At 25.9% G+C, this 57,671-nt stretch carries 36 protein-coding genes, 2 tRNA genes, 1 rRNA gene and 1 riboswitch (2 of these 40 running past the window's edge); of the genes, 14 read left to right on the forward strand and 25 right to left on the reverse strand.

From position 1 onward, the window contains the following. The 5 genes in view from uvrA to MHO_RS01935 are tightly spaced (at most 16 nt apart) and all read right to left on the reverse strand, a layout consistent with a single transcriptional unit that may run on beyond the window. Window positions 1–1,998, reverse strand: the 5' portion of a protein-coding gene (gene uvrA / locus MHO_RS01915) for an excinuclease ABC subunit UvrA (protein ID WP_012855616.1). Its footprint begins 831 nt before the window's first position; only the first 1,998 of its 2,829 coding nucleotides appear in the window; it begins with the start codon at window positions 1,996–1,998; the stop codon falls past the left edge of the window. Further along, complete coding sequence (locus MHO_RS05580) at window positions 1,988–3,163, reverse strand: HipA domain-containing protein (protein WP_012855617.1); 1,176 nt, start codon at window positions 3,161–3,163, stop codon at window positions 1,988–1,990. Before MHO_RS05580 ends, uvrA begins: the two co-directional genes overlap by 11 nt. Window positions 3,164–3,170: 7 nt before the next feature. Beyond that, a complete protein-coding gene (locus MHO_RS05585; protein WP_143763821.1) occupies window positions 3,171–4,592 on the reverse strand; it encodes a hypothetical protein in 1,422 nt (473 codons plus the stop codon). Then, on the reverse strand, window positions 4,585–5,505 hold the full coding sequence (locus MHO_RS01930; RefSeq protein WP_012855619.1) for an HAD-IIB family hydrolase: 921 nt from the start codon (window positions 5,503–5,505) through the stop codon (window positions 4,585–4,587). Before MHO_RS01930 ends, MHO_RS05585 begins: the two co-directional genes overlap by 8 nt. Before the next feature lie 16 nt (window positions 5,506–5,521). Continuing rightward, entirely contained in the window at window positions 5,522–6,325 is an 804-nt protein-coding gene (locus MHO_RS01935) for a hypothetical protein (RefSeq protein WP_012855620.1), read from the reverse strand. A gap of 326 nt (window positions 6,326–6,651) precedes the next feature. Between MHO_RS01935 and vaa the strand changes: the two genes are divergently transcribed. After that, complete coding sequence (gene vaa, locus MHO_RS01940) at window positions 6,652–8,067, forward strand: variable adherence-associated lipoprotein adhesin Vaa (protein WP_012855621.1); 1,416 nt, start codon at window positions 6,652–6,654, stop codon at window positions 8,065–8,067. Between the two features lie 95 nt (window positions 8,068–8,162). On the opposite strand, the gene MHO_RS02955 is transcribed toward vaa, so the two are convergent. The 5 genes from MHO_RS02955 to MHO_RS05595 all read right to left on the reverse strand — a co-directional run bounded on the left by MHO_RS02955 (window position 8,163) and on the right by MHO_RS05595 (window position 13,341). Then, entirely contained in the window at window positions 8,163–8,348 is a 186-nt protein-coding gene (locus MHO_RS02955; RefSeq protein ID WP_049780786.1) for a hypothetical protein, read from the reverse strand. Between the two features lie 304 nt (window positions 8,349–8,652). Beyond that, a tRNA-His gene (locus MHO_RS01950) sits at window positions 8,653–8,729 on the reverse strand. 388 nt (window positions 8,730–9,117) lie between these two features. After that, a complete protein-coding gene (gene hinT, locus MHO_RS01955) occupies window positions 9,118–9,438 on the reverse strand; it encodes a histidine triad protein HinT (RefSeq protein ID WP_012855622.1) in 321 nt (106 codons plus the stop codon). Window position 9,439: 1 nt separating this feature from the next. Continuing rightward, the gene (locus MHO_RS05590; RefSeq protein WP_012855623.1) at window positions 9,440–11,188 is read right to left on the reverse strand and encodes a HinT-interacting membrane complex lipoprotein P60; all 1,749 of its coding nucleotides are present in this window, start codon (window positions 11,186–11,188) and stop codon (window positions 9,440–9,442) included. An 11-nt stretch (window positions 11,189–11,199) separates the two neighbouring features. Next, window positions 11,200–13,341 (reverse strand): HinT-interacting membrane complex protein P80, encoded by a 2,142-nt coding sequence (locus tag MHO_RS05595; RefSeq protein ID WP_012855624.1) that lies wholly within the window; start codon window positions 13,339–13,341, stop codon window positions 11,200–11,202. 100 nt (window positions 13,342–13,441) lie between these two features. On the opposite strand from MHO_RS05595, the gene MHO_RS05600 reads away from it, so the two are divergent. After that, entirely contained in the window at window positions 13,442–14,188 is a 747-nt protein-coding gene (locus tag MHO_RS05600; RefSeq protein WP_012855625.1) for a hypothetical protein, read from the forward strand. A 130-nt stretch (window positions 14,189–14,318) separates the two neighbouring features. Here MHO_RS05600 and MHO_RS01975 read toward each other — a convergent pair whose 3' ends face one another. The 9 genes from MHO_RS01975 to MHO_RS02015 form a co-directional block, all read right to left on the reverse strand. After that, window positions 14,319–15,290, reverse strand: a complete 972-nt coding sequence (locus tag MHO_RS01975) for an ABC transporter ATP-binding protein (RefSeq protein WP_012855626.1) — start codon at window positions 15,288–15,290, stop codon at window positions 14,319–14,321. Window position 15,291: 1 nt separating this feature from the next. Beyond that, on the reverse strand, window positions 15,292–23,667 hold the full coding sequence (locus tag MHO_RS05605; protein WP_012855627.1) for an ABC transporter permease: 8,376 nt from the start codon (window positions 23,665–23,667) through the stop codon (window positions 15,292–15,294). Window positions 23,668–23,815: 148 nt separating this feature from the next. Beyond that, complete coding sequence (gene rsmG / locus MHO_RS01985; RefSeq protein ID WP_012855628.1) at window positions 23,816–24,532, reverse strand: 16S rRNA (guanine(527)-N(7))-methyltransferase RsmG; 717 nt, start codon at window positions 24,530–24,532, stop codon at window positions 23,816–23,818. Continuing rightward, entirely contained in the window at window positions 24,507–25,481 is a 975-nt protein-coding gene (locus tag MHO_RS01990) for a ribose-phosphate pyrophosphokinase (RefSeq protein ID WP_012855629.1), read from the reverse strand. The genes rsmG and MHO_RS01990 overlap by 26 nt, the downstream gene beginning before the upstream one ends. A gap of 109 nt (window positions 25,482–25,590) precedes the next feature. After that, a complete protein-coding gene (gene mgtA / locus MHO_RS01995) occupies window positions 25,591–28,401 on the reverse strand; it encodes a magnesium-translocating P-type ATPase (protein WP_012855630.1) in 2,811 nt (936 codons plus the stop codon). A 190-nt stretch (window positions 28,402–28,591) separates the two neighbouring features. Beyond that, window positions 28,592–29,335: an ATP-binding cassette domain-containing protein gene (locus MHO_RS05610; protein ID WP_012855631.1), complete on the reverse strand. Its 744-nt coding sequence runs from the start codon at window positions 29,333–29,335 to the stop codon at window positions 28,592–28,594. A 116-nt stretch (window positions 29,336–29,451) separates the two neighbouring features. Further along, a complete protein-coding gene (locus MHO_RS02005; protein WP_012855632.1) occupies window positions 29,452–30,420 on the reverse strand; it encodes a lactate/malate family dehydrogenase in 969 nt (322 codons plus the stop codon). Continuing rightward, window positions 30,413–31,732 (reverse strand): glucose-6-phosphate isomerase, encoded by a 1,320-nt coding sequence (locus tag MHO_RS02010; RefSeq protein WP_012855633.1) that lies wholly within the window; start codon window positions 31,730–31,732, stop codon window positions 30,413–30,415. Before MHO_RS02010 ends, MHO_RS02005 begins: the two co-directional genes overlap by 8 nt. Next, window positions 31,722–32,057, reverse strand: a complete 336-nt coding sequence (locus MHO_RS02015) for a S1 domain-containing protein (protein ID WP_012855634.1) — start codon at window positions 32,055–32,057, stop codon at window positions 31,722–31,724. The genes MHO_RS02010 and MHO_RS02015 overlap by 11 nt, the downstream gene beginning before the upstream one ends. 198 nt (window positions 32,058–32,255) lie before the next feature. On the opposite strand from MHO_RS02015, the gene cypl (MHO_RS02020) reads away from it, so the two are divergent. From cypl (MHO_RS02020) to MHO_RS02035, 4 genes are all read left to right on the forward strand, one after another. Then, on the forward strand, window positions 32,256–33,395 hold the full coding sequence (gene cypl, locus MHO_RS02020) for an ABC transporter thiamine pyrophosphate-binding lipoprotein p37/Cypl (protein WP_012855635.1): 1,140 nt from the start codon (window positions 32,256–32,258) through the stop codon (window positions 33,393–33,395). 33 nt (window positions 33,396–33,428) lie between these two features. After that, window positions 33,429–33,516, forward strand: a riboswitch (TPP riboswitch). A gap of 24 nt (window positions 33,517–33,540) precedes the next feature. Then, on the forward strand, window positions 33,541–34,707 hold the full coding sequence (gene cypl, locus MHO_RS02025; protein WP_012855636.1) for an ABC transporter thiamine pyrophosphate-binding lipoprotein p37/Cypl: 1,167 nt from the start codon (window positions 33,541–33,543) through the stop codon (window positions 34,705–34,707). Window positions 34,708–34,709: 2 nt separating this feature from the next. Continuing rightward, on the forward strand, window positions 34,710–36,383 hold the full coding sequence (locus tag MHO_RS05615) for an ABC transporter permease subunit (protein WP_012855637.1): 1,674 nt from the start codon (window positions 34,710–34,712) through the stop codon (window positions 36,381–36,383). A gap of 137 nt (window positions 36,384–36,520) precedes the next feature. Beyond that, window positions 36,521–36,594: transfer RNA gene (locus MHO_RS02035), tRNA-Trp, on the forward strand. An 83-nt stretch (window positions 36,595–36,677) separates the two neighbouring features. Here the strand turns inward: MHO_RS02035 and metK are convergent. From metK to MHO_RS02050, 3 genes are all read right to left on the reverse strand, one after another. Then, on the reverse strand, window positions 36,678–37,826 hold the full coding sequence (gene metK / locus MHO_RS02040; RefSeq protein ID WP_012855638.1) for a methionine adenosyltransferase: 1,149 nt from the start codon (window positions 37,824–37,826) through the stop codon (window positions 36,678–36,680). Window positions 37,827–38,019: 193 nt separating this feature from the next. Continuing rightward, complete coding sequence (asnA, locus tag MHO_RS02045) at window positions 38,020–39,000, reverse strand: aspartate--ammonia ligase (protein ID WP_012855639.1); 981 nt, start codon at window positions 38,998–39,000, stop codon at window positions 38,020–38,022. Window positions 39,001–39,133: 133 nt separating this feature from the next. Beyond that, window positions 39,134–42,370 (reverse strand): DUF885 family protein, encoded by a 3,237-nt coding sequence (locus tag MHO_RS02050; protein WP_012855640.1) that lies wholly within the window; start codon window positions 42,368–42,370, stop codon window positions 39,134–39,136. A gap of 365 nt (window positions 42,371–42,735) precedes the next feature. Between MHO_RS02050 and rrf the strand changes: the two genes are divergently transcribed. Next, window positions 42,736–42,840 (forward strand): 5S ribosomal RNA (gene rrf, locus MHO_RS02055). Window positions 42,841–42,909: 69 nt separating this feature from the next. Here rrf and pepF read toward each other — a convergent pair. Both pepF and MHO_RS02065 read right to left on the reverse strand, forming a co-directional pair. Continuing rightward, the gene (gene pepF, locus MHO_RS02060) at window positions 42,910–44,745 is read right to left on the reverse strand and encodes an oligoendopeptidase F (RefSeq protein ID WP_012855641.1); all 1,836 of its coding nucleotides are present in this window, start codon (window positions 44,743–44,745) and stop codon (window positions 42,910–42,912) included. Continuing rightward, window positions 44,745–45,260 carry an adenine phosphoribosyltransferase gene (locus MHO_RS02065; RefSeq protein ID WP_012855642.1) on the reverse strand — a complete coding sequence of 172 codons (516 nt, stop codon included), beginning with the start codon at window positions 45,258–45,260 and terminating at the stop codon, window positions 44,745–44,747. Before MHO_RS02065 ends, pepF begins: the two co-directional genes overlap by 1 nt. 213 nt (window positions 45,261–45,473) lie before the next feature. Between MHO_RS02065 and MHO_RS05620 the strand changes: the two genes are divergently transcribed. The 4 genes from MHO_RS05620 (at window position 45,474) to MHO_RS05635 (ending at window position 52,431) form a co-directional block, all read left to right on the forward strand. Then, complete coding sequence (locus MHO_RS05620) at window positions 45,474–47,129, forward strand: ribonuclease J (RefSeq protein ID WP_012855643.1); 1,656 nt, start codon at window positions 45,474–45,476, stop codon at window positions 47,127–47,129. A 40-nt stretch (window positions 47,130–47,169) separates the two neighbouring features. Then, window positions 47,170–48,174 (forward strand): hypothetical protein, encoded by a 1,005-nt coding sequence (locus tag MHO_RS05625; protein WP_012855644.1) that lies wholly within the window; start codon window positions 47,170–47,172, stop codon window positions 48,172–48,174. Between the two features lie 364 nt (window positions 48,175–48,538). Next, complete coding sequence (locus MHO_RS05630) at window positions 48,539–50,275, forward strand: hypothetical protein (RefSeq protein WP_012855645.1); 1,737 nt, start codon at window positions 48,539–48,541, stop codon at window positions 50,273–50,275. A gap of 206 nt (window positions 50,276–50,481) precedes the next feature. After that, window positions 50,482–52,431 (forward strand): hypothetical protein, encoded by a 1,950-nt coding sequence (locus tag MHO_RS05635; RefSeq protein WP_012855646.1) that lies wholly within the window; start codon window positions 50,482–50,484, stop codon window positions 52,429–52,431. A 178-nt stretch (window positions 52,432–52,609) separates the two neighbouring features. Here the strand turns inward: MHO_RS05635 and MHO_RS05640 are convergent, their stop codons facing one another. Then, the gene (locus MHO_RS05640; RefSeq protein ID WP_012855647.1) at window positions 52,610–54,694 is read right to left on the reverse strand and encodes a coiled-coil domain-containing protein; all 2,085 of its coding nucleotides are present in this window, start codon (window positions 54,692–54,694) and stop codon (window positions 52,610–52,612) included. 232 nt (window positions 54,695–54,926) lie between these two features. On the opposite strand from MHO_RS05640, the gene MHO_RS05645 reads away from it, so the two are divergent. The 3 genes from MHO_RS05645 to MHO_RS02105 form a co-directional block, all read left to right on the forward strand. After that, window positions 54,927–56,807 carry a hypothetical protein gene (locus MHO_RS05645; protein WP_012855648.1) on the forward strand — a complete coding sequence of 627 codons (1,881 nt, stop codon included), beginning with the start codon at window positions 54,927–54,929 and terminating at the stop codon, window positions 56,805–56,807. An 86-nt stretch (window positions 56,808–56,893) separates the two neighbouring features. Beyond that, window positions 56,894–57,553, forward strand: coding sequence for a LemA family protein (locus MHO_RS05650; RefSeq protein WP_012855649.1), 660 nt, complete (start codon window positions 56,894–56,896; stop codon window positions 57,551–57,553). Window positions 57,554–57,638: 85 nt separating this feature from the next. Continuing rightward, a protein-coding gene (locus MHO_RS02105) for a DNA topoisomerase subunit B (RefSeq protein WP_012855650.1) crosses the window boundary here: on the forward strand, window positions 57,639–57,671 show its start. 1,914 nt of this gene lie beyond the right edge of the window; the window shows 33 of its 1,947 coding nt (coding positions 1–33); it begins with the start codon at window positions 57,639–57,641; its stop codon lies off the right edge, out of view.

Here is a 57,671-nt window from a genome sequence, read left to right on the forward strand (position 1 = left end):
TAATAGATATTTATTAAGACTCCCGACTAGTTCATCGTTTATTAATGTAGATTTTCCAGAACCACTCACTCCAGTAATTGCAATAAATTTTCCTAATGGAAAAGTAACTTTAATATTTTTTAAATTATTTAATTTTGCATTTTTTAATGTCAATGTTTTGCCATTTCCACTCCGCCTAAATTTTGGCACCTCTATTTGTCTTTCTTTTGACAAATATTGGCCAGTTAGGCTTTGCTTACATGCAATTATATTTTCAACATTTCCGCATGCAACAATATTTCCACCATGTTCGCCTGCTTGAACACCAATATCAACTATATAATCTGCTTGTCTAATTGTTTCTTCATCATGTTCAACAACAATTAAACTATTACCTAATTCAACCATTTTTCTTAAAGAGCTTAACAATTTTTCATTATCTTTTTGATGTAAGCCAATTGAAGGTTCATCTAAAACATATAAAATACCTGTTAGATTAGAGCCAATTTGTGTTGCTAATCTAATTCTTTGAGCTTCACCACCGCTTAATGTCTCAGCTTTTCTATTCAATGTTAAATACTTTAAGCCAACATCAATTAAAAATTTAATTCTATGTTTCAATTCAGACAAAATTAAAGAAGTAATTTCTTTTTCTAAATCACTTAACTGCAATCTTTCTAAAATAATTGCTAAATCTCCAAGCGACTTATTGCAAATTTCATATATATCTAGATCTAGAATTTTGCAAGACAGCGCATACTTATTTAAACGCTTTCCATGGCATGAAGGACAAGTAATATCTCCAATGTATTTACTATAATAAGCCCTAGCTTCTAGTGATTTTGTATCAAAATACTTCCTTTGTAATTTATCAACAATACCTTCAATAACTTGAAACTTCTCGCGTTTTGTACCACTTTCAGATAATAACACATATGATATTTCTTCTTGCGACCCATGTTGAATAATATCTAGTTCAAAAGAAGATAAAGAATCAATAGGTTGATCTTTATCAATATGATAATAATTTAATAGCTTGTCAAATTCTTGCCATTCTAAATTGTAAGTATTCATGAAATTTCTATAATACTTTATTGCCCCCTCATTTATAGAAAGCTGTCTATCGGGACAAATTAAATCAAAGCTTGCCTTTTGAATAACACCAAGTCCTTTGCATTCAGGACACATTCCAGCTGGAGAATTAAACGAGAATAATTTGGGTTCAATTTTTGGCATATCAAAGTCGCCAAAACTGCAACTATGATGTATTGAATAGGTATTCTTTTTAGTTTCATTAACAATAGTTGAAATTAAACCATTAGATTGCTCCAATGCAACCTCAATTGCACTTGATATTCTTGATTTTATATCATCATCATTTGATAATCTAACTCTATCAATAAACAGATCAATATTTCAACGTTTATTTTTATCTAGATTAATTGAATCAACATTTTCTAAGAAATAAATCTCATCATTTATTAAAACTTTTATAAAGCCATCTCTTTTTAGTTTATTAAGTAATACTTGGTGGCTTCCCTTTTGGTTATTTACTAATGGGGCTAATATGTATATTGTTGATCCTAATGGGTTTTTATAAATGTTAGAAATAATGTCTTTTGTTTTTTGAGCAGTAATTTCAATTTTGTGATTTGGACAAAAAGGTTTTGCCACTCTTGCATATAGTAATCTTAAATAATCATAAATTTCAGTAACAGTACCAACTATACTTCTGGGATTAACATGTACTGTTTTTTGCTCAATAGAAATTGCTGGGCTCAATCCTTCAATGCTATCAACATTAGGTTTTTTAGTACCACCTAAAAATTGTTTTGCATAATTAGAAAGGCTATCAACATACCTACGTCTGCCTTCTTCATAGATTGTATTAAATGCTAAAGAACTTTTACCAGAGCCACTGACACCAGTAAAAACCACAAATTTGTTACGAGGAATATCTAAATTAATATTCTTTAAATTATTCTCTCTAGCACCTTTTATTATTATTTTATCGTTCATTTTCTTTGATATAACCCTTTTCTATTAAATATTGTTCTGCTTTCTTTATTCTTTTTTTAAAAAATTTATTAATGAATTTTAAGTATTTCATATCCATTTTAATCTTATTAGGTTGCCTAAATTTGAATTTTTTAAGTTGTTTGATTCAATCTAAATGTCTTTTTCTAATAAAAATTTTTAGTTGTTGATTAAAACTTTCAAAAAACCTAGTTTTGCGATTCTCATAGTCATTTAAAAATGCAGTTTTTGCAATTGATTTTAAATAAATAGGATAATCAAATATTAAACTATTATTAAAATCAAATATTGGAGCTGGCTTTGTTAAAATTCCGCTATTATTGTCCAACATCATGCCAAAATTATTTAAATGCCTATCCCCATTGCAAATTAAAGCATCAAAAACCATTAAATCTTCAAATAGCTCTTTACCATAATAAAAAGCAATCTGACTACATAGTTTTAAATTATTATCAATACTATTGGGATCTATGATTTTAGAAAATGGGATGAATGAAAAATCTTTGTTTGTAAACAATTTGCAATCACTAACAAAATGCTTTCCATACTTAGTAATTTTATATTCAACCGCCGGCAAATTCAAAAATTTGGCAACTTGACTTGCAAAATATTCACTATAAACATCGTATAAGTTTTTATTTGCAAATTTTGAATTTCGTTTATATAAATGAATTTCGCCATCCACCTCAACTAATGTTTTTAACATGTCGCCATCAATAAATCAACTAGGGCTTTTAATTTGTAGTCTGTTAGTTTCTGTTAATTTTGCTTTATAATCTAAAAAATAATTGCAAGAATCATTATTGAAATGATCAAAATAATTTACATCTTCTCAATTTAATTTATTGCTTTCTTCTTGGCTACATATCCAAAATGAATTGCACAAATTCAAATAATTATTATTTAAAATTAATTTCTTATAATTTAAAAAGTTTTCAATTAATCCCTTGTAATTAGGTCTTTGCATTGGAATTAATGAAATATTTAAAATGAATTCAAGTCATTGTCTTGGTGAATATTCATTATATTTTTGCTTTATAAAAATAAAATCATCAAGCAATTTAATATTGCTCAATGTTGTTAATTTTTCATCTGCTTCAAAACTTAAACAAATCTTGTTTTTACATTTTAAATAATACGTCTTCATTACTAAACTAATTTATTTCGCCATCAAAATCGTTTTTATTATCTTTTGATTTTGTTTTTGGATCTTCCTTGTGGTCTTCCTTTGCTAGATTTTTATACTTTTCTTCAACTTCTGCAATTTCTTTTGAAAGATCACGGTGCAATATTTTTTGTAAATTTTCTAGCATGCTTTTTTCTCATGAACCGTCATTAGGAATATTATTTATTCCCATTCCTCTCAATTCATCGAATGCGCCCTTGAAATAATCAACCATTTCGTCATCACGAACATTTCCAATTGCTTTGGCAGCTTTATACATACTATCAACTAATTTTTCCATACTTAGATCTTCATAATTCATTTCAAATGGAGAGCCAGACATAAATTTGTTATCAGCAATTTGTTCTTTTAATTTTTTTGCTTGTTGTTTTAAATCATCAAAACCTTCTAAGAAATTTACAAATGAATTTTTAAAATCATCCATACTACTCATATCTATTTCTTCTTCATTTGAATCGCCATCATCTGTTTTTTCATTAGGATCTTCGTCTTCTGATAATTCAGATTCAAGAGAAAATTCTTTAGTTCCAAACCCACCATCATAATCTTCTATTGACATTCTACGTTCAATAGGGAATGCTTCTTCTATTGCTCAAATTTTGTTTCCTAATAAATTTTCTACTGAGTTTCATGCATCAATACCATTTTCTATTTTTGTTAATTTAAAATTAAAACTAGATGGTTCAGTTTGCAATAAATTAAGTTTTTCTGATAATTCAAATAATTCGTCTCATTTACTAAAATCGCTTCTAATTACGTTGTTAATATCATTTGAAGGATTTGTATGAAAATTTTTAAATTCATTTTGTTTTAATTCTTTTAAATATTTTAAAGTTTCTTTTCTTTCAGAAATTACACTTTGGCTAATTAATTCAGGATCAATTTGAAAATCTTCATCAAATTCTCTTTTATCATCATAAACAAAATCAATTTTTAATGCCAATGAAATAATTTCTTTTGTAGGTAAAATTGCAGAGAAAATAATTTCATTTTGTTCAAGTCCATATTTTTTGAAGTCAAAAGAATTTTTATTTTCTTCATCGTTGTTTATTAAAAAATCATTAAAAATATTTAGAGAATTAAAAGTGTTTAAATCTGACAAAAATTCTTGTGATGCTTGTAAATCGCCAAATACAAATTCAAATGGGACAATTGTTTTTAAATAATTTGGAATTGTATATCAATGAAATACCACGCTCTTTTCAAAGCCAAAAAATGCACCTAAAACATCCACTAATTCAGAAAAAGAAATCCCTGAAGTTATTGGAAATGATATTGGTTCAAAATTAATTTTTTTAACTGCTTCTATTGGTTTAAATTCGTAGTCAAAAGCTACATTTAATTCTCTAACTGTTAATTTTAGATTTATTCCTAATTGTTTCTTAATCATTTTCTGCTCCTCTATTGTTTTCAAATTCATGCAACATATATTTTTTAGTTATATTTTTTAATCTATATATGTAATCAAGTATTGCTTCTCCCAACCCATTTTGTTCAACAGCACTTGTATGAAAGTGGCTATGTTCATGCACGGTTTGTGTTGCATTTGCCATTGCATATGAATATTTTGAGATAGACAACATTGGTATATCATTATTTCCATCCCCGATTGTCATTATTTCATCCCTAGATGTTTCTACATTCTTATAAACATTTTCTAACATTCAAAGAACAGCAGACCCTTTTGAAATATTTAAAGGCGATATTTCAATATTACAATTTGTTGGGATCATTGCCAAATTTGTTATTGACTTAAATTTTTCAAACATTTGCAATGCTGACTCTTCCGTTTCAGTTCCATCTGCTGAATAAATTTCAATCTTGGTTGGTTCAATAAATTCACCTCTGTATAATTTAGGAATCGAGTGTAATAATTCCTTGCTTATGAAGTGATATGAGCAAATATATTCAACTGATTTTTGATTATCTTTTGTGTAATAGTAATTATTATTGTCTCATAAGAGAACTTGGAAATCATTTTTTTTAGCAATGTCAAGAATCAATTTTGTTGTATCAAAATCTATTTTTCAACAAGCAATATATTCTCTTGACTGCATATCAAAAATTTGAGCACCAGAAGATCCTATTAAATATCTTGCTTTTAATGTTTCGGCTAGTTTTAACATTCTTTCTTGAATTGGATTTCCAGTACATATATTAAAATCTAATCCATTGTCTACTGCAAAATGGATATCATCAATAGTTTCTTGCTTTAAATTAAAATTTTTATATATAGTACCGTCAACATCTGAAAAAGCAATTGGCTTCTTGTTGTTAGTAACTTTTAAAATTGTTTGACTCATAATTCTCCTTGTTTTTTTATGCTCTAATCTTTGATTTATGTTTCTTTTTTAATACCATTATAATAATATAAATTATAATGCCAGAAATGGCAACTGGTGGCACAATATAACTTAATAATCTAAATGTATAATGCATTGTGGTTTCAGGTTCTTCTGATTTTAGAAATTCCGTATAATCTAATAAAAAATGATTTATGGCATATGTTTTTAAATTAAAATAATTCTTTACATTTAAATCCGATGCGTCCTTCTTTATTTCATTGCTTAATTGTTGTTGCATTTTTTTTGATACTAATTCAAACACAAAAAGTATTTTTAAAAGTTCATCATTTGTTCTTAATCTTATTTGGAAATATTTATTAAAAACTCTATAAAGATTAGGATCGGGATCATTTTTTAATAAATTAATAAAACTATTTTGATTCTTTATATCAAAGAAGGGATATTTAAGATCATTATCCAACTCCAAAGCTCTATTGTATTCAGACTTTTCTTTAAAATTCCAATCTTTTACTCTATTGTTATAAAAATCTTCAAATCTTATTTTTTTAAATGGATTTTTAGGGTCTTCTATATTTAGATTTTGTAAGAATAATTTTTGATTCATTTCATCAAATGAAAATCTGTGTTCTTTAAATATTTCAACTATTCTTTTGGCAACACTTAAATCTTGTTTTTCAATTCCGTCATCATTGCCTAATTCTAAATTATCTTGATTATCTTTTGATTTTTTGCATGATAATGAAACTAATGGGATAGTTAGTAAAGTCGGAATAGCCAATGAAAAACTTAAAAATTTTTTTATTTGTTTTTTATTCATAATATTTATTTATTATATTTTACTAAAATTCCAAACTTAAAAGATTTAAAAAGGAAATAAATGCTAAAAACTACACACTAGAAGTTTTTAAAAAATAACAAATTAAATTAAATTTCAAACTTTATAACTCCTATTCTATTATTGCAGATACTTAAACCCAAAAAGTTTTCAACAAAAATTAACCTTTTAGTTCAAAAATATAGTTTTTTTTATTTTTTTCAATATATCGAATATGAACCATTTAAAAAAACAATAAAATATATCTCGGAGATTATTAAGTCTCTTTTTTATATTTACTAAATTTAAAAAAGGATAAAAAATTAGAAATGAAAAAATCAAAGAAAATATTTATAACATTATGTGGAATAGCAACTACCGCTATTTTGCCAGTTGCTACTATTTCATGTAATGATGATAAACTAGCAGAGAAAAATGGAAAAGAAAAAGCAGATGCTGCTTTAAAACAAGCAAATGCATTAGCAGAAGAATTGAAAAAAAATCCTGATTATTCAAAAATTTTAGAAACATTAAACAAAGAAATTGCCGAAGCAACCAAATCATTTAAAGAAGCAGGTTCATACGGCGATTATCCAGCAATAATTTCTAAACTTTCAGCAGCAGTAGAAAACGCAAAAAGTGAACAACAAAAAGTTGATCAAGCAAATAAAAAAATTGCTGATGAAAATTTAAAAATTAAAGAAGGCGCTAAAGAATTATTAAAATTAAGCGAAAAAATTCAAAGTTTTGCTGATACAATTGCATTAACAATTACTAAATTAGAAGGAAAAAAATTCGAAATTGATGAAACATTTAAAAAACAATTAATTTCAACAATTGAATTATTAAATAAAAAATCAGTCGAAGTTAAAACTTTTGCAACAGTAAATACCATTAAAAAAGATTTCCTTTTATCAGAACTAGAATCATTTAAAGAATTTAACACCTCATGACTTGAAAAAATCGTATCAGAATGAGAAGAAGTTAAAAAAGCTTGATCAAAAGAATTAGCTGAAATTAAAGCTGACGATGATAAAAAATTAGCAGAAGAAAATCAAAAAATTCAAAATGGTATCGCAGAATTAACAAAATTAAGCAAGGAAAATTCAGATTTAGCACAAACTATTGAAGAAACTATTGCTAAATTAGAAAAGAAATTCCAAATTCCAAAAGATTTTAAAGAAAAATTAACCTCAACAATCAAATTATTAAATAAAAAAGCTAACGAAATCAATACATTTGTTTCTACTGTTTCTAAAAAGACAGAATTTGTTCTTGAAGAATTAGAATCATTTAAAGAATTAAACACCCTTCAATTTAATGAAATTAAAACTGAATGAGCAAAAGTACAAGAAGCATGAAAAAATGAATTAACAGAAATTAATAGTATTATTAAGGGTGTTGAAGAATTAAAGAAATTAAGTCATGAAATTTCTGAATTTTCTAATTCAGTAAAGAAAACTATTTCTGAATTAGAAAAGAAATTTAAGATAGATGATACAACAAATAAGGAAGAAGCTAAAAAATTCAAAAATGAATTAGAAAATTTTGCAGATCAATTATTGAACAAGAGTCATGAAATTGATAAATTTGTTACAGTTACATCAGCACGAGGAGATTTTTCTTTATCTGAACTAGAATCATTTAAATCATTTAATACCACATGATTCAATGAAATGAAGTCTGAATGAGCAAGAGTTCAAGAAGCTTGAAAAGATCAATTAAAAGAAATCTCAACAAAATAATATAAATTAAAAATACAAAAAATAGTGCTACTAATGGGCACTATTTTTAATTGCTAAAATCGAAAATGAATTTTTCATTAAAAACAAAAATTTATCTAGAAGTTGTAATGTTTTTTAACAATATCAAAATCTAATTTTTCAAAGAAAATCTTAGCGACAATGGTAGGGTTTAATTGTTGTGCATTTTTTAGATTAAATGAAATCAAATTATTATTTTTATAAATTATGCAGTCGTTTGAATAAACAAAAAAAGGATTTATTTTGTTAACCATATATTTCATTATTCTCTCCACTTTACTTTCTAACTTCCAAATTATTCAAAGATAATATAGCTACATCGCTTGTTACTGATGCATTTTTGGTTTTCAATATTTTTTTTAAAAAAATAAATAAAAAAACGCCCCATATAATACAGGGCCAGCTTAAGCAAAAACATATTTATTTAATGATAGTTAGCTAAATAATTTAAATATTATTTAGCTTTTTTAATTATGCATTAATAAATTAATTTTAAATATTAAAAATATTAAATATAGAATTTTAAAAAATAAGATAAATAAATGATTAAAAAAATTAATAAAAAAATGGGGCGTTTGATGGGGATCGAACCCACGTATGCCGGAGCCACAACCCGGAGCGTTAAACCACTTCGCCACAAACGCCATTTTGTTAAATTGCTTATATATTTTAACATAAAATACAAATATTATTGTAATTTAGTGCCAAAAAAACTTAAACTCTTACTTTATATTTATTTTGGTAGCCCTTATTAATTAAACAAAAAACGGTTTTCTCCATCCAAAGAGATTTTTTTGAACTTATTGGTTAATTAAATGTGATTTTTTTTATTTTTTTGAAATTTTTTTTAGAACAAAATAAATAATAAATATATAGATGTTTTTTAGCATAAAAGCCCATGAACATCTATAATAAATTAATCACAAAAATTTATAATTTAAAAACTAAATAAATCATTTTTTTCAATAATTTTAAATAATAAAAAGGCTTGCTATTATTGCACGCAAGCCTTGTTATTTTTTTTAATTATTATTAATATCTTGGGATTATATGAACATGAATTCTAAATACTGTTTGATCTGCTGAAAGATTATTATTTATTATTAAATTAAATCCAGTTGCACCTAATTCCTTAACTCTTTTTAAAGCAAGTTCTCTCGCCTTTAATATTAGTGATGACAATGCTTGGTCATCAATATCATATAAATTTGTGGCGTGGTTCTTTACTGTTACTAAAAAATGGCCTTTATCTACTGGTTTAATATCTTCAAAGGCAATAAATTTTTCATCTTCATATATTATTTTTGCCGGGATTTCTCTTGTTATTATTTTTTCAAAAATATCATCATGCATATTATACTAGACCTTCAACTTTCAATATATCATAAACAGATTTGTTTGTTTCTGAAACATTTAATTTAAACCCTAGTTCATTAATATATTTAACTGCAGTTTTATATAATGACTCAAAATTAGCAGTCACTATATTATTTGCAATAATTTCTTGTTTTTCTTTTGTTGCTCATGGAGTTTCATCAAATGTTAAAACTTGTTTTGTAACTTCTTTGCCGTTATAATCTTTAACTTTCTTAGTTAAATATAATGGTGAAATTTTAACTACATATTGGGCAGTAATTGAATTGTCTTTTGTAACATTTATTCTTTGAGGATTTTGTTTTAAATTGTATGCAACATTTTGACTTATTGATTCAAATTTCTTTGTATTTTTATTGTATTCTAATTTAGCATTGAATTCATAGAAATTTCTTTTTCCTAAACCATCAACTGTTAAATTCATTGGAATTGTTAAAAAGTTTCCATCAAATGATATTGAACCTTTTTGGCTAAATCTCAATGTATATTGCTTACTACCAAGAGTTATTGTCTTTGTATATTGATAATTATCCTTGCTATCTTTTGTTAAACCATCAAATTCGTAATCTTTGTAATCAAACGATTTTAATTCACCCTTCGAAGCTTTAGTTTGCAATGTTTCAGTTGCTTTTGCCTTTGGATGGTTTATTTCTTGGGCAAGAATTTTTGCAAGTAAAAAGCTTTCTTGACTGTAAACTTTTTTACTAAATGGATCTACAAATCCATATACTGAACTTAAATCTTTCTTTATACTATCTAAATTGCCGCCTAAATCACCTGACGTATTTGAATTTTTAACAATGCCTTTATATGCCAATAATGATTTTAATACTTCGCCTTCCATTGAACCGCTATTAATCAATTGTTCTGGGTTTTTAGCTGCTTCATTGTGACCATATTCTGGTTTAGTTGAAGGATTGTAAGAAGCTAACTTATTAAATCCTTCAATTGAATTTATATATGATTTTGGTCATCTTAAATTCATATCGCGCTTATCATTAAATTCTCAATTTTCAATAATCGGATTTTCAACTAGATATTTCATTAAATACAATGAATCATCTGCAAAATTCAATGCTTCGTATAATTCTTTTTCATTAATAGGAGCATCTTTCTTAGACATTTTGTTGTGTAATGCAACTTGTGCTTTGTCTAGACCGTTGCTATCATTTGCTATTTTTTTAAGTTCTGGTCTATTTTTTAATAAATAAAGTTTAGCAAGCAACATTTTTTGAAGTTCTAATCTAATGTTTGCTGCGATTTGATTTGAGTGTTTAAAAATAAATTTAAATTCTTGTTCACTTGGTATTGAAAATGCAGCAGGATTATATTTAGTTGTATCAATCTTTGCATTAATAAACAATGATTTTAAATTTCAAAAGAATTGAGGATCGGAAGCAACTCTATTAGTTGCATAATATTTGAATAATTCATAAAGATCTTTTGTTAATGCTGAATTGTTGAAATTTGAGACAATATATTCAATCTTGTCTTTATCGTTAGAATTTTTAGCATAGCTTTCAATTTCACTTTTGTAAAATTCTGAAATATATATATCAGTAAGTCAAGTTAAAACCCTATTTTTTGTTAATGAATCTTTTAAAACACGTTTTTGGTACCCTGAATTTTGTTGAGAATCTTCCTTTTCTTTTTTACATGAACTAGCAATCAAAGGAAGAACCGCAAGTGGCATTGCAATAGCTGTTAATAATCTAATTTTTTTAGTCATTGTATCTCCTTTTAATTTTTAGTATTTATGTAATTTACAATTGTTGTGAATAAATAAGATAAGATCTCTTTGTCTTCATGGGGCGATAGAATAAACTTATTGTCTTTGAACACATAATCTTTATATAAATTACTATTAAATTTTTTAATTATAAATTGTTTTATTTCGTTTGCTTTACCATTAATTAAAACGTATTTGCTTGTTTCACGAATTAATTTTTCATAGTTGATTGCATTTAAAATATCTTGATCATTGAATTTACGTTTTGTTCCTTCAAGACTTAAATATTCTTTTGATTTAATATAATTTTTAAAATTATCTTGTTGTAATAAATCATTAACCATATAGTCACGAGTTAAAATTTCAGAAAATATTGAATCTAAATTAAATAATTTAGTATTCAATGTATCCGAATGATTAGCCTTAGATAATATTGACAAATCGTTTGTTATCAATCTAGTTACAACTTCTTCTTTATCTAATGAAAATACATTTTGAATCAAAATGCCACTTTCATTGACTTGAATGTAATTTCCATTACTTTTAATTAATGTTGAAACCTTATATCCACTTGCTTCATCACTAAATGCATCTCGAAATGCCAAGCCAAAAGATTTATTAAATTCTTTTTCACTTAAATCATTGATAAATTTTTCAATAGCTGCATTGTATCTAGTGTATTTTTCAGAGAAGTTTTCTTTGTCAACACTTTCAGTTCCTTCATTAAAAATATCAGCAAATTTCTTTGTGTTCTTTTTATGATCAATAAATGTGGCATCACCAAAGATCTTTTTGAAGTTTTCTTTTAATTTTGTAAACAAATCATTTTTATCTTCAACTTTAAAAATGCTTTTATCTTTGTCAGCATCTCCCATTAAGATTGAAAGAAGATTCATATACTTATTAGGATCTTTTTCTTTTAAACTATTCAACACACTTTTAAAGCCGTCGAAACCGTATTTATCAGCTGACTTGCTATCACTTGAAACATATCTCAAAAGGTTGCTATCATTTTTTGCTGCAATTTCTTGCTTTTTAGTAATTTCATTTGTTTCAAGAAGTGAAGATATACCTTTAAATGTTGAAATGGCATCAATACCTTGTTTAATCGAAACCTTGTCATCGCTTTCATTTAAATAAGCAGAAAAGCTTAATAATTTAATAATTTCTGCCTTTATTACGACTCATGGATTTGAAGCATCTTTTGGATCTGGGTGTGCCAATAAATTTAAATTAGATGTTATTGCTTGCTTTCTTTCGATTCAATTTTTAATGAATTTTAAAGGATTGCGATATTCTTTAACAAAAGATTTTGTAACAAACATCGGAATTTTAACTTCATCTTTTGTTCCAATTTTTAACGATTTATCATCAGATTTTGGCAAAACATAATTTTTATTTTCTATAGCAAAAGGAAGAGTAATTTTTTCACCCTTCTTAGCAATGTCAACTCTTTTGCCTTGATATGTGTAATAAACGTCTTTGTTTGCAATAATTCCATTTTTTAATTCACTATAAGTAAAATCACTATTTACTTCGGTTGTATATCTATTAAATGCATATCTATTTAATTTTTGTGCTAGAAGGTATTCAATTGCTTCTTCTTTTGACTTTGCTTTTCCATATCTATCAGTTGCAAGTTCTTGTAAGAATTTTTCTTCTCAATTTTTTTGTAGACCAAATTGTTCTTGATATTTCTTTTCAAGATCTTGAATTTCTTTTGTTATTTCTTTTTTAACTTCTTCGATTGGTTTTAGTGCTAATTTTTTAATATCTTTTTCTGCCTTATCAGCATTATAAACAGCTTCATATCACAATGAACCTTCATATTCTTTTTCATAAAGGTATTTAATTAATTGCTTTTCAACACCTTCGGCAGCATGTTTTGATGAATTTGCTATTTCATGGATTTTATTAATGTCACCATAGTTCAAATTTAACCTTTGACCATCTGGCCCGGTTATTGATAAAATTGAAGAAGAATCTTTTAATAAAGGTGAAGGCTTAGGTAAGGAATGATTAGCTTGTGCTAACGGAACGCCAATTCCTGCAGCAACTGCGGTTGCTATTGCTGTGCCTCAAAAAGCACCTCAAATAATTTTTTTACGCTTAGCCTTTTGTTCGGTTGTTTTGGGTTGATTTTGATTTGACATAGTAAACCTTTCTATTATTTAATATTAAATAATTATACTATTTTTGGTTATTTTTCTTTATTTATGGATATTTAACCAGTATTATTTTATAATTTAAAACATGAATAAATTACTTTTAAATAAGGATAGAATATTGCTTGAATTTATTGAAATTTGTAAAAATCTTAATCTTTTTTATAGTTTAGATAAATTGAGCTTGTATGGCGCTATGTCAAAAGAACATTCTTGGAATAATTTAGATCACCATGAAATAATGATGAAATATCAAGATTATGAAATCTTAAAAAATGCTTATCCTAATAGAGTTTTAGATAATACATTACATTCTTTGTATCACGACTTACAAATAAAATTTGTTGATGATAACAAAAACATATTTGAAAACCAACCGTTTTTGAACATTAACCTAATTTATCCAACAAACATTGCAAACATAAAGAAATATTTAAAACATTGCAATCAAGCTAGATCGTTTATTGGCCACTATTTAACAATGACAAATAGCAACGATTGAAAAACAAAAAATAATATTATTAAATCTCATTTTCTATCAATCTTTTATAAGCCAATTACATACAAAGAAGTTGCTAATTTATTAATAAAAAATGATCACCAAGGTTTTTTAATCTCAAGTCCGATAATTAAAAAAGATTCATTGAAATATTGATTGCCAAATATTAAATTTGAAACAAAAAAAGTAATTATAAACAATATTGAAGTTGATGTTTTAGTTGAATTTGACCAATATCTAAAAAACGTTTATGAAGTTGAATATTTTGAACATTCCGTTCCACAAAGAAAGATAGAATATATTAACCCCATTGAATATAAAAAAATATTTAGCTAATTTTTATAAAAGAGAGTTCACAATTGCTTTTTATTGAAGAAATTTTAGAATTTCTAATGTGATTAAAATGTCTTTGTTTTTTAAAAAAATAAGCAAATAAAAAAGTAGGAAGTTTCTACTTCTTACTTTTTTAAAATTGGCTTTCTCTATCGATTAATCATTTTCTTTCTTGAAGTTTCACTTCTTTAATTAATCCCAACTCCAAGTATATAACTTTATCAGCAATTTGGGCAACGTCAGGGTCGTGGGAAACAATGATAATGGTTGTGCCATATTTTAAATTGATTTGTTGCAAATTTTTCAATACAATAATTCCTGTTTTTTCGTCCAATGCTCCTGTTGGTTCATCAGCTACAAGAATTTCGGAATTTTTTGCAATGGCTCTTAAAATTGACACTCTTTGTTGTTGACCACCAGACATTTGAGAAGGATATTTATACATACATTCAGAAAGATCAAAATCTTCAAATAATTTTTTAATATTTAAACGCTTGTTCTTATCTCTTTGCAAATATGAACCAGTTTCAACATTGTCATAACTATTCAAATTTTGAAGTAAATTATAATTTTGAAAAATGAACGAAATGTTTTCTCTTCTAAATAAGGTTTGCTTTGCATCAGATAAATAAGGCAAATTTATGTTATTTACAATTACATTACCAGAGGTAGGCCGGTCAAGAGCACTAATTATGTTTAATAATGTTGATTTACCTGACCCGGACTTTCCATATAGAACAACAATTTCTCCTTTTTTAATTGAAAAAGTTATTCCTTTTAAAACTTCAGTTGCGACATTACCAGATAAATATGTTTTTTTAATATTGTCAACTTCAACAATGTTATCGTTAGAATTTTGCAATTTAGCATACTCGTCTTTTTTTCTTGGTTTGTCATTAGCAAGTCTATATTTCTTTAAAGTTGCATTATCTAAAACCTTAATTGCAATGCCTTCATCTTTAATTTCAAATGGCTTTTTTTGCTTAGAAATATTTATCAAGTTCAAATCTTGCAATGTTTGTTCATCAACAAAATTTTTATTCTTAGAAATTTTATTTGTTTTAGCTTTAATTTCTTTTTTGTTTTCTTTTATTTCTTTTGCCATTTTATTTTCCCTTCAAAGCATCTACTGCTTTTATTTTATTTAAACTATTTCATGTTGCAATTGATGTTGCTATAAATACTGCCAAACAAATTAATGCACTTAATATTACTGTTGAAATATGTAAAACCAAAGGTAATACAATCTGGCTAGTTACCATCATAAACGAGTTGAATATTGCTATTATTGCAAGAGTTGCAGGAATCATTAGTAAGCAAGCAAATACAATTGCAGGTACAAAATTAAAGAAGAATAATAGAATTTTTTCTTTATTTGTATATCCTAATATAGAAAATGTAGCAATTGATCTTCCGTTTGAAGCAATCATTATATTAGTAATAACAATTAATATAACTATTGAAATTATCAATAAAATTATTATAAATGCCAGCAATATGGTATTAACTGTTGAAGAAATTCCTTCAATAAATCCAGCTTCAATGTCTTTACTATTGACATCAAATGATGCACCATACATTATATTCTTGCCATATATTGAAGATGCTTGTGTGCCATAGAATTTAGTTAATGTTTCTCTTACTAAGATTTTATAACTTTCTAATGGACTATCTGAGTCTATTATTTCTTGTATACTTTCATCATTTAGATTTCCAAGTAATTTCTTTAATTGAGTTTTATAATCTAATTTTGCCTGAGGATGTGCTTCATTATATGATTGAATGTTATGTTCATATACAGAAATATATTTTAATTTTGGATTACTTATAAACATGCGTTTAAAGAAATCTCATGCGCTATTGTCGTTTGCTTCGGCAACATCATATGAACTTGCTGCACCTCAGAATCCTGTCGCTGAATAAGTTGTTAATGTATCAATAGTTTGAACAGGAACTTTGTCAATTGACAAAATACCGTTAAATGCATCATATTTCTTATTGAATTTTTTAATATATTCATCTTTTAAATCAGGATGTAAACTAATTGCTTTTTGTAATTCATATTTTCTTGCATCTTTTAATCTTTTTGAAAGTGTATCATAACCTAAAATGTGGTCTAAAATATCCTTCCTTGTACTAATTTCAGAGTTAATATAAGTATCTGATATGCCGATTACTTTAAACTTATAATCAACTCTTGGGCTTTTTTGCATGAAGGCTTGATATGCAAATCTATCAACGTGATTTAATATTTTGGCATCAAATACGGAATTAACTTTTAGTCTATAGCTTCTTGCTGTTACTTCGTTTACAACAACAGGAATTGGATCATTACTATCAAAATTGTAATTATAGTCTTGTAATAATTTTGTTAAATTATTGCCTCTATTATCTTGCAATTTTACGAATTTACTATCATTATAGTATCCATAAATTTTAGTTTCTTTTCCATTTAGAGTTACTGAGGCATATGTGTATTTTTCGTTAGTTGTATCGTTTCAATAAACTCCACCAAATGAAACATAGAAATCTATACCATTTATTTTTCTATAAGCATTTACTAAGAAATTACGATATTCTTGTCTGAATTTTGCCGTACTTACTTTGGCAGGTTTTAAATAAATTTCATCTTCTGCAACTCATTCAACAAATCTAAATTGTTTTCTATTTCCTGATGCTGCTTCTGAATAATTTCCAGCGCTAAACAAGAAGTAACTTGTTCTATTTGATAAATCTTCTGGACGTTTAGCATTATAGTCATCAAAGAATTTTTTAATATCTTTTACAGCAATTATTTTTGTTGGATCTTTTACATCTTCTTCATCTATTATTCTATAATCTCCACCATTTTTCAATCTACGTAAATTTATTAAGTTTTGAGTTGATTGCATCATTGAACTTACGCGGTTAAATATTTGGTTTACTCTTGCCCTTTGTGTTTCGGGCATGTTGGCATAAGTTATATCTCATGGACTTAATTCAACTGATAAATCCATTAATAAATCAAGTGATGATTTTGTAATGACAGTAGGCGCAAATTTTCTTTGAATTACATCAGTATTAAATGAAGCTCCAGGTCTTAAGAAATTAGGATTATCATAATCTAGTTGACTACCATTGGTTGATGAATCACCTGCAAGATCATTAGGAACATACAATAAATCATTTATATCGTTTTGATTGTATGTAACATAAGGACCACCTTCGGTTGTTGGACTTTCAAGATTTAATTTATATTTATATAGCCTATTTTTATATGTTTTTGAAATAGTTTTATTAAATACATTATTTGAGGATAGGAAGAACATAGAAATTAATGAAGTCGTTGAAAATGCTAAGAATAATGAGAACATTTTTCAGAAATTATTCAATGCCATTGAGGCAATAAATCTTGCTTTAACTGGCATTTTTCTAAACATAGCAGAAACTCTTTGGGCAAAATTACCAACACTAACTTCAGTTAACCCACTCATTAATTCTGTAGGTTTATTTCTTACAATAACTCTAGTAATTATATAAATAACTAGTGAAACAACAATCAATGGAATAATAACTACTGCTAATATTAATAATATATTAAATGGAATAATATTGTTCTCTAACGTCCAATAAGAAGATAATATTGACATTGCAGGTTTTTGTAAGGCAAATCCCGCAATATAACCAAATATTCCGCCGACAATAGTTGGAATTCAGCCAAAAGCACAGAATGATAAAGCAATTTCTGATGTTTTATATCCTTGAGCTCTTAATATTCCGACAACCTTATTTCTTGCTTCAATATATCTTTTGATAATAAAGTAAACAATCAAAATTACTAATATTGCCAAAATTGTTATTAAATAAAGTGTTGCATTTTTAATTGATGTTACTAATGTTCTTATTGTTTTTACTCTGATGTAACGTTCGGGGTTAATTGCATCTGGTTCATCTTTTAAAAATACTTTATTTTTTGAATTTGGAGAAATTGATGAAACAATTCTTTGAAGTTCTTTCTTTAAGTTTTTAGGATCTTTGCCAGCTAAATAGTTTCCTTTTTTGTCAACAGGAGATTTTACTAATGCATAACTCTTTAAGGCAAATGTAGGATATGCCGATCTAATTCTGTCAAAACCTCTTGAATTAACATAAACAACAGATTGAGTTTTTGTATCAACTTGTAAATTTTCTTCATTAATTACAGGGTATAAATAATCAGCGGTGCTATCAATACCTGTTATCAAATATTCTTGGGTATTTACTTTAATTTTATATTTATCATCTAATGAAGCAATAAATTGTTGCATTTCAAATGGATTATTTAAATATTTCGAAATATCGCCATTGTATACTTCTTTTTTATTTTTGTTTAAATATCCATAATTTACCTTGGCTAAATATGAAGCAGCTTCGGAATATGCAATTAAATTATAAACTGTGCTTGGTTCTATTATTTTTGAAAATACTTCCTTAACAGTTTTGGTAATATTTATTCCAAAAAAGCTAATATCTTTGTTATCGGGTGTTTTTAATAAATGGTTAAACATATAATTGAATTTAGAAATATCTAAATCAATTCTGCTATCGCTTTTTGAAGTAACAACATTTTCAACAAAATTGAATTTTTGAGTTGCACCTTCGATTTGTTTTTTCAACATTGTTGCATTAGTTTCATCAATATTTGATAAGAATTTTTTGATTATATAAGCAATATTTCCACTATCTGGGTTTGGACTTAATACGTAGTATAACAATATTTGTGGGAAACTTAAAACATTGAAACCATTTAGAATATTTCTTGGTACGTTTAATAGCGAAATTATTGAGGCGGTTTTTGAAGCTGCAATTGCATCCTTATATACTAAGCTAAAGGTATATTCATCATTTATTAACGGTTTAATTTTTTGAGTTTGATCATTGACATTAATAAATGATTGTAAAAATAATTTTAAGGCTTGAAGATAATGAGTTGGCATTTGATTTGAAGAGGCCATATAACCAAAATTGTAGGTTATTTCATTCATATTATTTTTTAATATTTCTTTAATTGCTTCAATGCCCTTATTAGAAACATGATTCTTAGATAATTGGTCAAATAAATTTTTAAATACTGCTGAATTATTCATTAAATCCATAATTTGTTTTGTTGCTTTTGCTGTATGTGCATGAGCAAAAGGCATTTTAAATAATTTAGCAGAATAGTCATCATCCGAACCTAAAATTCCAAGACTAGGAATCGGGTTAATTACTTTTTTGTAATTTAATACTATATCTTTAATTTCCTTTGATATTCCTATGCTGTAAAGACCTAACAATATCTCTTTAATTTGCTTGTAATCTAAATATTTTGTAACTTTTCGTTCAATTATTCTTTTATTAGTTGTTGGATCGATAACAATATTTTCTTGAATATCTGCAATTTGGCTTAGTTGATATGCAAGTTTAATTCATAATGAATATAGAGATAAGACATTAGAAGCAACATTTTGTGGATCATTATTCAACATCAATTTTGCTAAATTGTCTTTTATTAATGAATGAATAGTTTTTAAAATTTCCAAATCTTTTGCATGTTCAGGCGCTATATTATTAAATGAAGCTGAATAATATGCAACATCCAAATAAGATTTTAAATCATTTAATTCAACTGCCGAATTTATACCGCTTTGCTTATATTGAGAGTTTGATGTTACAAGTTTGTCTATATATTCATGATATTTAGTTAATTTTGAAATTATTAAATCAAGGTCATTAAATTCGTCTTTGGTAACTAAAACATTGTTTTTTAATACATCAAATTCGTTTTGAGTTAATTTCAACTTTTTGTTATTTATTTTTGCATCTTTGGCCTTTAATAATATTTTTTTAATATCATCAACATCAAAAGGATTTATTGGAATATTAGTCAATACATTTGTTTGCTTTTGAGATTGAGGGAATGAGAATTTTGACATGTTTATTAAATCAAACAAAGTAATTTTATTATTGTCATAGTCAGGAATAGTTATATTCAATTTACCCAAAATTCTCTTTGTCTTATTTGAAAAATTAAACATTTGAATAACGGATTCTTGAATTTGGGAAATTTTTCCGCTATTTATTTTTCCATCTATGTTTGAACTTATTGCGCCAAAAAATGATGTTAAATAATCTGAGCTAGTTAAACTTTCTGTGTTGAAATCTTTATAAATTTTATTATTTGCAACAATTGGATAATGTTCATGTTTAACTAGTTGCTCCAAGATTTGAATAAATCTATCAAGATCAAAATTAGCTATTATATTTTTTAATCCTTGTTTAAAATTATCATATTCTTGGCCTGCTTTTGTTGCACCGTTTAATTTTCTAAAAAATTCTTTAATTCCGTCTTTTGTTTGTTGGTCTATAAAATTGTTAGCTTCTCTGTTTGCATTAATTCATTTTGAATACAAACTATTAGGCGATTCTGGATTTAAAAAGCCATTAAAGTCAATGTTGTCAATCAATTCAGACAATGTTGATTTTAATTTGTAAACATCAATAGATTTTAAGAAACTTATTAAAATTCTTTCCGATGATAATATTCAATATGTATCATCAACACTAGTAAAAGGTTTGTATGGGTGTTTTTCAAATCAATCTTGAATAATTAAAGAAAATTTTTCAAAATCAATAGAACGAATAACATTTCTCAATACTTCAAAAATTGTTGATTTATTTTTAACTAAATTAATTATGTCAAATAAACTTAATTTCAAAGAAGGAATCAAATATAGATTATTAAGATTTAATAGTTTGCTTATGTTGTAAACTTGTTGCATTAAATATTGATTTCGTTCATTGTCATTGGTTCCTGAATTCATATACATTTTTTCTAAATAGTTTATTATTCCAATGAATACATTTTGAACAAAAGCATTAACATTAACATTATTAATATTTAAATTGTTACTATTACTTCTATCTACTGGTCTAATAATGTATTTTAAAATATCTAAAAGAACTTTTTGTAAAATCGTGCCATTTACCTTACCAATATTTAGCAATGTATGGAAATCATTATCCACAACACTTTGTTTTGCTGCATCCACGATTCTCAATAAATCGTCTTTATTGAACATGTTAATAATTTCACTATTAAATAAGGCATCTCTAATAACATTAACTAAACCATTTATTGTTTTATTTTGAATAATTTCGTTAGTTAAATTGTTGTTTATTGCCCCGAAACTTATAGGCAAACTAAATGAGTTTTTAAACTCCTTATCAGCAACTGCTCAACCGTTTGGGCCGATTTCTCCTCTAATACTATAATTATTTCTAATCATGTATTCATAAAGTTCTTGAGATGTTAAATATGCCTTTCCATTAACATCAACTCTATTTCAAACTTTTTTATCACTAAATCCGTCAATAGTTGAATATTTTAATAAAATGTATTTTTCATCACTAATTCTTGCAACTGCACCAACTATTGAAGAGCCAACGGTCTTGGGTTCATCATTAGCAACAGTCAACATCAATATTTTTCCATCGATTTCATAAGGTATTTTTGTGTTTGGCAAGAAATCATAATATTTTAGAAATCTGATATCTGCATTGAAATAATTAATAGACGGCGTTCATTGCTCAAAAATATATTTAATTATTTGTTTTGTATAAACTGGTGGAATTTTTTTGATCATTGGATCGTTTGGATCGGGTTTCAAAATAAATTCATTAACATTTTTATCTGATACAGAAGAATTTAGTAATGTAGGATTTAGAGTTTCGTTATATAATTTACCAACGTTATTTTTTACGCCATAAATTTTTTGGTTTCCATCGCCTGCATTAACAAAGTGAAAAACGTTTTTCTTAGTAGTTTTTTCATCAACGGATTCCACAGTTAGAGTTTGTCTAATTCCTAAGTTTTCTTCTCCAACATTATTTTTTATTTCATTAACTAAGGCATTTCTAGCATATGAAACAGATCCTTTTCTAATAAATTCTTGATATTTTTTTAAATTATTAGGATCTGATATTGCTTTAAATTGGTCTTCTGTAATTAATTTATCACCGGATTTAGAATACTCAATTTGTTGAATGTTTCAACGGTGTTCTTTAGAAATGTTTTCTTTTATAGCAGGAATTTTGGAATTATTAAATCCACCATTTCAACTGTTTTTAAAAGTTTGCAATAAATCTTTTTGTTCAATTGGCAATGTTGTAGTTTTTTCTTGTTTCAAAGAAGACGAATTTAATTTATAAATTGTTTTAATCGTCTTATTTCAATATGAAAAATATTGAATATTTTTATAAACATTTGGGTCACTTTCTTTTAATTTGGCAATGTACTTGAAATATGATCCTTTTCAATTTGAGCTATATTCGTCACTCTTTTCGTTTCAATTTAATGCAAATCTATATCAATTATATGTTGTTAAAACCTCGGTAGATTTTATTCATTCATTTGGAATTTGATATATTTTATTTGCTGCTAGTTTTGTAAATTCATTAACATCTTTTTCAATACTTTTATTGCTTAAAAAATTTTGAAGTTTAAAAGTTCTTGAAATATTAAAGTCTTCATTAATAAATTTTGATTTTTGACTTGTAAAATCCGAATTTTCGATTTTTAAATCAGAGTTTTTATTATAAAGAGATGCATCAAATTCATAATGGTTTTCTGAAATTTCTTTAAAACCAAGCATCTTCATTACATCTTTACCATCAATAGTGTGCAATGAACCACTATTTTTTCACGCTTCATAATCTTTAGTATCAAATGATGCTTGTTTAGTTTTAACATTTAGAAATAATGGAGAGGGATTGTATAAATAATCAACTACTTTTTGATCGTTTAGTGAACCTCTTGGACCATATGCAATAGAAGCTATATTTTTTAATCTAACTTCATTTAAAAAAGTAATGTCATCATTTTTTGTCAAATTATATCTTTTAGTTAATGGTTTTATATTTCCTTTGCTATCTTTTACATAAAGTTTAAATTCCCTATCATTACCCGAAAAACTAAAATTCCTAATTTTAGAAAAATCAGGGTTGGATTTTAAAATTTCAACGTCTACATCACTTATAGATTCCTTGCTAGAATATAATAAATTTAATAAATCATAAGTACTTATAAAATGGTTTTCATTATCATAATTTAAATTATTAAAAGTATTTTTTAAACCTACATAATTTCTTTGATCTTTTGGTAGATCTATTGAATATGAAATATCACTTCCATTATTAGAAGACTCAAAAACAACAGGTTTATCAACAATTGATTGATTATCAGATCCTATTTGGTTATAACCTGATTTTGGTATCACACCTGATGGGTTAACGTCAAAATCAACAGTTGCATCATGCAATTTTGAAACTTTTTCATACGAATTAATCGTAGATGAATAGCTAGTAGTAACATCATTTAACAAAGTAAATAAAAATGTTGTTAAGAAAATTAAAATTGTTAAACAAATCAAGGTAACTTTATTTCTTGCCAATGATTTGAAAACCTCTTTAAAAAGTCTTCTCATATTTCTTCTCCAGTTTAAAAAATATAATTTTTTAATATATTAAAAATATAAAAATATGTGTATATTATAAATGTTTAAATCTGAAATAACAAAAAAACAGCACTTTTAGACCAAAAAATGGCTTAAAAATGATGTTTTTTGTTAATTATTAGTTATTTTTTAGATTATTTTTAATAATTAAAGATCATTTTCTAGGAAATCCTGGGGCTGTTTTTATTAATTTTTGGTGAAAAATTAAAACATTTTCAATATTGAAATATATTGGCAAAATCTTTGTTTTTAAATTAATATTTAATTTGTTAACTATAAAGTTTGAATTTGCTATTTCTTGTTGATATTTATTGGATTTTAAAAAACAAGCAATTCCATTAATTTTTAAAAGATGGTGTGAAATTTCTAATAAATTTTTTAATTCACTCACCGCTCTTGCACTAATAAAATCAAAACATTCTATTTGATTTGAATCTTCAGCACGAATTTTTTGTATATCAATATTTTTCAATTTCAACTCATTTTTAACCAAATTTAAAAAATTTACTCTTTTTGATTGAGGTTCATAAATTGTTAAAGAAAAATCTTGTTTATATATGAAATATGGAAGGATAGGAAATCCTGCGCCCGAGCCAATGTCGAGTACAGATTTGTTAGTTAGATTACAAATATTTTTTTCAATGTCTAAAAAAATTAAAATTGATTCAATTATTGCTTCTTTTAAAAGCTTTTCGTTATAGAAACCTGTTAAATTATATTTGCTATTTTCTTGTTCTATTAATTGATAATATTCATATAATTTTTTTAAGACTTCTTTGCTACATTGCGGTAGACTTTGCAATATTAAATTATTGCTTTCTTTTTCCGTAAGCATTATATACTTCTGTTATAGATTTGCTTTCAATGTTTGCATTGATTACCATACTTAAAAATTGAGCCAAAGATAATTCTCTTAATTTTTTAAAGTTTGATAAATGGCTGTGATCTATTGAATTAGTAATAATAACTTCATCAATCATTGCGTTATTTTCAAACATTTCAAATCCTTTTGAAAATAGACCGTGAGTAGCTGCAATTATAATATTTTTTGCGCCGTTTGCTTTTAACGCTTCCGCTGCATGAATAATTGTTCCACCTGTGTCAATAATATCGTCATAGATTAAAACGTTTTTATCTTTAACATCACCTAAAACACCCATAATTTCGCATTTATTAGGTCCTGTACGACGCTTATCAATAATTGCAATTTGTTCTTCATTGTTTAGTAATTCTGACAATTGTCTTGCTCTAACTGCACCCCCATGGTCTGGCGATACAATTACTAGTTTTTCTTTTCTGTTTAACAATTCATTTGAAAAAATAAATTGTCCCCTTAAATCATCAACAGGAATGTTGAAAAATCCTTGAATTGAAGCGTTGTGCAAGTCAATAGTAATTATTTTATCAGCACCCGCTGTTTCATACATCTTAGCAACTAGTGCAGCTGATATTGGATCTCTTCCACTTGCTTTTCTATCTTGTCTTGCATATCCATAGTAAGTCATAACGCAATTAATGCTCTTTGCTGATGAACGTCTTAATGAATCAATTAAAATCAGCAATGACATTATGTTATCGTTTACTGGTTTTGAGGTATTGCAAATAATATAAACATCTTTATTTCTAACGGTTGTTTCTGATTTTAAAAGGCATTCTCCATCTGCAAATACTGTAGTTTTAACTGGCAATATTTCTTTATTTAAATACTTTCCAATTTCTTGTGCTAATTTTTGGGAATTTTCCATGCCAAAAATTACAACATTATCTTCTTTTTTTGCTTTCATTTAAATCCTTATATATATTCTCTTTAATTATTTATAGTTAAATTTTACATTATTTTATTTAAAAATAAAATATTAATAAATTGCAATTAAAAAAGTGCAAGTTGCACTTTTATAAAAATTCTTTATATATACGTTTATAAATTGACTTAACACTAACAACTAATAAGACATATATTCCTAAGAATAAAACTAATCAAGCATAATAAATTCCTGGCAATGGCATTAGACTTAAACCTTTATTAATTCCAGGTATATATGGCACGGCATTAATTATTGCACATCCGATTAATGTTGAAATAAATAACGAGGTCGTTGCATTTGATTTAATAAATGGTGTTTTATCAGTACGTAAAAAGTGAATTACAAGGGTTTGAGTATACATAGAAACAACTAATCATCCTGCTCAGAATAGTTCTTTAAATGCTTTTTGTTTTTCTATACTTAGTTCATCTTTTAAAGAAGCAAAACTCTTATATGCTCCTATTTGTACTCAATCTCCCTTGCTAGTCATAAATGACGCATTTGGAATTATTGCAAAGAATAAGACTACATATGAAACAATATCTACTATTGAACTCGTTGGACCAAACCAAAACATAAATCTTCAAATTGATTTATACTCTCATTGCCGAGGTTTAAGAATAAATTCAGGGTCTACATTATCTCATGGCATTGTTGCACAGCAAACATCATATACCAAATTCAATAATATTATTTGTACAGGGTTTAATGGAACAAAAGGAATTAAAAATGAAGCAATTAAAATACTAAATATATTTCCAAAGTTTGAAGATGCAGTCATTTTTATGTATTTGTTAATATTGGCATGTGTTTTTCTACCTTCAACAATTCCTTTAGCCAAAACGTTTAGGTCTTTTTCTAAAAGAATTATGTTAGCTGATTCTTTTGCAATATCAACTGCAGTATCAACTGATATTGAAACATCGGCTGATTTCATAGCGGGTGCATCATTAATTCCGTCACCCATATAGCCAACAACATGACCATTATCACGCAATATTGAAATAATTCTTGCCTTTTGGTCAGGGCTTAATTTTGCAAAAATTTGAACTTTTTCAACTTCAATTTTAAGTTCAGCATCGCTTAATTCTTCAACTTCTTTGCCTAGTAAAATTCTATTATTTTTTATTCCTACTTGGGCACATACTGCTTTTGTTACAAGCGCACTATCTCCTGTTAATATTTTTACATCAACTCCATATTCATGCAATTTTTCAATTGCAGCAGCAGCAGAATCTTTAGGAGGATCAAGAAATGTTAAATATCCAATCAAGGTCATATCGCATTCATCATTTACCGATATTTTTCCAACTGCATTAATTGTTGATTTTTTAGAAGCGATTGCAATAACTCTTAGTCCTTCTGAATTGAATTCTTCAACTCTTCTTAGAACCTTATCTATTGTTTTCTTATCAAGAGGCTTAACTTCCCCATCAATGTAAATATTTTTACATACACTCACAATTTCTTCGACAGCACCCTTGGTAATTAAGGTTACTTTATTTTGTTTTAATGATTTAACTAAAACAGACATTCTTTTTCTTTTGAAATCAAAAGGAATTTCGTCAATTTTTTCATAAAATCTTTGAAAATCCTCAAGTTCTTTGTTTTTTGATGCCATTTCAAAAGTCTTATTAATTATTGATTTATCAAGTAAATTTTTTAATCCTGTTTGATAATATGAATTAATAAAAGCATATTTTAAAACATGAAAATCTTCTTTGCCGGTAACATCCATATGACGTTCCATAATTACTTCATCTTGTGTTAATGTCCCAGTTTTATCTGTACATAAAATGTCCATTGATCCGAAATTTTGAATCGAATTAATATTCTTAATTATTGTTTTGGCCTTGCCTAGTGAAATTGCGCCTTTAGATAAACTAGCAGTCACTATCATTGGGAGCATTTCTGGTGTTAAACCAACAGCAATTGATATACCAAACAAAAATCCTTCTAATCATTGGTTTTCTCCACCAATAACACCTTTAATTCCTAAAATTAAAAATACTATAGGGACAATAACGGCCATTATAATAGTGAACATTATTGAAATTTTTTTAATTCCTTTATCAAAGTTTGTTGGTATTGGTTTTTCATTGATTTTGGAAGCAACTTGTCCAATAATTGTATCATTGCCGGTTGCAATTACAATAGTTTTAGCAGAACCTGAAATAACATTGGTTCCCATAAAAGCTAAATTGCTACGATCAGTTATTGCTTCAAATTCTTTAGAACTGTCGATGTTCTTATATTTTTCAATAGCATCGCTTTCTCCGGTTAATGAGGATTGAGAAATAAATAAGTCTTTTGCTTCTAATATTCTTACATCCGCCGGAATAATATCTCCAGCTGCTAAATACACAATATCGCCTACTACAATCTCATCCATTGGAATTTCCTTCATAATACCATTCCTTTGAACAAGCGAAGTAGTTTCAACAGTCTCAACTAATTTATCAGCGCTTGATGCCCCACGTTGTTCTTGAACGAAGTGAATAATTCCACTTAAAAAAACCATAAATAAAACAATGATGACAGTCATTCCATCAATTCATGTTATCTTTTTACCTTTTGATGCCGGCAATATTAAATCAATAATCATAGAAACAATTGCCAATGCAAACAAAATGATGTTAAAAAAATTAAAAAATGATCTAAATAAACGCTTTCAAACATTATCAGCGCCTTTTTTTGTTATTTTATTTAAACCATATTCTTCTCTTGCAGCTTCAATTCTTTCTTCATCTTGAAATCCGTTTTGAGAGGTTTGATATTTTAAAAATAATTCTTCTTGACTACAATTAGAAGCTTCAACTAACCTTGTATTGATTTGCTTAATTTGTTTTTCTTTTCTTGAAGAATTTTTAAGTTTATTTTTTGTTATATTAACTATCATGTTATCTCCTTTTTATTTGGGTATTTATTATAGGAGAGCGAAATATAATTAAATACTAAAAGTTACTATGTAATTTTTAGTTAAATTGCTATATCGCTCACAACTTGGTAATTCCATAGTACCTCCATATATTTAAGTTTATAAAAGTATTTTAACATATTTCAAAATTAATTTCATCTAAACTTAAAAATTAAAAATTATATAAATCTTTTATTTTTAATTCATTTAAATTTTTTGTTTCACCAATTTCAATAATCTGTCCATCTTTGACATAAATGTATTTCTTAAAATAAGTTTTTATTAATGAAATGTCGTGAATATTTACTAAAATTGTTTTTTTGTATTCTTGTGATATTGAAGACAATAATTCCAAAACATCTCTTGCGTTTGCTATATCAAGACTATTGGTAGGTTCGTCTGCTAAAATAATGTCAACTTTTTGTAATAAAATAAGTATCAACCACAATCTTTGCCTTTGACCCCCGCTTAATTCATCGACTCTTGTAAATAACTTATCAAATATATTGAATTTTACAAAATATTCATATATTTCTTGTTTTTGGGTTTTGCTTAAAACATGAAATCAAGAAAAAAGAAAATTTTTATATTTTGGATAAAAATGTAGAATGTTTTCATAGCAATTTAAACTTTCAATAAAATTATTGTTTTGACTTAAAAATCCAATATTTTTTAATATTGCCTTTCATTGTTTTTTTGAAGCTCTATAAATATCAATATCATTAATTTTTACATTGCCTTTTTTTACAAACAATTGCCTCAATAAAGCATTGAAAATTGTTGATTTTCCAGCGCCGGATTTTCCTATTATCGCTATAAATTCACCCTCTTCAATAGAAAAATTTATGTTCTTTAAAACTATTGGACTTTTTTTATAATAACTTGCATCAACATTGATGAATTCAATTTTTTTCATATTTAAATTATATTTGGAATGTATTAATACAAAACAAAATATTGCAAAAATAAAAACATTAAGCGTGTTCTGCTCAATGTTTTTCAGCGAGGCTTGTATCACAACCTCATTAATTTTTATTTAATAGTAATTTCAACATCCAAATTTTTTAATACTTGAATTGCTGTTTCTTTAATTTCTTTTGAATATTCATCAAATTGTTGTTGTTCATCTTCATCAAGTCTAATTTTTGGCAAGTGTGTATAACCATTCTTACCCAAGATTACTGGTAAACCAAAGTAAACTCCGGCATGTTTATATTCCTTTGGCAATTGAACTCCAAGAGAATAAATTCTTTGTCTATCATACAAAATTGCTTGTGTAATTTCAGCAAGGTTTTCGCCAATACCATAATTGGTAATGCCTTTACCGGCAATAATTTCAAATGCTTCTTTTTTAACCATTTCGTTTAATTGAGAAAGTCATTCATTTGTTATAGTACCATTAGCTAATCAATCTTTTAATGAACCCAAACCAATTCTTATTTTTGAAAATGGAATTAAGCATCTTGCTCCATGTTCGCCAATAACAAATCCAGTAATTGAGTGTGCTTTAATTCCAATTTTTTCTGAAAGAAATTTTTTCATTCTGGCAGTTTCTAGAATAGTTCCCGAACTAATAACTTTATTTGGAGAAAACTTGGTTACTTGTTGATAAATTGTTGCCATAATGTCAACAGGGTTTGAAGCAATGATTGTAACACCAGCAAATCCTGAATCTTTTATGCTTTGACCGATCTTTCTCAATAGTTTTGCATTATCGGTCAATAATTCCATTCTATCTTTTAAAACGCCTTCCTTTGGTCTAATTGATGCAGTAATAATGACAATATCAGCATCTTTCAAATCTGAATAATCTCCAGCCTTGAATGTTGAACCATTGTTGGCCATTGAACAAGCAGCATCATTTAAATCCTTTGCTTGCGCAATTGCGACTTGTGGAAAACTATCAATTAAAACATAATCTGCTTCTATGTTTTTATTTAATGCAGCATATAAATATGAACTACCAACAGCACCAACGCCAATTAATCCTATTTTAGTCATTTTTTTTGCCTCCTAATAACTCTTTAAAATTTTTTGCCAAATTAAAATTGTAAGATTCCAAAGGCTTTCTTTCGAATGGATTCTGTTCATTTAAATAGGCAAATAAAATACTTGAATGATGTAAGAAAGACATTATTCAACCCAATGTACTATCGTTATAATTGTCAATCATGATTTGAATGTTAGGTATTTTATATACATTAACATGGTTTTCAATAAATGTTTCCATTACAAGATTACATAAATTATTATAAGTTAAATTGCTTAAATAATTCAAACCATCCGTCTCATTTTCGTTATTTTGTGAAATTTTGCAGTCCATAATAGGTTCTTGAAATTTTAAACAAGTATCAAAGCACTTAAATGGAGTGTTGGTGTAATTTGAGGCCAAAGTTTTGTTATCGACGCCCCCTAAGCAAGTTTCAATATAAATCCTATTGTTCATAGATGAAATGGTCTCACTAAAAAGCATTTGTCACAATTTTGCCAATGATTCTTGATTTTGCTCGAAATAGCAAATATTTTCAAATATAAAATTGTTATCATGAAGAATTTTTCTAGTAATTGCATATAAAACTGCTGAGTTTTTTTCTAATGGTGCATTTAAAAAAAATTCATTAGCCTTATGAGCACCAGATAAATATTTTTCAATATTAATTCCTATACAAGCAATTGGCAATAAAATTGCAGGTGAATAGCTTAAGAATCTTTCGACTGTATTATCTAAAATTGTTAAATGAGTATATTGATTTATCTTGGCATCATTAAATAATCTTCCATAATTATTGTTTGTCGTTACATAGATATATTTAGAAGCGCCTGCTTTGCCTAACTCTTTATATAATAAGTTTTTTAATTCTCTAAACATTATTAAGGTTTCTAAGCATTCGCCAGTTTGTGAGATTACATTAATAGCAAACTTTTTATTTTGAAGTTTAATAAGCAATTTAGCAACTTCTAAACTATTAAAATTTTCATTAACATAAACCAATTTAATTGATTCATTTTCTTTTCTTAAATCAAAATGCAAATCAGCAAGCGCCTTAATTTGATTAATTATTGCTTGAGTTGCTATTATTACTAAATATTCAATACCATCTGATAATAATTCACTTGATATTTCTTGGATTTTTTCATAATCAGATTTCTTTACATTTTTAAAAACATTGAATACACCTAAATAATTTGAATTTTTAACCTTTGAGTTTTTTATATCTAACAAGATTTTTTGAACCGCCTCATAATAACGGTTTGGTGCACTTTCTTTAATTGCTTTTTTTAAATTTATGTCAATAATTTGCTTATTTTCCATAATTAATTCCTTTGTTAGTAAATTCTAATAATCCATCAAATTCTGCATCTTGACTATCTAGTTTAAATTCAAAAGGGTTTCTTAATTCCTTGGGGTGAATTCTTTTAAATGAAACTACTAAATCATTATTTGGCATTATTTCAATTACTTGAACTTCCTTAATATCATTGATTTTAAACATTAATTTTAAATCACTAATGTAATAATCACTAACTTCATTTATACTCAAAAAGCATTTACATCCTTCTTTTGTTTGTAAAATAATATTATTCTTTCAAACCTTTATTATTTTGGCTTTAAAAATATCTCCTATTTCATAATTCATTTTTGCCTCTATTTTTATATATATTTATAATAAAATTTCTAAATTATATTTTTGTATAAGTTATTAATTAATTTAATAATCATGAATATATAAATTTAAAATTTAATATATATTAATTATTAATGCTTAAATTATATAATATATAAAATTTAAGTTTATACATTTAAAATAAAATGTAAAAATTAATATAATTAGTTTATGAAAAATAGTTTTTATAAATGCTTAAACATTGCAACATTGACAGTTTCCTTACTTTCAACTAGTCCTATTTTGACGATTAGCTGTGATGTAAAGAAAGATGTTGATTTATTGCATTTTAAAATGACTGTTAATAAGCCTTGAAATGGTTCAAAAAATGATGAATACTTTAATCAACTAATTAAAGATATTAAACAAAATAATAAGAATTTAAAATTTGATTTTAACGTTTCATATATTTTAGACAATGTCGATATTGCCTCTGCTATTAAAGCTAAAAAAGCAAATATGGCTTTTATAACGTCAACTTTATTAAAAAATTCATTGCTAAAAAATGATGTTATTCCTTTACTTCAAACAAAAACAAGGGCTTTTTATTTTGACAAATTAGATGAACAATATGCTGATGGTTCTGACAATGATCCGCTAAGAAAAATAGCAAAAATAGCAAACGATTTATTTAACAAAAAGCCTTATAAATCATGAACAGATAACGAATATCAATGAAATGGAAAAATTTATGAAAAATTTTATGATAAAGAAGGCGTTAATGTAAATTATCAACGCGGGTCAATCATGATTTTTGGAACTGATTCAGAAATTAAATCAATTAAAGAAGCATGAGAAAATAAAGACTGAAATACATTTAGAAATTTTGGAATTGTAATTGGAAAAAAATCAAGTGGGACAAAATACATAGCACAAGAGGATTTATTTAAAAAACATTTCAATTTAGCAAATAATAAATTTTCTTCTTTTGCAAATGATCAAATAAATAATGCTAATAAATACATTACTGAAAAACCCAGATACATCGGCAAGGGTGCACTGTCAAAATACCACATTGTTTTTGATGAATTTGCTTCTTTTGCATATACGCACAATTGAAATAAATCAAAAAGCATAAACTATAATTTTTATTGCCCTGATGGAAATAAAAAGATTGAATTATTAACAGTAACTGATCCAATAAAATTTAATGTCTTAGTTGTTGATAAATCAATACCAAAATCTGCTTATCTTGCTTTTGCAAATTCAATAATTAATTTAGCAAAAGAAAAAAAAGATACATACGGACCAAATGTTGGTTTCAATGAATATGAACTAATTAATGAATCTGACTATTCAAAATATTTTTAATTATTAGCAATTAAATTAAGTATATAATTTTTTTATAAAGAACAGGGGTGCCTTTGGCTGAGAAATACCCTCATTAGCTGATCTAGTTAATACTAGCGTAGTGAGTGTCTTAGTTTTTTGCATCCTCTTTTAGGAGGATTTTTTTATGCTAAAATTTAAAAAATATTTGCTTATAGGGGCAGCGGTATTGCCTGCAATGGTTGGAGCATCAGTTTTATCTTCATCATGCGTTGATAAAATTTCAAACAATGCTAAAACTTACCAAAATTTAAAATTTTCAATTAACAAGCCTTGAAGTGAAGCAAGCAATAAAGATAATTTCTTTTATGAAGTTATTAATAAAATTAATGAAAATAAAAAAGGTTATAAAGTCAACAACGCAACGTTACATTATTTAGATGATAATGTTGATTTTATAAAAGAATTACAAAAAGGAACTGCTGATATCGCATGTTTAACACCAACGGTGTACAATCTAGAAAAAGATAAATCAAATATTCATCCATTTTTGCAAACAATGACAAGAGCGTTTGTTTTTGATCAAGATTTTAACGCTCAATATTCAAATGGTCTAGATGATGATCCACTAAGAAAAATAGCTCAATCAGCATTTGATTTATTTAACAAAAAACCTTTTGAAAATTGAGATGATAAGGAATATAAATGAAATGGTTCAATCTATGAATCGTTCTATGCAAAAAAAGACAAATTAGTTGATTATTATAGAGGGTTGGTTGCTATTTGAGGAACACAAGAAGAACTTAAAGCAATAAAAGAAGCTTGGAATAAAAAAGATTGAAAAACATTTAGAAATTTTGGAATAATGCATGGAAGTAGTTCTAGTGGTTCAAAATACTTGCTTCAAGAAGCATTATTTAAAAAACATTTTAATTTAAAAGGAAATGAATTTAAATCATTTTTAGAAGATAAACAAGGAAACGAAACAAAATACATCAAAGGTAAGATTAAAAATATTGGAAAAGGTGCATTTTCTAAATACCATATTGTTTTTGATGACCTTGGATCTTTTGCATATACTCATAGTAAAGGCAGCGCAATCTATAAATTGGATGACAAAAATTCAAAAATTGAATTTTTAACAGTTACCGAACCTTTAAAATATAACATTTTTGCTACATCATCAAATATTCCAAAAGAATTAAGGGAAATAATTGCAAATGCAATGGTCGAAGTTTGAAAGGAAGGCAAAGATACATATGGGCCTACTGTTGGATTCAATGGTTACAAGATAATAAATGATCCAATGAAGGAAGTTATATTGCCTTATAAAAATGTATTCAATATAAATTAGTTATGAATAATATTTCTTTTCCAAAATCTTTCTATTTTGAAAAAATAAAATACGATAATTTAACGTTAAGGGGACCAAAAAAAATTATTTGAAGAATTTTAGGTCTCGTTTTTGTTTTAGTCTTAATTGCTTTGTCAATTTATTTTATTGACTTCTCGTTTGCACCAAACGGAAGAAGGGTTTTTAGTCAAAATATAATTGACTTTTTTAGACCACATTTGATTAGCAAATTAATTCCTGGTCAAAATTTGTTTCTATTATCAATTAAATATTTATGGGAAAGCATTAAGGTTGCTTTTTTAGGAACGATTATTGGGACATGTTTAGCATTATTTACAGCTTTTTTTTCTAACTACAAAATGAATAAATATTGAATAGCAATTCCTATAAAATTCATAATAATAGTTTTAAGATTACTACCAGAATTATTCTTTATTTATTTATTTCAAATTTCAGCAGATAAAACGTTGGCTATAAATTTGATTTTCTCTTGATTTACTTGGCTTTGATTACACGAATATTTTTCTCAAGTAATTGAAAATGCAAATTTTGAGATATTCTATTGACTAACAAAAATAAAACAAAATAGATTCACTGCATTTTTTAAAGAAATTTGACCTCAAATATCTCCAAAAATTCTTAATTATATATTTTATGCTTTTGAATCAAACATTCGTTGATCTACAATTCTTTCAAAACTTGGTTTTTTAGGAATTGGAATATTGATCTATCCAAATTCAATCAATGTTAATTATTTTCATGAACTTCTAATCCCACTGCTAATATTAGCAACATTTTTAATTTTTATTGAATTTTGTAACTTTATAATATCAAATTTGTTGTTTTATTCAAGGACTCAAAAAGTAAATATAAAAAAATATGCCAAAAATTCTACTATTAAAAAAATAATAATTTTTATAGCAATTGCAATAGGCTTAACAATAACTATCTTTGCATGTTTATCATTAAGAGGAGAAAAATTTTATTCAACCCAAGGAAATTACTATTTCAAAGAGTTATTTAATGGTGAATGAAAAAATGTTTTTCTTGGATGAAAAACAAACAGTAATTTTGGACTTCTATATATGCTTTTGCAACTTGGGGCATTGGTGCTTTTAAGCATTTTACTAACATATTTTATATCGTATTTTAAATTGCTATTGCTTTCAAGACAATTATTCAAACGCTCATATTGAATTGAAAAAATTTGAAACACTATTTTAAGATCAATTCCTGTAATTTCATTATTTTTATTAATCTCTAATTTGTTTAATAAATTAGAAGCTGCTTTTGTTATAGCATTTGCAATTCATAGTTCTTCTACTATTTCTAGAATGTTGGAGAGCTCCATTAAAAAAATCTCGACAAACAAGATAAATGAACTAAAAATCAAAGGATATTCAAAATTTTATATCTTTAGAAATTTCATAATGCCAACAATTAAGCTAGATTTAATTACATTTATGACTTTTGAAATTGAAAAAATAACTAGAAACTTTATTACATACGGTTTATTTTCTGCTTCATTGCTAGGATCTGAAACTAATCTAGGAAGATATAAAGAAATCTCCGATATTGCACCATATTTATGAATTGAATTTATCATTATTGGATTAATTAATCTAGGTAATTATTTATATAGATTAAGATTAAATAAAGGCAGTATTAAAAAATAAAATAATACTTATTTAAATGTCACTAGATAAATTTATCTCTAGTGATATTTTATTAATTAACTTAGATCTTTAAAAGAAATGTATTACTTAAAAATTATGTAATTTATATAATGTTTGTTATAATAAATATTAGACCTAGGGGTTTAGTATAACGGCAGTACCGCAGTCTCCAAAACTGCTTGTGAGGGTTCGATTCCTTTAACCCCTGCCATATAAAAAAAGTTTGTTAATAGCAAACTTTTTTTAAATTCAATATTTAAAAAATTTGCTTTGTTAGCAAATTTTTAATCTAATTTAATTTTGATATTTTTTAGCAACATATTCTTTAATTTGATCAACACTATCAAGCTTTTCTCAACTTAAATTAAGGTCGTTTCGTCCAAAATGTCCATATGTTGCAGTTTGTAGATATATTGGCTTTAATAAATCTAATTTTTTTATAATTTGTTCAACGCTTAAATCAAATACATGTTCAATAATGTCAGCAATTTGTTCATCATTATATTTTGATGAATTAAAAGAATTTATATAAATAGATTGAGGACGTGGCAAGCCTATTGCATAAGACAATTGAATTTCAATTTTGTTTGCTATCTTAGCAGCAACTAAATTTTTAGCAATATACCTTGCCATATAAGCAGCAGACCTATCTATTTTTGTAGCATCTTTTCCTGAAAATGCTCCTCCACCATGGTGAGCAAAACCGCCGTATGTATCAACAATTATTTTTCTTCCTGTAAGCCCAGTATCTCCAACAGGGCCACCAATTACAAATCTGCCAGTCGGATTAATCAATAAATCATAATCCAAATTAAAATTAAATTCTTTTAACACATAATCAACAATATTTTTCTTTATAAAATCTTTAAATTCTTTTAAATTTGCATTTTCAGCATGTTGAATTGACATTAAAACTTTTTTAACAGTTATTTTATTGCTTTCATCATCATATTCTAATGTTACTTGGCTTTTCATGTCACTTTTTGCATATGGAAATTGATTTTGTCTTCTTAAAAATTCAGCGCGCTTAAGAAGCTCATGTGCTAAAACTATTGGTCAAGGCATATAGAATTCATTTTCATTAGTTGCATATCCAAAAATAATCCCTTGATCACCAGCACCCAATTCATGGTCTTCTTCTTTATTGACACCCAAAGCAATATCGGCACTTTGTGGAGCAATACCATTAATTATATTAAAATCATTTTCATCATATCCTAATGGTTTCAATACCTTTCATGCTTCTTTAATTGTGTCAGAATATGCCTTTGTAGTTATTTGACCTCCTATGTAGATGATGTTGTTGTTTGCCAAAACATCGCAAGCTACTCTTGCATATGGATCATTTGCCAACAAACTATCTAATATTGCATCACTAATTTGGTCGCATATTTTATCAGGGTGACCTGCCCCTACACTTTCTGATGTTAATAATTTTTTCATTTAAAAAACCTTTCTAACACAGAGAAAGGTTTTTATTATCTTTTTTTGTACATGTTAGATATAAATCCCTTACCATCCACCTTGCTTTATTTAAGTAGGTTGGCATGCCTTAATATGGTTAACTGGCAACTCTCTATGTATTTTTTGTTTTATTATTATACTAAAAGTTTAGTATATTATTAAAAATTAATAATTATAAAATTATAATGTTTTCTTTTGCTGATTCATCTAGGGTTTTTTGATCTCATGCAGATGCTTGAACTTCACCAATATGATGTTTTTCTAATAGAAACATTGCAATTCTACTTTGGCCTAGGCCACCACCAATCGTATATGGCAATTTGCCTTCTATTAAATCACAATGATATGGACTCAATTTTTTAATTTCTTCTTCGGTTTTATTTGATTGTTTAATTAAAGAATCTTTATCAACTCTAATTCCCATACTGCTAATTTCCAATGCTTTTTTATTTACTGAATCATAAACAATTAAATCCCCATTCAACATTCAATCATCATAGTCGAATGCTCTTTTTGAATGTGGAATTCCATCAGGTAAATTGTATCCTATTTGATAAATAAAAACAGAACCATATTCTTTGCAAATTGCTTCTTCGCGTTCTTCGGGACTTAGGTTTGGATAAAGATTATACAAATGGCTAGAACTAATAAAATAAATATTTTTAGCTAACTTTTGACTCAAAACAGGATAGATTCTATTAATAGATTTTTCAGTATTTTTTAATGCTCCATAAATTAACTTAACAATATGTTTTAAATATTTTAAATTTCTATCTTCTTTTTTTATAATTAACTCTCAGTCTCATTGGTCTACATATATTGAATGTTTATAATCTAATTTTTCTTGTTTTCTTATAGCATTCATATCTGTATATATTCCTTCATACAATCCAAATTCATATTTCTTTAAAGCATTTCTTTTTCATTTGGCAAGTGAATGAATAATTTGCAATTCGTCTTCAACTTCGTCTGCAAAAAATACAACTGGTTTTTCTCCGTTTAGACCATCATTTAAACCACTCTTAGTTTTTACAAACAATGGCGCTGAAACCCTGACCAAATTCAATGTTCTATGAAGTTGATGTGAAAATAGATCTTTTAGTTTTTCAATAGCAAATTGGGTATCTTTCAATGATAATTTTGATGATGGCATATTTTATGCTCCTTTTTTAATTAATTTAATAAATTATAAATTAATATAACTCTTAAATATAAATAATTTTTTAATACAATAAAAATCAAGCCTAATGGCCTGATTTTTATTACTTATATTGCCAAATTTGAAACTATTTCTTTTCAACAGTTAGGCCGTATTTAGCACTTACTGATTTAATTAAGGCATCCATTGGCAATGCACTATTACGTAATAAAGCATCAAAGAATTCTTTTACATATTTATGATCATCTTTTTCAACAAATTCTCTTCTTGTTAATCCTAGTTTCTTTTGAACTTTTGTATATAGATCCATCATAACTGCCTTACCTGAGTTATATGAGGTTGCTTGACCAACATATGATAGGTAACGTCTTGATTCTGATGTTATGTCACCAATTCCTAGTGATGAATTTTTCTTCATGAATTCTCTTACTTGGTTGATTGAAGCACCTGCTGGCAAGTCTTCATGTCCTTTTACACCTTTACCATGGTAAGCAGTGTCTAATGCTAAACGCATGTTACGCAATTGAGCTTCGTTTAATGCACCTTGGTATTGCAACAAGTTAGCCAATTTTACAGCATCCATTGCATGCTTTTTATCTTGTTTTTCATATTTATTAACTTGTGCAACTTTATTTCAATATACACCATTGTGTAAGTCTTTAATTTGTTCAATCATTTTATCTGTAACTTCTGCTTCTGTTTTAGCAGTAAAGAAGTTTGTTATACCATGTGCTGTTGAGAAGTCAACTGGCATTGCATATAAATCGCCATCTTTATTGTCATAATCTGGTGTGCCATAGAATCCAGCTTCAATTCCAAATCATTCCATAAATAGAGCTCAACCTTCAACGTATGAAGTGTAGTGGAATACATTTCCTAATTTATATTTACCAAATTCTCCAACTGATGATAGATACTTTTGAGCATACATTAATTGGTTGTGGTGTCCCATCATTGATTCATGGTTTGCAAATGAAGTAACTGATCATTTTGGTAATGAGAAGTATGGGTCAACATTAAACATGAATTTTTTAATGCTTGAGTCGTAAGCTCCAACACCTGAAAATTCTCTTCTAGAAAAGGCATATGTTTGAATATCATAATCAGGAACGGGATTTGCAAAGAATTTACGTCCATAATTTTGAGTAGTCTTCTTAAATTGATCATATGCTTTAAATGCTGACAATCCACCATAATAGAATTCTTCGTTTGTTATCGAACCATGTTTTGTAGCTTTATTTTTTTCACTTAGTAATTGATTATAATTGAATTTTGTTAATTCATCAACATATTTCTTCAAATCAGGATTTGTTTTAAGACCACTTTTTACAGTATCTGTTCAGTAGGCACTACCTTCACGTCCAAAGAAGAATTCTTCGTCATTTAATCATTTAGTAAATGAAGGAATATCAATGTTTCCTTTTTCATCACGAATTACAACAGTTTCTTCTTTTATTTCTTCTGGTCCAATACCATCAGCATCATATTTAATTTTGGCTTCTCATTTTTTGCCTTTTCCAACAATTAAATCAGCTGCTTGGTTAGCAATTTTCTTTGAGTTTTCAGCAGATTTCTTTGTTGTTTCATAACCAATATTATTTACTTGATCATCTGTTAAATCAGAAGTTGTAGCCATCTTTAGAATTTGACGATACATTGATTGACCATTTACGGTAGCATCTCCTTCAGCAAAACCCAAACCAACATTTCTTTGATTTAGGTCTTTTTCAGTTAATCCTAAACCATATAATTTAACAATTTCCCCACTAGCATTTTTTGCATCAATAGACAATTCTTTTTCATTAACTTTATTTTCTTTATAAAGTTTTAATTCTTTAATGTCTTCACCCAATCCATGAGTTGCAGCATTGTAATATGTAGTTGCATAATATTTTAATAATTCTTTTTTGGCTGTTGGCAAGGTAGAAGAATTAATTAATTCTACAACTGAAATTTCGTTTTTAGACTTATCATTTACAAAATTAGTTAGTTGTGTTTGAAATAAACTTCCTACAAAAGCATTAATTACCATTTTTGAGAAAACTTTCGACATAACAACTTTATGTTGCACTGCTTCTTTGAAGTTTTCTAATAATTGAGGTAAACTGCCTCATCCTCTTCCTAGTTGATTATTAAATGCATTCAATGGATATACAGATGCATTTCCTCAAGAAAATGTAGGGTTTAACAATCTTAGTTGATTGTCATGGTGTCCTTTAGCAATTTCTCAATCGTATTTTATAGCATATTTTCATGCTAAAGAATCGCTCGTTAATGAGGCATCATTTATTTTTGAAATTTTTTCAATATATTTACCATAAATTTCAGAAATTTTCTTTGATTGTTCAGCAGTAGGTGCACTTATTCCATTTAATTTTTCTTTCTTTAATTCAGATTCAAGATCACCTTTTAAATCTAAAATATGTCTTGCGGCTGCTTCTTGGCTGGCTGGTGAATTATCATTTTCTTTTGAAAGTAAATTGCTTAATTCATCGCTCTTTTTAACAATATCGTCATATTCTTTGTCTAGTGCATCTAATTCTTTTTGATTAGCTTCAATTTCTTTAGAAATATTTTCTTTTTTTGTTGTCAAATTTGCAACTTCAATTTCAAGTTTTGACTTTTTATTAGTTTCTTCAATGATTTTATCTTTTTGAGTTTTTAATTCTGTTTGAAGACCTTCAAACTTTTCTTCTTCTTGTTTAATTTCTAAATTCTTAGCTTTAATTTCTTCCTTTTTTGATGATATTTCATTATTTTTTGTGCCATCAGAATTTTGTTTTTCTAATGTTTCTAGGTTTTTATTTAAATCATCCAAGGCTTTTCTTAATTCAACTAATTTAGTTTTAGATTCTTTAATGTTATTTTCTATTTCTGTTGATTTTTTCAAATAACTTTCTATTTTTTTCCCTGAATTTTTAAATTTGCTTTCAGAAGACAATAGCTTGGTCTCTAAGCTACTTAATTGATCTTTAAGATCATCATTTTTTTCATTTAATTCTTCATATTTCTTAGGAATTTCAACAATAGCTTTGTTTGCAGCATTTAATTCTGCTTGATATTTAGCTGTTCTTTCTTGTTGGATTTTATTTAAATCTTCTTGCAATTTTTTAACTAATTTTTCTTTTTCTTCAATTGTTTTTGAATTATTTTTTGTTTCTTGCAATTGCTTCATAAGATCATTAATTTGTGCTTGATCTTTTTGAGAATTTGCTTTTGCTTCATTTAATTGCTTTTCTAAAGATTCAATTTTTTTGTTTAATTCATCATTATTTGTATGTGTACATGATGCTGCCATAGGCATTAAGGCTGCTACGCCAAAAATTGAACCTAATGAAATTAGAATTCTAGTTTGTTTTTTCATTTTTCCCTTCTTTAACTTTTAACTTATATTGTTCTTTTTTACAACAAAGTTTTTATTTTTTTATAGTCATAATTTTAGAAAAAAAAGAAAGAAAACGCTTATTTTGTAATTTTTTTGCATATAAAATACAAAAAAAATTAACATTTTCTTATAGTTTTAAGTACAAAAAAGCATAACAAAAGCACAATAAAAATTTTTTTGCTAACTTTAAATATTAGAATTTATGCTTTATTTTTGTAAACTATATATTTTTTAAAAAAGTGGATGAAAATCAAAAAATGATGATGCTTTTTTTAAAAAATCTAACAAAATAAAAAATTTTTAAAAATTTTGAAACATATTTAAAAATAGTATATAATAATACACGTAGCAACCATAACGAAGGGGTCCACCTGAAACCATTCTGAACTCAGCAGTTAAGCCCTTCAGTGCCGACGATACCTCAATGGGAAAATAGGACGTTGCTTTTTTTATATCTTTTTTTAATAAAAAATAAGGCTTTTAAACCTTATTTATATATAGATTAATATAAGTTGAGATTAACAATTATTATTTTTAAAAATTTTTTTACCTAATTTAATATACTTATCAACTTTTTGATTCAAAACCTCAAATGCTAAATTATAAATATCTTCATTATAAATATCAACACCAGCATCTTTTAAAATATTTGCAGGTCAATCGATGTCTCCGGCACTTAAAAATTTATTTATATAGTTTTTTAATGCTTCTTGGCCTTCTTGTTTGTATTTTTGGAAAAATACATTTGCTACGATATATCCTAATGCATATTTATATACATAGAAATAATAATAGAAGTGAGGAACCATTACGCTATAAACATTTCTAGGATCGCCTAGTTTTATTGATTTTGATGTAGTCGAGTATTTCTTTTCGTTTTCAACATATAATTTTTCTATTTCTTCATATGTATTTAGTGGTTTATTTTCATCTATTGCATTATATAGATCGAATTCAAAATTAGATCACATCGTTTGACGCAAAACTGTGCCAATAAAATCATTAATGCTTGAATCAAGTAGATAAAATTGTTGTTGAATATTTTTTGATTTGCTTATTAAATAATCATTTAGTAATAATTCATTAAATATCGAAGCAATTTCTGCTAAAAATATTGGATAAGAGCTTCTAAGAGGAGATTGGCATTTATTAGAAAAATATGAATGCATTGAATGTCCCATTTCATGGCATAATGTATTGACTGATTCCAATGTTCCATCAAAATTCATCAATATATAAATTTTTTTCATTCCTGCTGCCCCGCCTATAGAATAAGCGCCGCTTCGTTTAGATGGAACATTGACATAATCAACCCAACGTTCATCAATAGCTTTTTTAACAACTTCTGGATATTCATAAGGCATTATTGAAATAACATCTAATAAAATCTTTTGTGCTTCTTCTATTGTATATGAAGATTTAACATTAACTAAATCTAAAAAGTAATCTCATTTTTCTAATTTTTTATTGAATTTAGCTTTAAAAAATTGTTTTTTAGCATTGTTATATTTTTTAAATATATACATATGTTTTTGAACTGCATCATAAATAATGTTCAATAACTTTTTATCAACATGATCTTGCAACAAAATAGATTCAAGAGATGAATTATATTTTCTATATAAAACATTAACTGATATTTCTTTAATATGTTGATATAGCAATCTTGCTAATGATTGTTTATTTTTTAAATATCCATTTAAATAATTAAAATAAACATCTTTTCTAACTTGTTCATCTTTATTTTTTAATAAAGCTATTCTATTTCCTTCGGTTATTTTTATTTTTTTATTTTTAATTAAAACATTGCCAAAATCAACTTCACTATCGCTTATTATTGAAAAAATATCTTCAGGCACAGGCGAACCACTTGCAGTATCATTTAAATAATTTTCAACATCATCCGACAATTTATGATCAAGTTCTTGCAAAGTTGCTTCTAGGTCTTTTTTAACATCAATTAGTCTGTCGTCATTAATTCATGTTTTGATTTTGTCTTTATGTTGAAAAATTCTATTGGCTTCTGAACCTAATTTTTTAGCATATTCTTGGGATTTTGTTTCAAATAATGAAATTGTTTTATTTATTGTGGGATCAACAATATTTATATTTAATTTATTATCTAAATAATTAGAAATTCTATTGCCTAAAATTAAGAATTTCTTTGAAAGCTCAATATATTCAACATATTGGTCTAATGAATTGTATTTGCTATCTTTTATTTTAATTATTTTTGAATACAAATCAAAATATTCATCTTCTAATTGTTGATAGGTTTTATTACCTAATATGTCTTCAATATCTCATTTATATTTTTCTTCAACGTCACTATATGAATTGTATTTTTTTAACATTATTCCCCTTTATTAATATAGATTAAACTTTTTATATCGTATGGCAATCTTTCATGAGAATTAAAGCCATCTAATTCCATTAAAACAATTATTCTACTGATAATTACACCTTGTTCTGTTAATAATTTAGTAATTGCTTCCAATGTACCCCCGGTTGCTAAAACATCGTCAACTATGACGGCTTTTTGACCTGGTTTAACTAAACCTTTTTGAATTTCTAAAATATTTCTACCATATTCAAGTCCATAATCGCAGCTTATAACTTCGCCGGGCAATTTGCCTTTTTTTCTTACCATAATAAATGGTTTTGATAATTTAGCAGCTACTGGTGTTCCAAATAAAAATCCTCTTGCATCAGGACCCACAATAATATCTGCACCTTCTGCTAATTTAGCCATTTCATCAATTGTATAATGTAGTGCTTGTCCATTGGCTAATAAAAGCGAAATATCTTTAAATTTGACGCCTTTTTGTGGAAAGTCATCAACAGTTCTTATATACTTTTTTAAATCCATAAATTTCTCCTGATAATAAGTTGATAAATAACGAATAAATTTTAATATTATTTACAATTTTATTTTATAAAAAAATGATTTTATTTCAAACATTTGAATAAAAAACTAGTTAAAATAAATATATTAATTTGCTAAATTTTTTTTATTTATTGATAAAATAAAATTAACTTAAATTCTTTTATTTTAAATTTTAATAATTACTCGGAGGATAGAATGAATAAAATTAATTTTTTTGCATTAGGTGGTTTAGATGAAAACGGCAAAAATTGTTATGTTTTAGAAATAAATAACAAACTATTTGTGATTAACTCAGGAACTAAAATTCCTATTAACTCGCATAACGGTATTGATACATTAATTTGCAATTACGAATTTTTAGAAAAACGTCAAAAAGATATAGAAGGATTATTTTTGACTGATGTTAGAAATGAAACGTTTTCTGCTATTCCTTGATTATTAATGAAAATTAAAAACCTAAAAATATATACTAGTGCTTTTAATAAAATTTTTTTATTAGATAGAATTTCTAAATATAATATAGGTTCGAATACATTTGAAGTTAAAACAATAAATAAAAAAACAGCGTTTGGCGGGGTAAATGTAACTCCTTTTGATCTAGCCGGAGGTTTGCCTGGACAACTTGGGTTCAATTTTGAAACCCCAATTAGCAATATCTTGTTTATGACAAATTTTGTTGATGGTGATTTGGGTCCTTATGGTAAAACCGATTTGCAACAAATTCAACAAATAATTAATAACAAAAAGGAATTACAGCTTTTAATAATGGATAGTTCAAGAAGCGCTTTTCCTGGACGTTCAATTGAAAAACTTTGAGTTTCAAGAAAAATTGAATACAAATTTAAAGAAACATCAGACAACCAACGAATTATTGTTGGTTTATATGATGAAGATATGATAACTGCACATGAAATTCTAATACTTGCAAAACGTTATAACAGACCGGTTATAACTTATGGTTTAGCTTATTCTCAATTAATAAAACTTGTTGAAAAGGTAAATCCAAATTCTCAATTTCCGGAATTCGTTGAATATCAAACTGCAAATAATGTAAAAAATGCTGTTATTCTTGTAACAGGTGCAATAGATAGACTTTACACAAGATTTGCAAGAATTTCTAGCGATAATGATGTTTATTTAAAATTAAAAAATGATGATGCAGTCATTATAATTGCTCCGCCAGTTAACGGATTGGAAGTAAATTACGCAATAACACTAGATGATATTGCTAGACATACTGCTAATTTAATTGAACTAGGCAATGATCAATATTATTCATGTAATCCTGCTAAATTAGATATTTTTAATATTATTAAAGCATTAAAACCTAAATTCTTTATACCAATTCAAGGTCTATACCGTTACCAAGTTGTAGCAACTCAAGTTGCTAGAAGCGCAGGTATGAACATTAGTAACTGCTTAGTGTTGCAAAACGGAAAGGTGGCCGAATTCAACGATACAAATTTAATTTCTCAAAAACATGGAATTAGAAATGTAGGTGATGTTATTATTGATGGCTATGGTATTGGCGATATTTCCCATGAAGTTATTAATGAAAGAGAAAACTTAGCAAGAGATGGTGTAATTGCTCTTAGCTCATTAATAGATTATAAAAAGAAGAAACCAATCAATGAACTTCAAATTTCTTCATATGGAATAATTACGAAAGATAATAAAGAAGTTATTCACAAAATAATTAATGATTTATTCAAAAAAGAATTTGAAAATAAACAAACAAAAGAAATAAATTTAAAGGAAATTCAAGAAAAATTAAGAAAATCAATTAAAAGAAAAATCGCCAAAACTATTGACAAAGAGCCAATGATTGTAATAACTTTATATGAAATTTAACTTTTAAAAATTATAATTATAGTGATAACTAGGAATATTTATGAAAGTGGCAAAGGAAAAACAAACTAAAATTAAGAACCAAAAACAATACTTTTTTTCAAGAGACAGGGTGCTTTTATGAACAATAATACTTTTAGTAACATTGTTTTTTTTAGTTATATCTTTCCTTAATGTTCCTTGATTAACAACATTGCATTCATATTCATTTAATGTATTGTTTGGAATGTTCTCAATATTGTTTTATTTATTAATTATTCTACTTTCAATATGAAAAATCTTTAATTTAAAATCAACGTATAAATATTGAATATTCAATTTCAACCTTGGAAGATTAATATTCTTTTTTATTAATATTATAATTTTGGGTTCTGTTATTTATTACACCATTCATCAAGTTGAACATAATTCAAAGAATTTTTTTACTAAATATTTTAGCAGTTGATTTGTTGATTTTAGTAATAGCCAAAACTATTTACTACCTCAAAAATACACCCCCGGAGTGATTGGAACATTTATTAATTCAATATTAAATATTCCTGGAAAAAAACTCGGTTTTTCAATAGCTTACATAATAAGTATTGTTCTTTTAAGCTTATCTGTCATTTCATTTTTTATTAGTAACTCTTTCTTTAAAATGATATTCTCTCCAAAAAGCAAAAAGAACAAGGAAAAACTTCAAAATCAAAGCGATTTAAAAATAAAGGAAGAGGATATTAAAATAATTAATAACAAAGAAGTCGTAAATAGCAATATTCAAATTTTAGAGGCTAATTCTAACTCAAATAAAAATATAGACTCAACACAAAATTCAAACCAAAATAACAATCTTGATTTAGATCCTTTTGATGATGAAAAAGAAATTGAAGAAGATTCAAAACAAAAAGACAACAATGAGCCAGAGCCAAAAGAAGCTATTGACTCACCAAGCAATGAAAATTCTATAGATCCTACACTACAAGAACCAGATAATTCAAATAAAAATAAAGAGGTTAAAAAAGAAGATAAGATTTATAAAATCATTGAAGACGAAGAAGATTTATTCTAATTAAAAAAAAATCATTTTTTGCAAACATTTATTTATAAAAGCAAATTTCAATAACAAAATAATTTAAGCATTTTAGCTATAAACAAAGAGCATCTAAATTGCTCTTGTTTTTTTATATACAAATTATAAATTTACATAAATATTTTTTTAAAGGCTATTTTTATATATAATTTTTAAGTAAAAAATTTATGATTTAAGTTTGCTAAAAAAGCAAAGTATAACTGATAGACTCCATATTTAACAAATAATAGTTTATTAATTTAAAATAGTTTTTTATTTTTTAGATGTATTGGTTCAATATATCTTAGTTAACTTTAAATATATACACCCCGAGCACAATAAATAATATAGAAAGGTGCTAGTAATGAATAGTAAAAAAAGTAAAAAAATTGTGGTTGCACTTTCACTAACATTGATTGCTTCTGCCATCACGATACCCGTTGTAATTTCGTCCTTAATTGAAAATAAGAATAATTGGGCTAATAAATACTATAGCCAAAGATCAGAAGCTAGTCATCTAGTTAATTTAATAGAAAAAAATAGGCATTTTTATTATTTTGCCCTAGAAGATCAAAACAATTTAAATAAGTTATTAAGTGAAATTAATTTAACCAGCAAAAATAGTTCTGCTGATTTTAAAAATTCATATAATCTACTTAACAAGACAAATCTTGATATCAACAAAAAAATAAATATTAATAAAAAAGAATTTGACAAAACTTATTCTGACATTTTGCTTTTAAGCTTGCAATTACAAGATTTATTCAATAAAATTATTGATTTAAAATTGAATAACAATATAAAAGAAGATGTTGATGGATTATTACAAAGAGTTGAAAAAGATTTAAATAAATGTAGAAAAATAGATGAAAACATTAATCTTATTGACATTAAAGAAATATACGCACATAGTTCAAAAACAATCATTGATGTTTCAAATCAATTAAATTCATATTATAAATTAATTAACAGCAAAGATAAAACATATAAAGGCATTGTTTCAGAAATAAAAGATCTTAAAAAAGATTATTTCAACAAAATTGAAGATGGAGAAGAATATTACAAATTATATGGCAATGAAATAAACCATCTTAAAAAGAATTTTAAAAATTTCCAATCAGTTGAAGATTACAACAATTATATAAATTACGCCAATTCAAAAATAAAGGAAATTAAAGAAGAAATTGTTGAACATAGAAAGCTAAGCCAAAAGATAAAAAAAGATGGAAATGATATTTTAAATAATGATTATGGTAAAAGTGCTTTAATAAGAAATTCATACTTCCAAGAACCAAAATCATTTTTATTAATGTGAAATACCTTCACTAAATTAGATATGTTAATAAAGGCAAAATTCATTAATGAACGTCCTAAACAAATAAAAGAATTCCTAAAACAATATGAAGAAAGGCAAGAATACTTTTATAGAATTAATGAAAACGTTCCAAACCTTATTTACACATGAGTAATTTATAATAACAAAATTAGAATTATAAAAGAATTCTATTTTAAAGATAAAAAAGAAAACGAAGAATTTAATTCATTTTATTACAAGGATGAAGATATAGACAATCAATTAAATTCATTTCTTAATGAAGAACGAGAATTTAAAAATAGGCAAGAAAGACTAGTAAGGCTGTTTTATGACAAGGTTATTCAAAACCCAAAAACTAACGAAATTGATGAAGAAAAATTAATGAAATTAGATGACATCCATTTTGACCCGGAACAAGATATTAGATATTTACACTACCATTTTGGAAGTCTCATAACTCAAAAGGTTAATGAAATAATTAGGTATTATAACCAAAAAGCAAAAACCTTATTAGAAAAAATAAAAAACAATAATAGTTATGAAACACAAAAAAATAGAATAGAAAAATTACTTGCTAAAAATATTACTTATGTAAATAATTTTAGAGGGGATTTCAACGATTACGACAAATACTATTGGTGAACATATAAATTTCAAAAAGACAACAATGGTGATATAATCCTTTCGCCAAATAGCAAAATCCCTGATTTTTATAAAAATGAAATTGAAGTAGCTCAATACCTACATGAACTTGATGAAATACTTGATAATTTAAAAAACATTTAAACATTTGTCTCTTTAATAATTAAGCCAAAAAATAAATTAGATTTTTATAATGCTTAAAATAAGTTACTTTTTAATTAAAACTTAATTTGCTTTTGCAATAAAAAACTAAAAATAATAAAAAAATTTTACATATTTGTTAAAATTAAAATGTTTTTTTACAACAAATTAAAAAAATAATACTTTTAGAAAAAAATAAGGAGAATATTATGAAAATGAGAAAGAAATTGATTGCTTTATCTGTGGCTTTTGGACTTTTAGCGCCTCTTTCAGGAATTATTATGATTTCGTGCAAAAACGAAAAAAGTAATGCTGAATATCAAAAAGAACTACAAAATAAATGAACAGAACTTACGAATCTTTTAAATTCAAATTCATTTAAAGAAGTTGAATCTAAGCTAGATCTTTCAAAATTAAACGCTCTTAAAGAAGAATATAAAACAATAAACAGCAAAAGCAATGTTTCAGAATTGAAGAATTTTATTGCAAAAATTAATGAAACTGCGCAAGATATAAATGCACAAATTTCAAAATTAAAAAACACAAATGGAAATGCAAGCCCAGAAAACAACAGCCAAAATGATTTAAAAGTAGAATTAGAAATAGCAACTACAAAACTTAACATGCTACTTTCATCAAATGAAGGTAAAAACATCTCAATAAAAGAAGAAGCTAAAAACATATTAAATGCTGCAAATAAAGCGTTAGAAAAATCAAATGAACAAGAATATAAAAATCAAATTCAAAAAGTAAATGAAACCATCAATAAAATTGAAGAAGAAATAGCAAATTTAGAAAAGGGCCCAAAATCAAAAGAATTTACTAAATTAAAAGAGTTAAGAGAAAAGCTAACAAATTACTTAGATAGTGATTTCTCTGACTTTGCTTATAAAGATTTAAGAGCTGAAATTAAAGAATTAATTCAAAAACAAGAAAACGTTTCAATTGTTTCAAATGAAAAAGAAATAAAGTCAGCAATTATGCAAATAAATGATATTTTTTGAATTGCAAGCATCAAAAAATCAATACTAGATAAACAATTTCTTTATTTAGAAAATAAACCTAAATCTGAATTAGACGTAAAATTTTTAGCAGCGCATGACGAATTAAGCCAAGCATTGAATACCTCAATTTTTGAAAACATTGAAACAACAAATGAAAGAAATCTATTAAACAAATATATTAAAAAAAATTTAACCAAAATTTTTGATGTAGAAAAACAAAATTATATTGAAGAAGTTAAAAATACTATAAACTCTTTGTTAAACAAATATAATAATAATATAAATAACAATAATGATCAAATTTATGAATTAAATCGAAACATAGAACAATTAAATAAATTAAATCAAATAGAAAATAATTATGTTATTGACAAAGTCAAACTACTAAATCTATTAAATAAAGCAAATACTATAAAAAATGAAGGTTCATTTGCTAAAAAAGCAATTTTACTAGAAACATTAAGAGATAGCGTTTTGGAATTTCTTGAATTTTATTTACAATTAACCCATTATCTAAGAATCTTTTTTGACAAAAATAACGACATTATTAAATTATTACCAGCAGATTCACAAACAAAAATTAATAATTATCTAAACGAAATTAAAAAAATTACAGAAAAGAATAGTCAAGCCAAATGAAGCGCACCAACATTTGACGAATACATTTCAGCTTTTAAAGCACAAGAAGAAATTTTTAAAATTATATCTAGCGATCTAAAATCAACAGATGTTAACATATTAGAAAAATTGACAAATAATTTAAAAGAAATTAAAGAACAAAAACAAAATGATTATAACTTATTTGTTACCTCTTATTTAAAAGAAAAAATAGAAGAAACAATAACAAAAAATGAATCAATAATTGCTAAAAAATCTAATATTGAAAGTCAAAATATTATTGAAACGTTTGTTTTATTGCAAAAATTAGAACTTGAATTTGCTTATATTAATTGAACTGAATTAAATTTGATTGCTAAAATTAAAAATAAATTAGAATTGTTAATAAAAATCAATAAAATAGATTCAAATGAAGAAGCAAGAATGTTAAAACCTTGAACAGATTCGCTTAATAGTTCAAAAAAACCAGAAATTTTTGAATTAGAAAACATCTTGAAAGAATTAAGCAAATCTTTGAAGGAACTAATTAACAAATAAAAGTTATTCACTTAATAAAGACATTGTAAGAACTTCGCGCAATGTTTAACCTTATTTTCAATAGAAAGAAATTTACATTACACAACCTATAAAAATAGTGTATAAAAAACAAGATAAAAGTTATTGAACAATTATCTTGTTTTTTATATTATTAATTTTGTTGCTATGAATATGCAATTTATTGGGCTTTAATTGTTATTTCATCGATGGTTATGGGTTTTTCCAATCCAATATATTTATAATAAGGAATTTTGGGGTCATGAAATTCAATAAATCCTTCAAATCTTAATTTCCCATCTTGTTTATAAATTCCTTTAGTTTTTGCTTGCCCTAAAAATGTATTAAAATTTACACTTACTTCGCTAAATAATTTAAATAAAGGAAGACTTTTATCAAAATATAATTGTTTCTCATCGCGAACAGTTTCACTAGGCAAGAATGTTTCTATTTTATAAACACTAGCTTGACCAGTTTCATTAAACATATCATCAATCATTTTATCAAAAATTGCTTTTTTAACTTTTGCAAGTGAATTGTCAAAAACTTTCTTTTTTTCAGTAATAAATTTGACATTTTCTTCATCCTTTACATAAAAATCTCAGTTTAAAAATTCAATTTTGCTTCTACTTAATTCAGTTGGATTTAAAACATCTTCATTCATTATCTTTTGTTTTATTTCATCACTTAATTTTGCTTCTTCTGATTCAATATATCTAAATATTTCTTTTAAATAATTAGCATACATATCAACTATCTTATAAATATTTTTAAGTTGGTTTATATATTTCTTACAATCTTCTTTATTTCTTGCATTATAGGCTCTTCTATAATAATATTTTGTTTCATAGCCGGGATAATCACCATAAACTTCATCTACTCTTTTCTTGATTCCCTTCTTTATAGATTCATTTGATTCAGTTAATTGCCCACTATATGTTTTATTGAAATTTAGAGAGCAAATTTCATCTAGTTTAGATTCAATTTGCTTCTTTTGGTCTTGAAATTCTTTTTCAATTTTTAAAAATTCATCGCTTGGTGGCACAACTTCATGGCTTTTAGCTTCATTAATTTTTTGAGTTAATGATTTGATTGCTTCTTCAATTTTCTTTGTTTTTGATTTAATGTCTGAAATATTTAATGACTCAACAACATTTGTAGTATCAAATACATTTTGCGCTTCAGAATTATCAACATTTTTTGTCTTTGCAGAATCAATTAATGTTTTTAATTCTTGCTTCTTGGCTTCAAAATTTTGTTTTACTTGATGTTTGGTTGTATTTATTTTATTTTCTAATTGTTCTTTTGTGTTTTTAAGGTTGTTTGAAACATCTTGTATTTTTGAAATAGTTCAATCTTGGGCGATATTTGCTTCATTCAAGGTTTTGTTTATATCATCAATGTTTTCTACTTCTTTTGCATCAGGGGTTGCAATTAATTCTTGTAGTTCTTTTTTTATTTTTTCAAAATCTTGTTTTGCTTGTTCAAATTCTTGTTTATTTTTTTGTTCATTAATTTTTTTAGTCAATGAATTGATTGCTTCTTCAATAATCTTTGTTTTTGATTTAATGTCTGAAATATTTGATGATTCAGCAACATTTGTAGTATTTAATACATTTTGTTCTTCAGATTTATCAATATTTCTTGCCTTTTCAGATTCAATTAATGTTTTCAATTCTTGTTTTTTAATATCAAACTCATTTTTTGCCTTATTTTTGGTATCTTCTATTAAATTTTGAAGATCTTGTTTAGCTTTATTGATTTTATTTGTTTTTTCTTTAACTTCACTAATTGAAGAATTTTCTTCAATGTTTGTTGAATCTAAAATTTCTTTTGCTTTTGAATTTTCAATTCCTTGGTCAGCGCTAAAATCAATAAGATTTTGTAATTCTTGCTTAGACTTTTTCAATTGTTCAATAGCAATGTTAAGTTCCTTATTTTCGTCTTTCGAAGGCGAATTTTGTTTCTTTTGTTCGTTAATTTTTTTGGTTAAAACATTGATTTTTTCTTCAATGTTTTTAATAATTTCATTATCTCCTTGACTATTATCCCCTTTAAATTCTCTTTCTTGGTTAACTAGTCATTCATTAAGTTCTTGTTGTTCTTCATCACTTAGTTTTGAAATTAAATTTTGAAGTTGTGATTTTAGAGCATTAAACTTTTCTTTAACTTTTACAGTTACGGTACATTTAGATGCTAAAACAGGCATAGAGCCCGCTGCTACACACAACGCTAAAATTTGTAATGATAAATTTTTTTTCTTCATTTTAGTTATACCTTTCGTATTTATTTAAGCTTAGATATATAAAATTATATATATACATATATATAAAAATATAAAAAACAATAAAATTATAAAAATATTTTTAAACATTGCAAAAAAATATTTTTATCCATATTAAAGTTAAAATCAATATTTTTCGCTAATTTTTATTCTTATATTGAGTTTTAATATGATTATGAGATAATTTTAAAGTAGTTAAGAGGAAAGGGAATATATGGAAGATCAAAAAGATTTTAATATTATAGATAGTGAAATAGCAGCATTTGGCAATGTAAAAAAGATCTTTGATGAAAATATAAACAATATAAACGATATTTGTAAAGAAGTAATTAAACAGGAATTTTTAGAAAAAAATTCAAATAACAAAAGAATTGAAGAAGCTAAAAAACAATACGAAATAGTAAGAGATTCTAATGAAAGAATTATTGCCGAAAAAAAGCTAAAAAAAATATCAGGAAGGAAATTTGCAAATTGCATAATTTTTATACTTTTCTTTATTCTAATAGGTTTTTGTTTTTTTTCATTTTTTGCTAATAATAAGAAAATAATTAAATCATTTGAAGAGTTTAGAAATAATGAACAATTAAAAATTGATGAAGCTTTAGACAAAGCAAGACAAGCATACATTGAAACCTTTTCATTACAAACCCTTGAAGATATAAAAAATAAAATTTTAAACAAAATGGGGATAAAAAAAATATCACAATACGATGCCGAAGTTGGTGATTTTTCGCGCAGTTTTATTTATGATAAAAATTTTTGAAATTTTAATAGCATAAGTCAATATAAATTAAGAAATTCTTATATTTATGACATTTTTTATACTTGCAAATGAATGAAAAATGTTGTTACTAAGGCTTCAATTACCGTTACTAAAAAAGATGCTAATGGTAATACTTATTGAGAAACATATTGAGCATATCATACCGAACCTACACCTGTTGTAGAATATTTTAGAAGTTTAACCATACCTTCAAATTACAAGCAAAAACTATACTTTGAAATTATAGAAAATAATCGAAGTGAAAAAGAAGTAAAAAGACTTTTAAAAAATGAAGGCTTCCACCTTGAAAATAAAGAAGTCTATCAAAATTTTGATTTTGCATTTTCTGATGACCAAAAAATTGATTTTTTAACTTATTTTGATGTTAGAACTCAACAAAACCTAATCAATTATGCCCAATATATGAATCAAGAAAACATGCCGGTATTTTCAATGATAAAAAATGGAAATTGGTTGGTTTCTAAAAATACGATTCAATCAAGTTCCTTATTATTTGAACAAGTTCAGGATTGGATGTTAAGTGTTTTGGATTTAACTGAAGAACTAACAGTTGACTTTGTCACGGAATTTTTAAGTTCAAAAATTATTGAATGTTTATTGCCAATATTTAATTTTATTTCTTTAGTATATACAAATAAGTATATTGCAACTGAAAATTTAGAAAAAACAGGAAACAGATATGAACAAGACCTTGTTGTTAAACAAAATAACAATGTTCAAAATTACCCTCTAAACATTTACTCATATTATAGAGACATGACATTATATAGTGGGTTTTATAAATTTAACAAGCATGCAGATATAACACCAATTTGTGAATTTAAAAATCTTTATAATGACCCAGAATCTTTGATAATATCGGCTACATTTGATTTGATTTCATATACAGCTAGGGACGCAATTGCAATTGAATATACACACGGTTACGCCGTTGAAGTACCATATGTGGCATATGATGAATTTAGAGAACATAAAGCAATAATTGTTGTTCCTTATAATATAAAAACAGAAAATGCCAAAATATTTGCAAATAGTCTTATTGCTAATAATATTTATGTAAGCGACGATCGCATAGATGAAGAATATAGCAAAATTATTCAAAAAAATAAAATTTCATTTAATTTAGAATCATTAAAGGACTTTGATGAATTTAAGAAAAATATTAAGCTTATAGATGAATTATTTAGTCAGATTCCTGAAATAAAAAAGATTCCAATACTACTTGATAATAGAGGAATGGCTTTCTTTATAAATGAGCCAAAATTATTTGACATCAATTTATTAGTTAAAAAGCTTAATAATTTTTATTAAAATTAATTAATCTCTATTTTTGTAATTAAAATAAAAATAGATTACATTATAATTTAATTATTAATAATAAGTAATAAAGGAGCAATATGTTATTTGATTCAAGAACCCCACAATCTAGTGAAGGATTTAAACCAAACGTAGATAATAGCATTAAAAAGCCAATTCCAACAGGTGTTGAAAAATTCTTTTTTATCTTATTTTTTATACTTACAATAGGAATTTTCTATTTTGTATATGTAGGAAGAAAAAATGAATTAATGCGTGATCAAAACGAAATTCAAAATGCAAGTTCTCTAATACAAGCAGCAGAAAAAAGGAGACGTGCAGTTCTAATTAAAATGATGGATAGTTTAATTGGCTATAAAAATTTTGAAAATGAAACATTAAGTAAAATAACTCAATATAGATCAAAATTATCAAATATCGATGTAGACAAAACTTCTCCCGTTGAATTGAAATCACAAATTGACAGCATCAGAGGTGCTTTAAACTTTCAATTTGAACAATACCCAGATCTTAAAGCAAGCAAATTGTATTTACAATTTTCAACTGAAATTTCTATGCAAGAAGATGAAATTTATGCAACAATAAGAAACTATAATATGATTGCAACATCATTTAATTCAAAAATATATACATTTTGAACAAATTGTGTTGCTCAAAAATTAGATTTGTACAATGTGGCTATTTTTCAAGCATCCGAAATAGAAAGAGTAGATGTAGATACAAGCGAACTTAGAAACTAAATGAGCCGAAAGGCTTATTTTTTTGCTTTATTTTGCTATAATATAATATATTAATTAATTAATATATTACAACATGCGAGGAAACATGGACAAAATAGAAGAAATACATAAATATAAT

This window comes from Metamycoplasma hominis ATCC 23114 (assembly GCF_000085865.1).
Taxonomy (GTDB): Bacteria; Bacillota_I; Bacilli_A; order Mycoplasmatales; family Metamycoplasmataceae; genus Metamycoplasma; species Metamycoplasma hominis.